The organism is Campylobacter felis, assembly GCF_030250085.1.
In the GTDB taxonomy this organism is placed as follows: domain Bacteria; phylum Campylobacterota; class Campylobacteria; order Campylobacterales; family Campylobacteraceae; genus Campylobacter_D; species Campylobacter_D upsaliensis.
Window position 1 is genome coordinate 113676 of sequence record NZ_JANURX010000002.1, and the last position, 56945, is coordinate 170620.

Below are 56945 nucleotides of genomic sequence, written 5' to 3' on the forward strand. Positions count from 1 at the left end.
AATTTGTGAGCCTTTTTGTGCCAAAAGATCCTTTAAAAGATAGGCAAAATAAATACTCACAGAAGCCAAAGGCAAATCACTTGGCAAATCTTCCTCTCTTACGCAAAAAGAAAGATGTAAATTCCCCCTAGAGCTAATCCAAGCATTATCTCTACTCCCCACTCCGCTAGTTTGTTCCAAAGCGTAAATGGCGGTATTTTGCCTTATCTCATCTTTTCTTATTTGTTCGCATAAAAAAAGCTGCGTGGAGGCTATTTTTTCAATACAAATAATCTGCACTCTTTAGCCTTTTTCCATTTAAAAAAGTTCTCCCATCAAGAGCTTTTTTACCACTTTCTTGCAGCACTTTAATCCTTAAAGTTCCTTTTTTACAAGTTAGCAAAAAACTCTCTTTTTCTAGGGCTAAAATAAGCCCCTCTTTTTCATTTTCCTTTTCATCATAAAGTTCTATATCTAAAAATTTCAAACCATTTTCCAAAAAAACACCCGGCCAAGGATAAAAGGCTAAAAATTTACGGTATAGCTTTTTTGCATGACTTAAATCTACCAAACCATCTTCTTTTTTGATTTTCTTACAAATACTAACCTTGCTTTCATCTTGTTTTTGTGGGGTGATTTGAGAAAAATGACGCAAAGTTTCCACCGCTAAAGAAGCTGCTAAATTTCCAAAAATTTCAAAAACTTCCTCTGCCTTCTTATCTTTGATATCGCACTCCACGCTTTGTAAAATAGCCCCCGTGTCAAGACCTGCATCCATAAGCATAGAGCAAACTCCACTAACCTCATCGCCATTTAAAATCGCACTTTGTATGGGACTAGCACCACGGTATTTAGGCAAAAGTGAAGCGTGAAGGTTGATACAAGGAGCTAGATCTAAAATATTTTGTGGCAATATTTTACCATAAGCAGCAACCACTATAAAATCAGGCTTTAAAGCCTTTAAGCTTTCAAAAAGCTCTTTATCTTTAAGACTTTTAGGGGTAAAAATGGGAATTTGAGGGGCAGTTTTTTGCAAAAAAGCCTTAGTGTCGCTAGGGGTTAAAATTTGTTTTCTTCCCACCGCTTTATCGGGCTGAGTAAAAAGTGCTAAAAGTTCAAAATGCTTTAAGAGTTCTTGTAAAATAAGAGTTGCATAAGCTGGAGTTCCCATAAATACAAGCTTTTTCATATAAAACCCTTTCGTAAATTTATGGGAAAAGCCCCAAAAGGACTTTAAAGACCTACGGCACTCAAAGTTTGATATTTGCTCATATAAATTTGAGCTTCAATCTTGCGCATCGTATCCAAGGCCACTTGAACGACAATGAGCACCGAAGTGCCCCCGAAATAAAACGGAACACCCATAAATTTCACCAAAACCCAAGGCAGGGTCGCCACGAGGGCTAGGTAGATAGAGCCTGAGAGGGTCAGGCGGGAGGCGACTTCGTTGAGGTAGTTTGCCGTGCCCTCACCGGGACGAATGCCGGGGATGAAACCGCCTTGCTTTTTGAGATTTTCGGCAATATCCTTAGCGTTGAAAACGATGCTCGCATAAAAATAAGCAAAGAAAATCACAAACAAAAAGGTCAAAATGTGAAAAAAATAGGAATTTGGATTGAGAAAATCGTTGATCGCTAGGATGTAGGGGTTCGTGCTGGTTTGCAAAATGGTCGCGGGAAACATTAAAATCGCACTTGCAAAAATAGGAGGTATCACACCACTTAAATTTACCTTAATAGGGATATAGTTCATAATGCGCTTGTTTTGATTTTGCATCACAACCTTACGAGAATAAGAAATAGGAATTCTACGCTCCCCAAGCTCAACATAAATAATCACGCCTATAGTTAATAAAATAAGCAATAAAATCGCAAAAGCAGTTAAGAAATTCATCTCACCTGAATTAATTTGTCCAACGCTGTTTGAAATGGCTGAAGGTATAGTAGAAACGATACCCGCAAAAATGATAAGTGAGATACCATTACCTACGCCTTTTTGTGTGATTTGCTCTCCTAACCACATCAAAAGCATAGTTCCAGCTAACATAGAAATAGCACATAAAGCGATGAAAGTATTTAAGTCCTCTACCATAATAGCACTTGAACCACCACGCCCGTGCAAACTTTGCAAACCTATGGCGACACCTATACTTTGCACTAAGGTAATCACAATGGTCGCATAACGAATAATTTGCATATATTTTTGCATACCATCGCGTTCTTTTTTCATCTTGCCTATGTTAGGAAAAGTTGCTGCAAGAAGCTCCATAATAATAGAAGCCGTGATATAAGGCATAATCCCCAAGGAGATAATGGAAAATCTCTCCGCCGCTCCGCCGCTAAAAACATTAAAAAGCCCTAACGCATTATTTTCATTATGATTAAAAAATTCTGCAATAACATCAGCATTGACGCCGGGAACTGGCACATAAGCTAGAACCCTATAAGCAAATAAAAATGCTAATGTAATTAAAATTTTATTCGTCAATGCTCTATTCATTATTTTATTCCGCTAAGGCTGATATTTTCATCTTTAACTTTAGCTTTTAAATCCTTCGCACTTGCACCGATTAGCTTAATTTTGCTAACAGATTTTGAAATTTTATGCACGGATTTAATGCTTTCAAAAGTAATTTCACTCAAATTTTTTATCGCCGTAATTTTTTCGACATTAATCACATAAGGTTTTTCGACCTTAGAAGTAAAACCCACTTTTGGCAATCTTCTTTGAAGCGGCTGCTGTCCTCCTTCAAAGCCCCTTTTTTCATTGTAGCCCTTTCTGGCGGTTTGACCCTTGCCACCTCTGGTGGAAGTCTTACCCATACCACTACCTTGACCGCGACCGATTCTTTTAATTTTTCTTGTCGATCCTGCTGCTTTTGTTAAATTCATTTTTTATCCTTTTAGCATCGTTAAGGCTTTGATAGTCGCACGAACCACATTTGCCGAATTATTTGAACCTAAAGATTTTGTTAAAATATCTTTAATCCCAGCAAGCTCTACAATAGGACGCGTAGAACCACCAGCGATAACACCCGTTCCCTCACTAGCAGGCTTGAGCAAAATGCGACTTGCATTATACTTAACCTCAACATCGTGAGCTATGGTAGAGCCTTTAGTCTTAACCTCAACCATATTTTTAAAAGCATCATCAACAGCCTTGCGAATCGCATCTGGGACTTCCTTAGCCTTGCCATAGCCTACGCCGACAAGCCCTTTTCTATTACCCACAATCACTAAAGCAGTAAAGCGAAATCTCCTACCACCTTTAACGACCTTAGTAACTCTACCTATATCGACAATGACTTCTTCAAATTCTTCTCTATTATAATTTTGCATAAACTCTCCTTATAGCCTAATGCCATTTTCTCTTAAAGACTCTGCTAAAGCTGCAATCACTCCGTGATATACATAGCCATTTCTATCAAAAACGCCTTGTTCTATTTTCTGTGCTTTAAGAACTTTTGCAAATTCTGCACCGATTTTCTTTGCGCCGTCTTTATTTGCCTTAATGCCTAATTTATGCCCATCAGCTGCTGCTAAGGTAATATTTTTTACATCATCGATAGCTTGGATATATAGCGTTCTGTTGGACTTGAAAACAGAAATTCTAGGATTTTGCTCACAGCCTGAAATTTTCGCTCTGATTCTTTTTTTTCTTTTGATTCTAAGATTAATTTTTCTTTTTAATACCTTTGCTCTCATGTCCGCTCCTTACTTCTTAGAGGTTTTGCCCGCTTTGCGGATGATGCGCTCATCGGCGTATTTGACGCCCTTGCCTTTGTATGGCTCAGGCGGTCTAAATTCACGGATTTGTGCGGCGACTTGTCCCACCGCTTGCTTGTCGCTTCCCTTGACGATGACATTGTTTTTATCCACGGCGATTTCAATGCCTGCGGGAATTTCGTAATTAATAGGATGAGAAAAACCAAGATTTAATTCCAAAACCTTGCCCTTTAAAGCCGCCTTATAACCTACTCCATTAATCTCAAGTGTTTTAGAAAACCCTTCCGTCAAGCCTACAATGACATTATAAGCTAAAGCTCTATAAGTTCCCCAATAAGCCCTACTTTGTCTATCTTCACCTTTTGGAGAAAAAAGAATTTGATTATCTTTAATCTCAACATTAACATTTGCCTTAGTGTCTAAGTCCTTTGCCAAATTTCCCTTTTTAAATTTAAGCAAAGTTCCTTCTAATTTTACCTCTACGCCATTTGGAATAGCGATAGGTTGCTTACCGATACGAGACATATTTTTCCTTTTTATTTGTCTAGGATATTTCTACTTTTTGAAAGAATGCATACCCAATGCCATAAAAAGCAGATTTACCAAATAGTACATAAAATTTCGCCGCCCACACCCGCTTTAAAAGCCTCATCGTTAGCTAAAACGCCACGACTAGTGCTAACTACAATAGTACCATAACCATTTTTAAAGCGTTTAATTTCGTCTTTGCCTTTATAAACGCGGCGACCCGGCTTAGAAATTCTCTTAAGCTCATTAATAACGCTTTTGCCTTTTTCATCATATTTCAAAACAACATTGATGAATTTTTTCTTGTCCTCTTCAACGACATTAAAGCTATCAATATAACCCTTAGCTCGAAAGATCCCCACCAAGGCCTCCACGACCTTAGAGTGCAAAAGCTTAGTCGTTTCAAGTCTTCTCATACCTGCATTGCGAATTCTTGTAAGAGAGTCTGAAATTATATCATTAATCATATTTTATCCTTACCAACTTGCTTTTTTAAGACCTGGGATTAAGCCTTCATTGCCCATTTTTCTAAGGCAAACTCTGCAAATTCCAAAATCTCTATAAACTGAATGCGGACGCCCACAAATTTGACATCTTGTGTAGCCACGAACCTTAAATTTAGGCTTTCTCGCTGCCTTTGCTATCATTGATTTTTTAGCCATTTTGTCTTCCTTTTGCAAATGGCACACCGATAAGCTCCAAAAGCTTCTGTGCCTCTTTATCATTTTGTGCAGTTGTAACGATAGAAATATTCATTCCGTGAGTGCGTAAAATTTTATCATACTCCACCTCAGGAAACATCAGCTGCTCATCAAGCCCAAAATTATAATTCCCACGCCCATCAAAACCATCCCTACTAAGCCCGCGAAAATCCTTCACTCTAGGCAGAGCGATGGAAATGAGCTTGTCGAGAAAGGCGAACATGTTATTTTTTCTTAGGGTTACCATCACGCCTACAGGAAAGCCCTCGCGCACCTTAAAGCTCGCAACGGATTTTTTTGCCTTCGTGATGACCGCCTTTTGTCCTGCGATCAAAGAAATGGTATCGGCAATATTTTGCAGGACCTTCTGATCCTTAGCTAATTCTCCAGCACCCACACTAATCACAACCTTTTCAAGAGCAGGGATAAGCATAGGATTTTTAATATCAAATTCCTTAACTAAAGCCGCTTTAATATCTTGACTATATTTTTCTTTTAATCTCATAGCCTCTCCTAAATTTTTGCCACATTAGAAATATCCATAGGCATTTCTTTATTAACAAAGCCTCCATTTGGATTTTTCTCACTCGGCTTAATAGCTTTTTTTGCGATTTTACAACCTTCAACCACAACCTTAAGTGTTTTAGGATACACCGCTAAAACTTTACCTGTTTTACCCTTATCATCACCTGTGATAATCTTAACGCTATCACCTTTTTTGATTTTTAATTTTATTGCCATTATAATACCTCCGGTGCTAGTGAAACAATTTTCATAAAGCCACCATATCTAACTTCTCTGCCAACAGGTCCAAAAATACGCGTTCCCACAGGCTCTCTTTTAGCATCAAGTATAACAGCCGCATTTTCATCAAAACGAATCAAAGAACCATTATCTCTATGAATTTCTTTTTTTGTTCTGACAATCACTGCTTTAACAACCTGACCTTTTTTCACTTTTCCATTAGGCAAAGCCTTCTTAACCGATGCGACTATCACATCGCCTATGGTAGCGTAACGCCTCTTGCTACCCCCCAAAACCTTAATGCACATTAATTCTTTTGCACCGCTATTATCCGCAACTGCAAGTCTTGTAAAACTTTGTATCATCACTCAGCTCCTGCTATTAATACAGATTTTAAGCGAAAAGCTTTTCTTTTTGAAATAGGTCTGCACTCTACTGCCGCAATCACATCTCCCACTTTAGCTTCATTTCTTTCATCGTGAATCAAATATTTTTTAAAGCGCTTGACGATTTTTCTATATCTTGGATGAACGACCTTTCTTTCTACCAAAATACTAGCTGTTTTATCTCCAGCAATTTTCACAACAACGCCTTGAATTTCTCTTTTAAATGTCATAATCCATCCTTATCTTAAAGCGCTAATTGCTGTATTTATTCTAGCAATGTCTTTTTTAACTTGACTAATTTCTTTAGGATTAGTCAATTGCATTGTTTTTAGCTTTTGTTTCAAGGTAAATAAAAGCAACTTTTTTTCTTTTAGCATAGCACCAAGCTCGGCTGCGGTTTTATCCTTAATCTCAGTATATTTCATTTTGACTCTCTCTTGTAACAAACTTTGTCTTAAATGGCAATTTATGCATAGCTAAAGTTAGCGCTTGTCTAGCCATATCTTCACTTACGCCAGCCATTTCGTAGATAATACGTCCGGGCTTAATATTCATCACCCATTCTTCAACGCCGCCCTTACCCTTACCCATACGCGTTTCTAAAGGCTTTTTTGTCAAAGGCTTATCAGGAAAAACCCTAATCCAAGTCTTACCCTGTCTTTTAACAAAACGCGTTAAAGCGATACGAGCCGCTTCTATTTGACGAGAATTAATACGCCCAGCTTCAGTTGCTTTTAAAGCATATTCACCAAAAGTAAATTCCGTTCCTCTATTTGCGTAACCTCTATTACGACCCTTCATCATTTTACGATATTTTGTTCTTTTTGGCATTAACATAGTTATTTACCCCTTCTTGTGCGTCTTGACTTTTTCGCAGGTGCATTGTCTTCATTTTTTTCTGCTTGAAAGCCCTTTTGTAAAACTTCGCCTTTAAAAATCCACACTTTAACGCCTATATTTCCATAAGTCGTCCTTGCCTCTGCAAAGCCATAATCAATCTTAGCCCTTAAAGTATGAAGCGGAACACGCCCTTCAAGATACCATTCTGTCCTAGCCATTTCAGCCCCACCCAAACGACCAGAAACAGAAACCTTAATCCCCTTAGCTCCCACCTTTTGCGCGCCCTGAATCACTTTTTTCATTGCTCTTCTAAAGGCAATTCTTTTTTCAAGCTGCGTCGCAACACTTTCTGCGGCAAGCTGTGCCGAAGAGCCCGCTTTTCTTTCTTCTTTAATGTTAATATTGACATCTTTTTTAATCAAATCTTGCAATTCTTTTTTCAAAAGATCAACATCGCTTCCCTTTTTACCGATGATAATACCCGGTCTTGCAGCCACTACGGTAACGCGAAGTTTTTTAGCCGTTCTTTCTATTAAAATTTGAGAAATTCCAGCATAGTAAAGTTTTCTTTTTAAGAAAGCCCTAATTTTATAATCCTCTCCGATATTCTCCACTAAATTTGCCTTAGTGGGAAACCATCTTGACTCCCAATTTCTATTAATTCCTAGTCTTAAACCTATTGGATTTACTTTTTGTCCCATTTAGCTTTCCTTTTTTGCTGTTGCTTTTTTAGTGCTTGTAGTTTTCTTCACTACTTTAGCTGGAGTTTTTTTCTCCTCTTTTTTCACTTCAAGCTTTGCTACCTCAACCATAATATGAGAAGTAGGCTTTCTAATGCGACTTGCACTTCCTCTAGCACGCGGACGAAATCTTTTAAGAACCGCACCAGCATCAACACGGCAGCTTTTTACCACAACCTCATTAGCCTCAAAGCCTCCATTTGCCACAGCACTTGATATAGCATTAGCAATATATTTAGCACCCTTATTGGGCATAAATTTCAAACTCGCCATAGCAAGTTCAGCGTTCATACCCTGAACTTCTCTTGCAATGAGTCTTGCCTTAGTAGGAGATAATCTTATGAATTTAATCAATGCTTTACTCACTTTCTCCCCCTACTTACCAATTTTCTTTTGCACAGAGCCTTTATGACCCTTAAAAGTTCGTGTTGGCGCAAATTCGCCAAGCTTATATCCTATGTGATTTTCCGTGATATAGACAGGGATAAAAACTTTGCCATTATGGACATTAAAGGTTAGTCCTATCATATCAGGGATAATGGTGCTTCTGCGCGACCAAGTTTTGATAGGTTTATTGTCATTAGTCTTTTTTGCTGCGATGACTTTTTTCATTACATGGTCATCTACAAAAGGACCTTTTTTGAGTGAACGAGCCATCTTATTTTCCTTTTCTTCTTGAAATGATTAATTTATCACTAGCTTTTTTACGACGAGTTTTCGCACCTTTAGTTGGTTTGCCCCAAGGCGTTACAGGATGGCGACCTGAATTTTTCTTACCCTCGCCCCCGCCGTGTGGGTGATCGACTGGGTTCATTGCCGAACCTCTTGTTTGAGGGCGAATTCCCCTATGACGGTTGCGTCCTGCTTTACCTATGGTAATATTTGCCCATTCTTCATTGCCCACTTCGCCTATGCTAGCCATACATTCCGCTAAAACCTGTCTCATCTCACCGCTTGCAAGTCTCAAAATGACATATTTTTCTTCCTTACCCATAAGCTGTGCATAAGCACCAGCTGAACGAATCATTTGACCGCCTTTACCCGGTTTTAATTCGACATTATGCACGATAGTTCCCACAGGGATATTCTTAAGCTTCATTGCATTGCCCGGCTTTATATCAAGACCACCCTCAGCCGCTGAAATTTTGTCGCCAACTTTTAGCCCTCTTGGTTGCAAAATGTATCTTTTCTCACCATCTTTATAAGCGATTAAAGCAATGCGACAATTTCTATATGGATCATATTCAATCGCCTCAACCTTGCCCTCAATACCAAATTTACGACGCTTAAAATCAATAATCCTATAAAGCTTCTTCGCACCCGCTTCTTTATGGCGACTTGTAATGCGACCATAGCTATTACGCCCTGCGTGTGCTGGAAGCTTGATAAGTAGTGAGCGAACGCTCGGCTTTGCTGTAATGTCTTCTGAGCTTACCCCAGTAATGTATCTTCTACTTGGAGTATAAGGTTTATAAGTTTTAATTGCCATCTTAAGCCTCCGCACTTTCTAAGCTAACTCCCTCAGGTAGCTTTACATAGAATTTCTTATAGTCGTTTCTTTGTCCCAAACGCCCTCTAAAACGCTTCACTTTTCCATTTATCTTTAAAGAATTAATACTTTGAGGCGTTACACCAAAATATTCTTTTAACACAGCCTTTAAGCCTGTTTTTGTCATTTTAGGAGAAGTTTGAATCACAACCACACCAAGTTCTTGTAAATTGAGGCTTTTTTCTGTATAAAGTATTGTTTTTATATCCATAATATCTGCCATAATCATCCCTCTTTTGTAATTGATTCTAACGCTGATTTTTCTATAATCACAGCATTAAATACAGATACTAAATAAGCATTAACTTCCGTTACATCAACAACATAGCAATTTGCTAAATTTCTATATGCAAGAAGTGTTTTTTCATCTAGTAAATCTTTAACAATAAGCGCATCTTTCACACCAAGCTTCTTAATAACCGCATTTGCGTCTTTTGTTTTACCACTTTCTATATTTAAAGAATCTGTCATAAAAAGGGTGTTTTTAATCGCCTTATCGGCTAAAGCTCTTTCAAGTGCTAGTCTTTTTTGCTTTTTATTAACCTTTTGAAAATAATTTTTTTCATTTTTAGGACCAAAAGCCACAGCTCCACCCACCCAAACATTCGTTCGCGTAGAGCCCGCTCTCGCACCGCCGCGTCCCTTTTGCCTCCAAGGCTTTTTACCTCCACCGCTTACATCACTTCTACCTTTAGTATGTGCGGTATTTGCCCTTAAACTTGCAAGATAAGATTTCACATACAAATAAAGATTATGTGGATTTACCTCAGCATATTTAGCAGGAAGTTCAAGCTCACCTGATTTTTCAAACTTTTCGTTTAAAACAACTACCTTACTCATTTTGCAATCCTTATTCTACCCATAGCACCATTAAAACCTGGCACTGCACCTTTTAATACTAAAATTTTATTTTCCGCATCGTAAGATACAAGCTCGTTTTTAACGCTTACTTTTGTGTTTCCATAATGCCCAGCCATTTTCATACCCGGTTGCACACGACCAGGCCACTCTCTATTACCGATAGAGCCGTGTCTTCTATGAAATCTACTTCCGTGGCTTGCAGGTCCTCCGCCAAAATTATGTCTTTTCATCACACCGCTATAACCACGACCTTTGGAATTAAAGCTTACTTTTAGAATTTTTGCTTCGTTTAGTGGGCTTTCATCTAAGTCTCCAGCTTCTGTATTTGCAACCTCTAAAGTGGCAAATTTATTAAATTCTGCCGATAAATTATATTTTTTCTGCATACCAGCGATGCACTTATTATTTGCTTTTCCTTTGGAATAAGCGACCAAAGCCTTACCGCCCTCTTGCACTTCACAAACCTTAGCGCCTACAACTCTAAGTAAGGTTACGGCTATGCTTGGATTACTTACGGTTCTACTCATTCCTATTTTCTCTACGATATATTCCATATTTTATCCTTTATTTTCCCATAGCTCTAACTTCGACACTTACTTCTGGCGCTAAATCAAGCTTAGTTAAAGAATCAACCGTATCTGGAGTCGCTGCGACTATATCAAGCATACGCGCGTGAATTCTTATCTCAAATTGCTCACGAGAATCTTTGTTGATATGTGGAGATTTTAACACCGTATAGCGTTTAATCTTTGTAGGCATAGGCACAGGACCTCTTATATCCGCACCTGTTCTTTTAACAGCTTCTACTATGGCTGCAACTGTTCTGTCTAGTACTCGATGGTCATAAGCCTTGAGCTTAAGCCTAATTCTTTCCATAAATTTTCCTTTGTATAAAGAACTCGTTAGTTTGACTAACCAAAATAAAAATGGGAGTATAGTAAAATCGCTCTTCAAAAGTCAAGTAAATTGAGAATTTTTTGCTATTTTTTTCCTTTTATAAAGGATAAAAATCACATTTTAACCCTTTAAAATCCTCCCAAAATTTTTCCTTTGAGCTTATATCAAATTTTTTTGCTTTGTATGTAAAATACAATCTTTGAGAGTGCAACATTAATCTTTTTGCACCTGTGAGTTTAATCCTTTCATCTTGGCTTAGTTTTCCATCTAAAATTTGCTCGATTTGTTCTTTTTTTAAACCATAAAGGGGCTCACCTAAAATTTGATGACCGCTATGAAAAAGATGCAAACGAAGCTGATGCTGCCTACCCGTAAAGGGCTTACAAAGCACCAAGCTAGCATTTAAGTCTGGGTAAAATCGCACTCTTTTAAAAAAACTTAAAGCTCTTTTTCCATCTTCACAAATTTGCATTCTTGTTTTAACATCATCATAATTTTGCGTTAAACGCATAGGCAAATCGACCTCAAATTCCTCCTTTATCAAGCCTTGCGTTAGAGCCAAATACTCCTTTTGAATTTCTCTTTTTTCAAACATAGTCTTAAATTCCACTTGTGAATTTTTACTTTTAGCGACTAAAATTAGTCCGCTTGTTTCCTTATCAAGTCTATGGACCACACAAGCCTCCATTCCCCAAAGCTCCCAAATTTCATCACACAAGCTATACGCACAATGACGACCATTTGGATGGCTCAACACTCCACTTGGTTTTTCAAGCACCGCAAATTCCTCATTTTCATAAACGATTTTAACGCCTTTTGGAGCATTTTCATAAACGATTAATTCCACCACACCCTGCAAAATTTCATTTTTTTTCTTTACCAAATTTCCATTGCAAAAAAGTCTTTTTTTATCGATGAGTTTTTGAGCCTCATTTATGGGAATTTTTAAACTTTGCATAAGAAATAAAAATGCCTTTTTTTCGGCATTTGAAGGAATTTCCAATTTAATTTTTTTATAAGGCATTTTTTTAACCTTTTTTAAAACTTGCTTTGCTACAATTTCACTTTTTTAAATTATAACAAAAAAGGTTTATAGGCTATGGTTGAAAGATACAGCAGAGAGATTATGGCAAAAAAATGGGACTTAAATGCAAAATATGATGCTTGGCTTAAAGTCGAATTAGCCGCTGTAAAAGCGTGGAATAAACTTGGTCTCATCAATGATGAAGATTGCGAAAAAATTCAAAAAAACGCCAAATTTGACATTGCTAGAATTGATGAAATAGAAAAAACAACCAAACACGATGTAATCGCCTTTTTAACAAGTGTAAGTGAAAGTTTAGGCGAAGAAAGTCGCTTTGTGCATTATGCGATGACAAGCTCTGATTGTATCGATACGGCAGTAGCTTTACAAATGAAAGAAAGTCTAGAACTTATCTTAGAAGATGTCGAGCTTTTACTGGAGGCTTTGAAACAAAGAGCAAATGAGCATAAAAATACTCTAATGGTCGGTAGAAGTCATGGAATTCACGGAGAGCCTATTACCTTTGGGCTTGTTGTGGCGATTTGGTATGATGAGATTAAAAACGCTAAAGAGCTTTTACTTCACGCTAAAGAAACTATAAGTTATGGTAAAATAAGCGGTGCTATGGGGAATTTCGCTCACGCCCCACTAGAATTTGAAGAAGAAATTTGTAAAAATTTAGGCTTAAAACCAGCCCCCATTTCTAATCAAATCATACAAAGAGACCGCTACGCACAAGTGCTTTCAGCTCTTGCTGTTTTGGCGGCAAGTTGTGAGCAAATCGCCGTTGCGATAAGACATTTTCAACGCACAGAAGTGTATGAAGCGGAGGAGTATTTTAGTGAAGGACAAAAAGGAAGCTCGGCTATGCCACATAAAAGAAATCCCGTGCTTAGTGAAAACATCACAGGACTTTGCAGAGTGTTACGCTCCTTTGTAACTCCAGCCCTTGAAAATGTGGCTCTTTGGCACGAAAGAGATATTAGCCACTCAAGTGTAGAAAGATTTATCCTTCCCGATGCTTTCATTACGGCGGATTTTATGCTAATGCGTCTTACAAATTTGATAGAAAAACTTCTTGTTTATCCTCAAAATATGATGAAAAATTTAAATCTTACTGGCGGACTTGTCTTTTCACAACGCGTACTTTTAGAACTTCCTTTTAAGGGGTTAAGCCGTGAAGAAGCTTACAAAATTGTCCAAAGAAACGCTATGAGAGTATGGAAAGATTTACAAGAGGGCAAATCAGCATTAAATGAAAAAAACGAAAGCTTATTTTTACTCGCCTTACTTGACGATGAAGACTTAAAGGCTAAATTAAGCGAAGAAGATATACGCAAATGCTTTGATTATGCGTATTACACAAAAAATATTGATTCAATTTTTAATAGAGTATTTAAATAAAAAGGCAGATGATGAAAGTTATAAAAAGAAACGGACGCACCGAAGAGCTCGATATTTCTAAAATCAAAAAATGCACTATGGACGCGGTGAAAAATCTTGAAGGCGTCAGTTTAAGTGAGCTTGAGCTTGACGCAAAAATTCAGTTTCGTGATGGCATTACCACAGAGGAAATTCAAAAAACTCTCATTAAAACAGCGGTCGATAAAATCGACATCGATTGTCCCAACTGGACCTTTGTAGCGGCTAGGCTTTTTTTATTTGATTTATACAAAAAAGTCAATGGTATGAACCGCTATAATCATTTACGCGAGTATTTTGAAAGAGGTGAAAAAGAGGGAAGAATTTTACTAGGCTTAAAAGAAAAATACGACCTTGACGATTTAAACGCCTACATTAAACCAGAAAGAGATTTACAATTTACTTATCTTGGCATCAAAACTCTTTATGATAGATATTTGATAAAAAATTCTAAAGCCGAGCCGATAGAATTACCTCAACAAATGTTTATGGCTATTGCTATGTTTTTAGCACAAAATGAATTTGACCCTCAAGAATGGGCAAAGAAATTTTACGATCTCATCTCTAAATTTGAAATGATGTTAGCCACGCCAACCCTTTCAAACGCTAGAACAACGCGTCATCAACTAAGCTCTTGTTATATAGGAAGCACAGCGGATAATATTGAAGGCATTTTTGATAGCTATCAAGAAATGGCTTTGCTTTCTAAATTTGGTGGCGGCATAGGCTGGGACTGGTCTAAGGTGCGTGCTATGGGTGGGAGCATAGATGGGCATAAAAATGCTGCGGGAGGCATTATCCCCTTTCTTAAAATCACAAATGACATCGCTGTGGCGGTAGATCAGCTTGGCACAAGAAAAGGGGCTATCGCCGTTTATATCGAACCTTGGCATATGGACATTAATGACTTTATCGATTTGCGTAAGAATTCAGGTGAGGAAAGACGTAGAGCGCACGAGCTTTTTCCGGCACTTTGGATTAATGATATTTTTATGAAAAGAATTAAGGCAAATGATAAATGGACGCTTTTTGATCCTGCTGATACACCTGATTTATGCGATTTATATGGAGAAGCCTTTGAAAAGCGTTATGAAGAATATGAAAAAGATGACAGCATAGTAAAAGAAATTATTGACGCGAAAGAATTATGGAAAAAAATTCTTCTTAATTATTTCGAAACAGGATTGCCATTTTTATGCTTTAAAGACAATGCCAATAGAGCAAATCCAAATTCTCACACAGGCATCATAAGAAGTTCAAATTTATGCACAGAAATTTTCCAAAATACAGAGCCAAATTATTATCAAATCAAAGTTATTTTTAAAAATGGGGAAGAATTGCATTATGATGAAGAAGAGAGAGTTGTAATTGACGGCGGATACGAGAAGCCAGCTAAGAAAATTTCAACCTTAGATAGCATCAATGGACAAAAGGTTTTCATCGTAGAGAAATTTAAAAATGACGGAAAAACCGCCGTTTGTAATCTTGCTAGCATTAATCTTAGCAAGGTGCATACTAAGGAAGATTTAGCTAGGGTCGTGCCAATAGCAATTCGCATGCTTGATAATGTGATTGACCTTAATTTTTATCCGCACATTAAAGTCAAAAATACCAATTTAAAATCCCGTGCCATAGGGCTTGGAGTAATGGGCGAAGCACAAATGCTAGCGGAAAATCAAATTTTTTGGGGTAGCGAAGAACATTTCAATAAAATCGATGAAATAATGGAATGTCTTAGCTATGAAGCCATTTTAGCAAGTTCAAATTTGGCTATTGAAAAAGGCTCTTATCCTGATTTTAAAGGCTCAAAATGGAGTGAGGGGATTTTCCCTATTGATGTGGCGAGTGAAAAGGCTAAGGCTCTTACTTTAAGAGACGGACTTTTTGCACAAAGCTCTTGCGATTGGGATCAATTACGCCAAAAAGTCAAAAATGATGGTATGCGTAATGGCTACTTAATGGCGATAGCACCGACCTCAAGCATATCCATACTTGTAGGCACAACTCAAACCATAGAGCCTGTTTATAAACGCAAATGGTTCGAACAAAACTTAAGCGGTATGATCCCTGTTGTTGTCCCAAATTTAAATCTAGAAACTTGGCAATATTACACCCCAGCCTATGAGCTTGATCAAAAAATTCTTGTCAAAGCCGCCGCAGTGCGTGGTAAATGGATAGATCAGGGGCAAAGCCTCAATATCTTTTTATCTTTAGATAAGGCAAGCGGGGGCTATCTTAACGAAATTTATACTCTAGCGCACGAACTAGGGGTCAAATCGACCTATTATCTAAGAAGTGAAAGTCCGGATAGCGAAAAAGTAAATGTTGCTGATAGAAGTATAGAATGCGAGGGCTGCCAGTAGGTAGCCTAATGCGTCTCGTTAATATCGACCTTTATTTTCTTCGTAAAAAAACGCCTTTCTTCTCTTACAACTTCTAATGAAACGAATTTTAAAATCCCCCAAAGCGTTTTTAAACTTTAATCCGCTTGGCATCATAATGCTCTTTTGCATCATAGTTGTCCAAAAGGGATATTTCCTCTATAATCACCCTCCTTTTCACATATACTATAATGGATTAAGGTTAGATGATTTCCCAAGTCAAATTCTTGCATTATCATTTCATCTTCTTTTAACTTTTCATTATGACTGACATTGATAAGGGTGTAACCCCCCCCCCCCCACATTTTTATCAAATAATTTTGCAGTTTTTTGCAAAAATTCACTTGCTTCTTTTAAATCAAAATCCCCACTACGCACAAAAACGACATTTTTAGAAGAGAGAATTTTATCTTTGATAGGTATCCAGCGTTTTCTTGTTTGCTTATTTATTCTTTGAGCTTGAATTTCTAGCTCTTCATTTGAGAAAAAATGGTGAAGTGAAATCATACCATTAAGCCTATCTTTAACCTCCATAGGCTTTCTTTTTTTCATCAACAATAAAACAAGAGAGAAAAAAGTCTCTAAAATCACTTTGAAATAACTCAAAAACAACCTTTAAGCTATCGTTAATCATCCAATCCAAAGGAGAGGCTAAATTCCTTAGATGATTTTTCCTTAAATGATGTGCCACTCTACAATGCGACCCTACGCTTAAGGTAAAATCGGTCTTTATTTTGGGAAATTTGAAAATGTGAAAATGATTGATTTGATTTTGCATTTTTATCCTTTCAATATAGCTTAGATTTTAGTCAAATTCACCAAAATCTAAGCGATTTATGCTCTCTACATCACAAAAAGCGTTGGAACTATAGTTGGATATTTTTTAATCTTTCTAAAAATATGTTTTCTAAGCACGGTGCGAATTTGATTTTCTAAAAATCTTACGTCATTAAACCACTCATCTTTAGCATTAGTAAAAAACACGCTCAAAACATCAGCCGTTTCCTTACTAAAAGCGTGGTCGTGTTTATCTGCTACAAGTCCATAGCTAAAAACACGCGGCTTATTAATCAAAGTCTTAGTCGCCTTGTCAATTTGAGCTATGATGACGACTATACCGCTATCAGCTAATTTTTGGCGGTCGATGACGACATCATCGGCGATTTGTTTATTAATTTGATTATCTACAAAAATTTTGCCCGTTTTGACCGTTTTAACTCTTTTAATGTATTTTTGACACACTTCTACTTGATCTCCATCACTCATTAAATAAATATTTCTTTCAGGGATACCACATTTCATAGCCGTTTCTTTATGTTTAGTGATGTGATTATACTCTCCATGCACAGGCAAGAAAAATTTAGGCTTAATGAGGCTTAGCATAAGCTTTTGCTCCTCCATACTCGCATGCCCACTCACATGAATTTCGCTAAATTCTTGGTAAGCCACTTTCGCTCCCGCTTTTAAAAGATAATCAAGCACAGCCGAAACGCTAACCTCATTTCCCGGAATCGCCTTAGCCGAGATGATGACTTGATCACTTGGCTTGATTTTGATGAATTTATGCTCATCTGTCGCCATTCTATAAAGCGCACTCATCGTTTCGCCTTGAGAACCTGTGGTTACGATTAGAATCTCATTGTCTTTATACTTACTCACCTCATCGGCATCAATGAAAATTTTTCTATCAAGTTTAATATAACCTAGCTCCATAGTTGTATAAAGATTACGCTCCATACTACGCCCTATCACACAGACTTTTCTGCCATATTTTAAACCATAAGTGATAGCTTGATAAACGCGGTGGATATTAGAGCTAAAGGTACTCATAATCACCCTGCCCTTAGTTTTAGCAAAAATTTGATCAAAAGTCGGTCCCACAGAACTTTCACTCTTAGTATAGCCCTCTTTGTAGGAATTTGTGCTATCGCTTAAAAGGCACATTACGCCCTCCTCTCCATAATGTGCCAAACGATGTAAATCCGTAGGATAACCATCAATGGGCGTTTGGTCAATCTTAAAATCGCCCGTATGTATAATAGTCCCAGCCCTTGTTTTAACCGCTAAAGCCGAAGCGTCAATAATAGAGTGTGTTATATGTATCCACTCAACCTCAAATTCACCGATTTCATAAATGCGGCGTTTCTCCACAGGGCGAAACCACTTGCGTTCAGCTTTTAAGCCGTGCTCTTCAAATTTATTAGAAATCATACCTAAGGCTAGGGGCGTAGCATAGATAGGAAACTGAAATTCCTTGAAAAAATACGGCACAGCCCCAATATGATCCTCGTGAGCGTGGGTGATAACAATACCTCGAATTTTATCTTTAATCTTACGCACATAATCAAAATCAGGTATGATAATATCCACCCCGTGCATAGTCCCATCTGGAAAACTCATACCAAGATCAATAATAATGGCGTCATTATTTGTCTCAAAAACGCTGATATTTCCGCCGATTTCCCCAAGCCCACCTAGAGGAGTAATGCGAATTTTATGCTCACTTGAATTGTTATATTTGAGAGGATTGAGTCTTGTTTCATGTGAAACACGATTTGCCTCAATGCACTCTGCTAAAGCGATTTGCCAGTCTTCATTGCCTGTAAGTTTGGAGGGGAGATTGCGATTCCTTTTTTTCTTTTTTGCTTCATTAGGCTTTGCTTGTTCTGCATTTTCACTATTTTTTACGCCTTCTGTTTCTAAAGAATCTGCAAGTTTTCTGCGGCGATTTTTGTATTTGTAACGCTTATTGTTTTTGGAATTAGCATTAGGATTTTCCACATTTTGTTCGTTTTTTTCATTTTCGTTCATATTGATCCTTTAATTTTTCATAAATTTTAAGGTATGAATTAACGCAAAGTTCGTGAGGACGCACATTTTCTTTAAGTCCCAAATCCTCAAAAAGCTCCAAAAGCTTACACTTTTCGGCTTTTAAATTACTCAAAAGTTGTTTTCTTGGAGACTTAAAACAAATTCTAAGAAAGCTTTTAAAGCTATCAAGCTCACATATTTGCTTCAATTCTTTTTGTTTTATCAGTCTCATCACAGATGAAACAACCTTTGGAGGAGGATTAAAACACAAAGGACTTACATCAAAAAGTATTTCCCTTTCGCAAATCATCGCACTCAAAACACCAAGTGCGCCAAAATCACTACTTCCACTTTCGGCACAAAATTTCAATGCCATTTCTCTTTGCACCATTACAATCAAACCTTGGCAATTTTCATCTTCCAAAGCCTGTAAAATCAGCTTACTAGCAATATAATATGGCAAATTTGCGACTAAAAAATACTTATCCTCATCAAAACAAGAAAGCTCACTTGCATCTTGATGAAGTAAAATAAATTTTTCCTCTTTTAATTCTTTTTGAAATTTATCTCTTAAAAAGCCTATAAGGTCAGCATCTATCTCATAAGCTTTAACAGAAGAAATTTTCAAAAGCTCTTGCGTTAAATCACCTAAGCCAGGCCCAATCTCAACGATTTTCTTCACATCTTTGGGTATGGCTTGAGTGATTTTTGTCAAAATTTCCTTATCGTGCAAGAAATTCTGTCCGTATTGTTTCTTTGCTTTAATCATAAAGAACGATTTTAGCTAAAAATTCTTAACTTTAAGTCTTTTTGGCTAAAATTATCACGAAATTTAGGAGAATTCAAAATGATCATTTGTGCAGGTGGAAACGAAAATTTTCCTTTTGCCAAAGCCATAGGCATAGGATTAATAGAAAGTGCGATTAATTTAACGCGAATTTGTTTAGAATTTCAGCCAAAAGAGCTTATTTTTATAGGCACTTGCGGACTTTATGAAAGAGGGAAAATTTTAGAGATTTATGAAAGCTCTCACGCCTTTAACATCGAATTTTCAAAATTAAGCGATTTTTATAGCCCTGCAAAAACAGAACTTTGCCTTGAAAAAAGTGCTTATAAAATCAATTCTTCCAATTATATTTGTGCGGATAAAAATGCCGCTTTAAAATTAGCAAATTTAGGACTTGATATAGAAAATATGGAATCTTTTTCTGTCCTAAGCGTAGCGAAAAATTTTAACATAAGTGCCAAATGTTTTCTTTGTGCGACCAATTTTTGCGATAAAAACGCACACCAAGATTTTATGAAAAATCATCAAAAAGCTAAAGAAAAATTAGAAAAATTTTTAAAACAAAAAGCTTTAATTTAAAGGAAAAAATTGAAAGAATTAACGAATATTTTAGACCTTTTACCCGAAGAACTCACACAAAAAATTCAGCCAATGTTTCGCGTGAAACAAATTTGCCAATGGATTTATCAAAAATATGCCGATGACTTTTCTCAAATGTTGAATTTACCAAAAAATTTACGCGAAGAATTAGCCAAAAACTACCATTTTGAGCCATTAAAATGCATCAAAGAAGAACGAAGCAAAGATGGGAGCATTAAATATCTTTTCGAGCTCGAAGACGGCTTGAGGATAGAATCTGTGCTTTTGCCGATGAAGGAAGAAAAATTTGACGAAGAAGGCAAAAGACTTTCTCACGCTAAATTTACCATTTGCGTTTCATCTCAAGTAGGATGTAGGAGTGGGTGTAGCTTTTGTCTTACGGCTAAGGGAGGGCTTAAGAGGAATTTGAGTGCTGGGGAGATTGTGGGGCAAATTTTGTGGATTAAAAGGCAAAATCATATCCCTTATGAACGCCGTGTAAATATCGTCTATATGGGTATGGGAGAGCCGCTTGATAATCTTAACAATGTCGCAAAAGCCGTGCGAATTCTAAGCCACAATGATACTTTAGCCATAAGTGTGCGTCGTCAAACCATTAGCACGAGTGGGCTTGCAAGGCAGATTAAAGAGCTTGGGGAGATGAATTTGGGCGTTTTGCTTGCTATTTCTTTACACGCTGTTAATGATGAGCTTAGAAGCAAACTTATGCCTATTAATAAAGCCTACAACATAGCCTCTGTTATGCAATCCGTGCGTGAATTTCCCATAGATATGCGTAAAAAAGTAATGTTTGAATACCTCCTAATAGACGGCATTAATGATAAAATCGAACATGCAAAAGAGCTAGTCAAGCTTTTAAATGGTATAAAAGCTAAGGTCAATTTAATCCTTTTTAACCCTCATCAAGGTAGCATCTACAAGCGCCCTAGTCTTGAAAATGCCGTGAAATTTCAAGATTTACTCAGTCAAAAAGGCGTTACTTGCACCATAAGGGAGAGCAAGGGACTTGACATCTCCGCCGCTTGTGGTCAGCTTAAAGAAAGAAGTGAGGGTTTATGAGTATTTTAGATATAGGACAACTTGTTTTTATCGGTGTCGTTGTGATTGTGAGTTTTGTGGGTATGGTTTATGTGATTAAAAATAGTCGTTAAACTATTTAAGCAAGCATTTTGCTTTTAAATTTCGCTTATTTATCTTGTAACCAAAGAACTTAACCCTAATTTGCACTCGCTATTGATTAATATAAGCATAAATATTTTGCCTTTATAATCCTATAATTTTACAAAAACTCAGCGTATTGAATTTTTTGTATGTAGTTTGACATATATGTGAAATCAATTTCTTTTTTTGCAGTTATGGGTAATTTTATATTGATATTTGGCACCTCTGAAATTGTCCTTCCGTGTCCTATTGTTTTAAAGAGAGTTTCAGAAATTGTGATTGCTAAAAAGTATTTTGCAAATTTGTCTATTTTATCTTTGATACAATTAGCAAAATCGCAAATCATTACAAAATTTGTAGCACAAAATTCAAACTCACAATAATATGTCTTGCCGCCTCCGCCATCTCCACCGCTAATAATGCAAATTTTATCGCTATAAACTTGCTCTATTTCATCTCTTAGTTTTGCGCCACCTATGCCATTATTGTCCTTTTTAGCAATGACAAGTGGAATGCCATTTTGTGGATATTTATTTTCTATTTTTCTATCAATGGACTTTTTCTCTCTACCCTTTCCTATTTTGATGATTAAATCACTGATTGAAAAATCCTCAAAAGCAGTATCCCAAATGGCATTTTTCTTTAAAGTGTTTTTATGTAATTCAAATCCGCATAAGACTTTAGCACTCACTGCCTCCCTGATATACCTAGTATAAACCTCTTCTTGTATCATTGCATTTCTGTGAGAGCTATATGCCTCAAATAAAAGCTCATCATTAGCTTGTAAATCGGTCTTAATAATTGCCCTATTTTTTGTAAAATCATTTTCTAAATATGCTTTTAAAATTTCATTTTTTATATTGTCCCACTCATCATTTTTACAAATACGAGCCTTATTGACAACTTCAAAGCCATCATTTAAGCAGTTGATTAAAATCGTCTTGTTTTCTTTTATACTTGTTTTGTGTAAAACAATAATGCAAGTATTTGCTCCAACAGGATAAAACAAATTAGTCGGTAAAGAAATCACCGCCTTTAAATTTGCTATCTTAAAAATCTTTGATAAATAGCTAACATTTGCTTCAATCGTCCCGCTGACACAGGATTTTGGAACTATTGTTGCTAAAAAGCCATCATCACGCATATAATAAAGCGTTTCATAAACGAATTTTAATTCAATATCACTTTGTGCAAAAGGTGGATTCATTAAGACTCGATTATACATATTTTGTAGGCTTGGTAATCTTTCAAAACAATCCGCATTATAAATTTGCGAAGCACCGTCTCCATGAAGCATCATATTGATTCCAGCAAGAGTCGCATTAAACTCATTTGTCTCTATGCCGATTAAGCGATTTTGCTTGATATTTTTTTGTGTCTCGTGTAAATTCTCTAATTTTGGATCAATTTCATTAAACATATTTGCCATTGCATTGGTCAAAAATGTGCCACTTCCACAAGTTGGGTCTAAAATTTCACTATCTTTAGAGCAATAAGCAAGGCTATACATTAAATTTGCTATATGATCTGGCGTAAAAACTTCGCCTTTTTCATTGGCATTTACCGAATTCCACCTGCGAAAAACCTTTAAGAAATTATTCATTATATCGTGTCCCTTATAATCATCAGCGGAGATATGGATAAAATTATAAATTGTTGAAATTTCTTGGATAATGGTAAATAAATCTTCGCTTTTAGCTCTATTAAGCGAACTATCATCTAAAATTCTTAGAATAAAACGCTTTTTCTCTTTTTTTGTAATCGGTATATCCTTATCAACCAAAATTTCATTGATACCTTGTTTAATCGATTTTAAAATTGTCGCAGTAGAAGTTAAATCAATATAATCACTCTCTAAAAATTTCATACATAGCATTACAGCCCCAATAAATGGAACATTCATTTGTTTATCAATTTTAGAATTTCTAAATAGATTTGCTAACTTTAAGGCACCACTATTTACAATTTGCTCATTATTGATTCTTTTTGGGAAGTATTTTTCTTTGTAATATTCCTTATCTTTTAAAGTCAGTTCATCTTTTATAAGCTTTCCATTGACATAGCAGCGAAATTCGGTTTTATTGTATTCAAAACCTATAAAATTTTCATTGCTTTCAAGCTCCATATAGTCTTTTAACTGCCCTGTAAATTTTTCGTTCGGGGCTTTAGCATCTAGTATAAAAGTAATGCCATCATAAAAATAATAGCCATCGGGTTTTTTTGACTTGCCCTTTTCGCCTTTATAAATAAACAATGAACCATCTGTTTTGTTTGGTAAGCCTAATATGTGCGAAAAGGCTCTCACAATCTCAAATTCACTTTCTTTTTTCAATACACTTCCTTTCAAAATCTCCTCAAAACCGCTCTTAATTTTTCAGCCATTACATCAATATGCTCTTTTTCTATAATCAAAGGCGGTAAGAATCTTAAATCATTTTTAGAGCAACTTAAAAGCAAAAGATGATTTTCACGGCATTTTTTAAGCACATCGCCCACTTTTACTTTAGGATTTAAACGAAGTCCTTGCATAAAGCCGAGCCCTTTTCTTTCCCCGCAAAAGTCAAATTCGCTTGTTAGCTCATCTAAGGTTTTTTCCAAATAGGGCGTGAGTTTAACAACCTTGCTAAGTATCTTTTCTTTAGCGTAAATTTCAAAGACGGCATTTACAGCCGCACAAGCGAAAGGATTACCTCCATAAGTGCTTCCGTGATCCCCTGCTTTAAGAGAATTTTGTGCCACTTTTTCACTCACCGCAAAAGCCCCCACAGCTACCCCACAGCCCAAAGCCTTAGCAAAAACTGCTACATCAGGCACGATTTGGCTATATTCATAAGCAAAAAACTTTCCACTACGCCCCATTCCACATTGAATTTCATCGCTTATGAGTAAAATGTCTCTTTCATCACAAAGTTTTCTCAAAGCTTTGTAAAATTCCGGTGTGGCAGGATTTATCCCACCCTCGCCTTGCACACTTTCAAGCACTATGGCACAAGTTTTTTCATTTAAGAGCTTTTTAACGCTTTCTAGGTCGTTAAACGAGGCAAATTTTACTCCGTTAATCAAGGGCTTAAAAGGCTTTCGATACTTTTCATTTGCCGTTAAAGACAAAGCTCCCAAAGTACGTCCGTGAAAGGAATTTTTAAAAGCGATGAAAGATGGGTTTTTAATACCCTTATTAAAAGCATATTTTTTAGCGACTTTCATAGCACCCTCAACGCTCTCTGTGCCTGAATTTGTGAAAAAAACGCGAGAAAGTTTTGAAGCTTTGGTTAAATTTTTGGCAGCTTTTAAAACCTGTTCGTTAAAATAAAGATTACTTGTATGTAAAATTTTATCAATTTGCTTTTTTAAAGCCTCGTTAAAGAGCTTATGATTGTAACCCAAAGCACACACACCTATACCGCTAGCAAAATCCAAAAATTCCCTATCTTCATCATCATACAAATGCACACCCTCGCCCCTTGCTAGAGTGAGTTCAAATTTATTATAAATTTCAAGTAACATCTAAACCACCAAAGTCCCTATACCCTCATCGGTAAAAATTTCAAGCAATAAGCTATGCTTCACGCGTCCGTCTAAAATATGCACTTTTTTCACGCCATTTTCACACGCATCAATGCAAGAGCGTAATTTAACAAGCATACCACCCTGCAAAGAGCTAAGAAGCTCTTTTGCTTCGCTAAGGCTGATTTTTGAGATGAGTGAGTTTTTATCCTCGTAATTTCTATAAAGCCCTGCAATATCACTTAAAAAAACGAGCTTTTCTGCTTTTAAAGCCTTAGCCAAAGCACAAGCGGCGTCATCGGCGTTAATATTATAAGTGTTTAAATTTTCGTCCATACCCACAGGGGCGATCACAGGCAAAAAGTCCTTTTCTAAAAGCTCGTTTAAAATTCCCACTTTTACCTTAGAAATTTCACCCACAAAGCCTAAATCCTCGTCCTTTTTAATGCAGTGCAAAAGCCCTGCGTCCTTACCACAAATTCCTATGGCTTTCACACCTAAGCATTCTAAATTTTGCACTAAATTCTTATTGATTTGCAAGAGTGCCATTTCGGCGATTTTAGTCGTTTCTTTATCACTCACTCTTAAGCCGTTTTTAAATTCACTTTTCACGCCCAAATTTTCACAAAGCTTTGAGATGTCCTTACCGCCTCCGTGAACAATCACAGGCTTTAAACCTACAAGCTTTAAAAGGGCTATATCTTGCATAACGCAATGCTTTAGCTCCTCATTTTCCATAGCCGAACCGCCGTATTTAATCAAAACAATTTTAGAAGTAAATTTGCGTATATAAGGCAAGGCTTCGATGAGAACTTGAGCTTTTTCTAAATACTTTTGCATAATCTTTTCCTAATGGTTAAAATGGGTTTGATTACTCTCATTTAAGGACAAATCGTAATAGTTTGCGTCCTCTCTTAAAGTAAAGCCATAATGCCGCCAAAACTCATTACCCAAATCATTACTTTTAAAAGCAATGAGGGCAATTTTATTAATCTTTTCTTTTTTAAGTGCTTCTAGGCAAAATTTTGTCATCTCGTGTGCTATGCCCTTTTTTCTATGATTTTTATGCACACATACATGGTAAAAGCCGCCCGTGCGTCCATCGTGTCCGCAAAGTATGCTCCCTACTATTTCGCCATCAAGTTCTGCCACAGCACTCAAACCGGGATTACGCCTCAAAAAAGCACTGATATTTTCAAAACTATCATCAATACTTCTTAAACCAAAGCCCTTAATTTCACACCACAAAGCATACACTTTTTCATAATCACTCTCTTGCATTGCCCTAATTTTCATAAATCCTCCTAAAATCCTAAATTTTCATCAAAATCAAACATTAAATTCATATTTTGCACCGCTTGTCCAGCCGCACCTTTGACTAAATTATCCAAAGCACCGATGATGATAAGTCTTTTTGTGCGTTTATCTATGCAAAAATTAAGATCCATAAAATTACTATGGCTTACAAAATGCGTTTGCGGATAAGTTTTTTCAGGCAAAAGGCGAATGAAAAGCTTATCTTTATAGTATTTTTCATAAATTTTTCTAAGCTCATTTTCATCAATTTCACAGGCTAAATTTGCGTAAATACTTGCTAAAATCCCCCTTTGCATAGGGACAAGGTGCGGAGTGAATTGAATTTTTAGCTCCTCATTTGCTGCAAGGCTTAATTGCTCTTCAATCTCTGGTGTATGACGGTGCGAAGCAATAGCATAAGCCTTGAAATTTTCATTGACTTCGCAAAATAAATTCTCTATCTTAGCTCCGCGTCCAGCCCCACTTACTCCGCTTTTCGCATCGATGATAATGGAATTTAAATCGATGATTTTTTCCTTCACCACAGGATAAAGACTAAGGATAGAGCAAGTCGTATAACAGCCCGCATTTGCCACTAAACGCGCCTTTTTTATCTCCTCACAATAAAGCTCACTAAGCCCATAAACAGCCTCTTTGACAAGCTTTTCATTAGGGTGAGTAAAATGATAATAAAGCTCATAATTTCGCAAATTTTTCAAGCGAAAATCCGCACTCAAATCGATAATTTTCATACGCTTTAATAAAGCATCATTAATAAAACTCGCACTAAATTCGTGCGGAGTCGCCATAAAAAGCACATCAAGCTGAATTTTACTTAAATCCTCGCTAGCAAATTGAAGACTTAAATTTGAGTGCGGATAAAGGGCGTTGTAACTTTGTCCCACATTATTTTTTGAGCCTATGTAAGTAAGCTTTGTTTTGGGGTGTTTTGAGAGAATTTTCACAAGCTCATTACCCACATAGCCACTAGCACCTAAAATTCCTACCTTAAGTTCCATTTTTTTCCTTAATTTTGAGATTTCGATTATATTATTTTAAAATAAAAATTGATTTAAAAAGTATTAAGAAAATTCTAAACTTATAATGATAAATCTGCCTTCAAAGCCACATTAAACAAAGCTTTTATTGCTATGTTATAATTTCATAAAAAGAGAAAAGGAAAGATTTGAATCTTTATATCCTCACAGAAGAGCGACCAAAACAAGAGGTTTTACACACTATAATCACAAGATTTTTACAGGATAAAAATCTTTGTGCTTTTGTGGATACTCTTAAGATTTTACCCATTGTTAAAGAAAATTGCTTTACTTTTAGCTATGAGATTCTAGGCGTGTCGTGCAAGGCGATTGAAAAAATCTATGTCAAAATTGTGAGTGGGACGAGTAGTTTTTTGAATATTTGTGTGTTTAGGTTATGTTATAATAAACGGAAAATTGAGGTAAATAATGACAAAATATATTGATGTAAGCACCAACAATTTATTAAATAATTTTTATATTGATGATTGTGTGCATTTTATGCAAAAGAGAATGCACGACAATAGTGTTGATTTAGTTGTAACTTCTCCGCCATATGATAACCTAAGGGATTACAAGGGGTATAATTTTGAATTTGAGAGTATAGCAAATGAAATTTTTAGGATTGTAAAAAAAGGGGGAATTGTTGTTTGGGTTGTTGGTGATAAAATCAAAAACGGAAATAAAAGCTTGACAAGTTTTAAACAGGCCTTATATTTTCAAAAAATTGGATTTAATGCACACGATGTTATGATATATGCGAAAAAAAACACACCTTTTATGCGTTCAAATGCTTATACTAATGGGTATGAGTATATGTTTATTTTTTCTAAAGGAAAACCGAAAACTTTTAATCCACTTAAAGAAAAAACCGCAAGAAATGGTTTTGAAATGTTGGTGGCAAATAAAAAATCAGATGGTAAGAATAATAAAGTTCTTAAAGAATTGAAACAAGAAAAGACAAAGACAAATATTTGGTATTATGCCGTAGGGCTTGGTGGAACAACAAATGATAGAGAAGCTTTTAAACACCCGGCTATGTATCCCGAACAACTTGCTCTTGATCATATTTTGTCTTGGAGTAATGAGGGAGATATTGTATTTGACCCAATGTGTGGCTCTGGGACAACTTGCAAAATGGCTTTTTTAGCTAAGAGAAATTTTATAGGAGTAGATATAAGTTGGGAATACATTGAAATAGCAAAAAAAAGACTAGATAAATATAGGAGTAATTTATGCTTTTAAATATTGATAATTTTGTGATTGCAAATAAGCAAATTGGTAGTGTGGTAAAAAATTCTGTTGGTATTGTCAAGGCGATTAATGGAGAATCTGCAATGGTTTTATTTATAGGTGTCAATGAAATTAAAAAAGTAAATTTTGAGAATTTAGAATCAATTGACATTTACAAAACTGGAAAAGGATTTGATTGTAAAATATGCAATATTTGTCATATTTTGAAAGATACTGGTAGTTTTGAAATTAATCAAACCGATGCAAAGGGTAACAAAACCACTAGACCAAGTTGCAGAGAGTGTAGAAAACATATTGATGGCGTAAAGCTTTCTAATAATGAAAAAAAGCGAATGGACAAAATTGCACCACCTAAAGGCAGTATTTTTACTTGCCCAATTTGCGAAAAGAGAAGTATTGTAGGAGTAACAGCAAATCTTGTTAGGGATCACAACCACGAGACAGGTGAAGGTAGGGAATGGATATGTGATAGTTGCAATACGGGACTTGGCAGATTTAAAGATAACCCAAAGTTTTTGGAGAAAGTGATAGAATATTTAAGAAAATATGAGAAGTAATGCACCATATCAAATCCCCACTCAATTACATTGGCGGAAAATACAAAATCTTACCCCAAATCCTACCCTTATTTCCTAAAAAAATTGATACTTTTATAGATGTATTTTGTGGAGGTTGTAATGTAGCAATCAATGTCAATGCCAAGCGAATTTTGGCAAATGATAATTTAAGTTATCTTATCGCTCTTTTAAGATTTTTGCAACAAAATCCTTTAGAGAAAACACTGCAAGAAATAGAGCAAATCATACATTTTTATGCTTTAAGCAAAGAAAATGCAGAGGGTTATAAACTTTTAAGACAGGATTATAATGCGTATAAACATCCTTTAAAATTACTTGCACTTCTTGCTTTTAGTTTTAATCATCAAATACGCTTTAATAACGCACATCATTTTAATACCCCTTTTGGCAGAAATCGCTCAAGTTTTAACCCACAAATGAAAATCAATCTCATTGATTTTATACAATCCCTACAACAAATCAGTATCACATTTTCTAGCCTTGATTTTAGTGAAATTTTTAGCACTTTAGATTCTATGCAAGATAAAGAATTGTTTGTGTATTGCGACCCACCCTATCTTATCACGCAGGGCACTTATAATGATGGTAAAAGGGGTTTTAGTGGCTGGAATGAAAGCCTAGAAAAATGGCTTTTAAACTATCTTAGCAAACTAGATTCTAAAGGTATTCTCTTTGGGCTTTCAAATGTCCTTACCCACAAAGGACAAGAAAATAAGCTTTTAAAACAATGGTTAGAGACGCATAATTTTTATATCTACACTATACAAGCACACTATACAAATGCAAATTATCAAGCAAAATATAGGGATAAACAACACACGCAAGAAGTATTCATTACAAACTACAAGGCGGATAATGCGTTTTATTGGCAATAAAGAAAAATTAGCCCCCATCATTTATGACTTTTTACAAAAACTTGGGCTTGTTAAGGCAGAAAACCAAAGCTTTTTTGATGTTTTTAGCGGCAGTGTAAGTGTGGGGAAATTCTTTAGGCATAAAGGCTTTAAAGTGTATGGTAGTGATATGCTGTATTTTTCTTATTGTTTGCAAAAAGCATATTTGGAGTATGGGATTCCAACTTTTGAAAAGCTTTTGCCACTTATAGAAAAACAATCCTTGCAAAGTCGCACTTTTTTTAACACTCCTTATGAAAAGGTGCTAAATTTTTTAAATTCTTTGCGGGGTGTGCAAGGCTTTATTGGCACACATTATGCACCCAACCCGACAAATGCAAGAATGTATTTCACACAAGAAAATGCACAAAAAATAGATGCGATGCGTTTGCAAATAGAGCAATGGAAAAATGAACATCATATCAATGAGAGTGAGTATTTTATCCTCCTTGCCACACTTTTAGAATCTGTGTCTTTATTTGCAAATGTGGCAGGTGTGTATGCAGCATTTTGTAAGAGTTGGGATAAAAGAGCTTTAAAGCCTTTTATGCTAAAGGCTATTGAATTTTCGCAGGGCATAAGCGGGGAGTGCTTTTGCGGGGATAGCGTGAAGATTTTGCAAGGTTTTAAAAAGCCTATTGATATACTTTATCTTGACCCGCCTTATAATCAAAGACAATACGCCCCAAATTATCATTTACTAGAAACCCTTGCAAGATATGATAATCCTAGCATTAAAGGCGTGGCTGGAATGCGTGAGTGGGGGGAGCAAAAAAGCCTATTTTGCAACGCAAAAACTGCTTTAATACAGCTAGAAAATATTGCAAAATTATCTTGCTATAAAAACTTAGTGTTAAGCTACAATAGCGATGGCATTATGGATAAAAATTCCATTTCTAAGCTTTTAGAATCCTTTGGTCAAGTAAGTTTTTATGAAATTCCTTACAGGCGATTTAAAAGCAATGCTAAAGTGCAGAAAAATAGTGTATTTGAATACTTATGGGTGCTTGAAAAATCAACCTAAGCTTTTTTAACGATATAAAGCTGTTCTTTAATATGTATGGGACGATTTTTAAGATTACGGCTTGCGCGAAAAGCGTTATAATCTTGCTCTAAAACAAAGCATTTTCCAAGCTTTTTAAGCCTTTTTGTGAAATTTTCTTTTTTGACAAAACCTTCGCAATTATAAGAAAGCAAAATGATTTTCGCAGGGGTTTGAAAAATTAGCTCAAAAAGGGCTTCTTCGGCTTCTTTAGCTTTATTATAAACGCTACGATTCCATTGCTTTGGTATGCCACTTACCTTAGAAATTTCGCGGGGCTTTTCATAATTAGCCAAAAGATTTAGCATAAAATAATTTGAGCCATAAGGGTGTTGGTTATAAGGGGGGTCAAAATAAGCCAAATCAAGCCTTTCAAGCTCTTTACTTAAAATATTTGCGTCTTTTTGTAAAACCTCAAATTCGCAAGTGAAATTTGAAAAAACGGGCAGTTTTAAGCTCATCTTGCCCTTAATACGCGAAAGGGCGTTTTCTCCCACTCCGCCAAATTTACCCACGCCGTTTTTATCCTTATAAAAGCCCTTAAAAACGCCACTTGTATTAGCATGAACGCTAGCTTCATAAAGCAAGGGTGCTAAGAAAAAATAGCGTAAATTCGTTGGAATTTCTTTTTCTATGGCTTGTCTTAAGCTGTCTAAATAAAGCGCATTTTCTCTAGTGTAAAAAACACGCTCATTTTTTTGGATATTTGCCTCATTTTTGGGAGCGTAAAGCTCACTGATAAAGCCCTTTTTTAAGGGGGTGCTTAAAAGCTTTTTGTGTAAAGATTTTAAATTTTCAAACGCGTCTTTGTCTAAATTTGCTAGATAACAAGAATTAATGATTTTAGAATAAAGCTCCAAATCATTTGCGATAATAAAGCTACTATGTGCCTTAGCAAAACGGCTAACGACCCCTGAGCCACTAAACATATCTAAAAAGCTAAGTTTGTCTTTTTTAAGCTCTTTTTTTGCATAGTCAAAACCCTGTTTTAAAAAGCCTAGCAGGGCTCTTTTATTACCCAAATAAGTGATGATTTGCTCTTTTAAAAAAGCGGGATTTTCTTGCATTGTTTTGCCCCTAAAAAATATAGTATCTCAAAGCCGTTTCGGCTATCTCTTTGCAAATGTGAAACATCTCCTCTGCTTCCCACTTTTCCTCTCTAAAATACATAACTCACGGGAGAAAAATAATTAAAATTACTATTGCCGTCCGTTTTGAAAATGTAAGTTTTATTAAGATAGTAAAATTCGTTAAGGACATTGAGTTTTGCTAACACCGTTTTTTCGCTGGGAGCAAAATCGCAACCCCAGCCAAAACACACAAAAGGTGTTATTTTTTCGTGATTAAGCATAGCTTTAATGCCTGTGAGATTTTTGCCTAATCTTTCTATAGCGTTACCTGTGGCTTGTTTTTTCCTGCCCTCTTTTGCTCTTTCGTCATTTGTGCCTTGCCTTTTGGCTTCTGTGATGAGAAGCACCTTAGCAAAATTTGGCTCATCTTTTTTCTTTAAAAATAAAATCCCACCATCAGGATAAATCGCTCTATCCATAAAACTCGTATCAAATTCAGCTCTAAGCTTAGAGGCTTTAATATTTTCTATCATAAAGGACAAATCAAGCTTTTTAGCAATTTCAAAATAATATTTACCATCTACAAAATTAGCTACCCCCCCCCCCCCCTCAAGAATCGCTCCTCTAGGTATTTTTTAGTTTTTTTCATCGCTAAATCTAAATTTAAATCATCATTTTTTGATTTTAAATTTTTTGCTTTATGCTGTTTAATGCTCGCTCTTAAAGCTTCTCTAGGCACCCTAAGCCTTTTTCGGCGTTACAAGCATATTGACATAACGCCCCTCAAAATTTGGCTCTTTATCGCGGTTTGCCTTATCCTCTATGCTTTGCCAAATTTTTTCAAGTAAAGCCACACCCGCTTCAGGATTTGACATCTCACGCCCTTTTAAAAAAACGCGAAATTTCACATGTTTGCCCTGCTCTAAAAATTCCAAAGCGTGCTTGACCTTGTAATTAATATCATTTTGCGCGATTTTCACAGAAAGCTTGATTTCTTTCACATCGATGACTTTTTGCTTTTTTTTCGCCTCTTTTTGCTTTTTTTCTTGCTGGTAGCGGAATTTCCCATAGTCCATAATTTTTGCCACAGGCGGCTTGGCATCAGGAGCGATCAAAACCAAGTCAAGCCCCAAACGATTCGCTATTTCTAAAGCCTCATCGCTACTAATAATCCCATAAGCCTTACCATCATCACCCACGCAACGAAGCTCGTTAGCCCTTATCTCATCATTGAGTAAAACATCTTTTTCCCTACTCAAAACGCAACCTCATTCATTTTCTCCTTCACTAAATTGATAAATTCATCTAAGCTAAGGCTTTTTTGCTCCTTAGCCCTCCTATCTCTTAAAGCCACAGCCCTATTTGACAGCTCCTCATCGCCCAAAACTAAAATCATCGGTAATTTTTGCTTTTCAGCGTTGCGGATTTTCTTGCTTAGGCTTTCGTTTTTATCGTAAATTTCACTATCCACGCCAAGTTCTAAAAGCATTTTTTCTATACCCTTTGCATAGGCTAAATGCGTTTCGTTTATAGGCACTAAGCCCACTTGCACAGGCGCGATGAAAAAAGGAAATTCTCCCGCACAATGCTCAGTTAAAATCCCTATAAATCTCTCAAAAGAGCCTAAAATTGCACGGTGAAGCATCACAGGGCGCTCTTTAGCATTCTCGCTTGTGGTGTATTCTAGCGCAAAACGCTCAGGTAAATTAAAATCTACCTGTATGGTCCCACACTGCCATTTGCGTTTTAGCGCGTCTGTAATTTTAATGTCAATCTTAGGACCATAAAAAGCCCCACCCCCCTCATCAATGCCGTATTTTAAGCCCTGCTCGTCTAAAGCTTCTTTTAAAGCCCTTGTTGCCACCTCCCAAATCGCATCATCGCCTATAGCTTTTTCAGGCTTAGTTGAAATTTCCATTTCATAACTAAAGTCAAAAAGCTTCATCAAATTATCCACAAAGGCTAGAATTTCAAGCACCTGCTCTTTAATCTGGCTTGGCATACAAAAAATATGCGCATCATCTTGGGTAAATTCCCTCACCCTAAAAAGCCCGTGCAAAACCCCGCTTTTTTCGTGCCTATGCACTACCCCATACTCGAAAAATTTCAAAGGCAAATCGCGGTAGCTCCTCACCTCGCTTTGATAAATTTTAATATGCCCCACGCAGTTCATCGGCTTGATGCCGTATTCTTGCTCGTCAATGTGCGTAAAATACATATTTTCTTTATAGTTTGCATAATGCCCGCTAATCTTCCACGCCTCAGCTTTCAAAAGCTCAGGCCCCCTCACAGGCTCATAGCCACGCAAACGATGAATTTTATAAAGCAAATGCTCCAGTTTTGAGCGAAGCCTTGCTCCATTACTCAGCCATATCGGTAAGCCGCCTCCAATTTGCTCATCAAAGCTAAAAAGCTTAAGCTCATTTCCAAGCTTTCTATGGTCTCTTTTTTTGGCCTCTTCGATGATGTGCAAATGCTCTTTCAAGCTCTCTTTATCCGCAAAAGCTGTGCCGTAAATTCTGGTGAGCATTTCTCGCTTTTCATCGCCTCCAAGGTAAGCCCCCGCCACGCGCGTGAGTTTAAAAAAACGCAAAAATTTCGTATTGGGAGCGTGCGGACCACGACACAGGTCCTCAAATTCCCCCTGCTTATAAATGCTGACCTCATCGCTTGGGATTTTTGCTAAAACCTCTTGTTTCAAGTCATCATCTTTAAATTTTTCTAAGGCTTCTTGTTTGCTTAGGGTGTATTTTTGAATTTCAAGCTTAGCTTCGGCGAACTCTTTCATCTTTTTTTCTATTCTTACTAAGTCTTCCTCGCCTAGCTTAAAACTCACACGAAAATCATAATAAAAGCCATCTTCTATCACGGGTCCCACAAAAAATTTCGCCTCAGGGTAAAGTGCTTTAATCGCCTGCGCCATTAAATGCGCACAAGAATGCCGAATGACTTCTAAAGCCTCCTTAGAATTGTCAAAATAAACCTTTTCAAAATCCAAATTTTTCACGCTTTGAGTATCTATGAGAGTGTCTTTATCTTTGTAAGCTATACAAATTTTATCCATTTGACTCCTTATAAAAATAGCGTAATTCTATACTCTTTCAACTTAAGCTCTTTTTAAATTTATACCAATAGCGATAAGATATTTTCTTCCCTAACTTTCATCGCATTATAAAGCATAGCGGAACTAAATTCTGTAAGAAGTTGTGATTTAGAAAAATTCGCATTCTCTGCGGCAAAATCCACATCTTTAAGTTGAGAAGCCGCTGCGGAAAGTGAAATTTCTGTGATGCTAATATTATTAATGGTCGCATCAAGTTGTTGTTGCACACTGCCTAAATCCGAGCGAATAGAATCTAAATTTTCCAAAGCAGTGTCTGCTACATCCATTAAAGCCATCGCTTTTTTAAGATGTAAGCCCTCTCTACCATCAATATAAGTATCAAAAATAGAATGGAAAAAGCCCAAAGCATTTTCTTGTGCCGAACTCATCAAGCCTTTCATATCCCTTAAAGATACATTTTCTTCCGCAAAGCCTGTCATTGAGGCATCAAAACCTAAGAGAGAATTAATCTCCACATTATTAAGTTTAACTTGCATTTGTATATCTTTAGGTCCTGAGCTTACAAGCTTAAGTCTACCGAAATTCTCATTAAAAGAAGTAAGTTTAGCGCCATCTGCATTTCTCGCCTTGCTACCGCCAAAACCAAAGTTTCCAGCTCCTCCAGTATTTTGCGGTGGAGGATTTTGAGGATAATTATGCGTACTCATACCGGTAATAGCCACCACATCATCAGGCATAGTGAAACAAATGCGTTGTTGATTAGGGTCATTGGGGTTTTCTTCTATAAAGGCTGTGATGCCTGTTTTATGACTATCTTTATTAAAACAATCTACAAGATCTTGTAGATAATACTTCCCATCCGCCTTACCCTCTAAAATCGTCCTTTCCGTATAAACCTTAACGCCCGGTTGTCCTCTCTTAATTACCTGTATGGCTATGCCGTTGTATTCTGGGTGTGCAGCATTTGGCATACGCGTGATAAATTTATCTTTTGTTACCCAATCCCCACGCACAGTGGTAAGTGGCACGCCTAAATTAGGTGTAACTTGATTCCCGCTCATATTGAGTCGCTTCGTAGGGTCTAAAGCCATAAAGAGTATAACTCCATCTTGGATTTTCGCGGAAACTCCTGTTTGTGGGGTAAGGGCATTGACATTAGAAACTAAAGCTTCTGGGGTGGCTGCTGGACCTACATTAATATCATTAATCTTAACGCCGTCTGCTGCGGTAATAGGCTTAAAATCTTCCAACTTTGCTTGAACGCTTTGTCCATTTCTAAGATGTGCTAAACCAAAAAAACCATTGCTGCTATCCTTTAGGACTATCCCCCTGCCATCCGTTGAACGCAGTTCTAAATTCCCAAAAGCATTGATAGCCGCCTCCACACCTGTGGTAGTTTTAACAGCATTAATAGCTTGCACGAGAGCGCCGTTTTTATCATTATCCTGCACGGAGATAGAGCCGATTAAAGTGCCATTGATACTAAAATCCGCCCCGGTTTTACCTGCTGTGATATTGTCTGTTCCTACGGTGCGGACATCATAACTTGCTTTAATGCCTGTTTGAGTGCTAACATTATTTATTCTTTCCACTAAATCACCCAAGCCATAATTGAGCTTGGTGCCGATTTCCACGCCTGAAAAAGTGAAAGTTTTATTATTAATAGTAGAATTGATTTTCACATCAATGCTACCATAATTACCTGCGACGATATTAGCACCTGTTTCAAAACGCGTATTGCCGACTTTAGAAGAAAGGGTTGAGCCGATGGAGGCTTGGACGACTTGGTTGGATTGGGAGCCGATTTGGAATTTTTTATTCACAAAGCCCCCGCTTAAAAGCTGTATGCCGTTGTAGGAGGTCGTATTGGCGATATTATCATAAGCTTCCAAAAGTCGATTAATGTCCGCTTGTATCATTCTCCTTGTTTTAGCACTTTGTCCATCTTGTGCGGCTTGAGTTGCTTTAACCTTAATCATTTCCACGATTTTAATTTGCTCGTCCATAGCTTTGTCGGCTATTTGGAACATTGCTTTTGCATCATTGGCGTTGTTATTAGCCTGATTGAGAGTGTGAGAAGAGCTAAGAAGCTGGGAACTAATAGCACTTGAGGAGGCATCGTCTTTGGCAGAATTAATGCGTAAGCCTGAAGATAGGCGTTGCAAAGACGCTGAGAGAGCGCTGGAATTTGATTTAACACTGGTATAAGCACTAAGTGCTGCAATGTTAGTAATCCTCATACTATATTTGTGTCCCAATTAGAAATTTCTGTAAAATCTATATCGTTATTTTTTAAAAAAACTTGAGAATTGAATTAAAAGTTTTGAGGTGAAAGTAAAGCCGTGCTATAAAGATAAAAGAAAACAAGCCCTAAAATAATACGATAAATCCCAAAAGGAATAAAGTCAAATTTAGCGATGAATTTTAAGAAAAATTTAATCACCAAAACCGCCACCACAAAAGCCACCACAAAGCCTATAAAAAGAGGCGTAAAAGAAGAGGCACTGCTTAAAATGCTTGGCTCTTTGTAAATGCTATAACAAGTTGCTATCATCATAGTCGGCACAGCAAGTAAAAAGCTAAATTCCGCCGCAACCTTGCGGTTAAGCCCTAGCAAAAGTCCGCCTATAATGCTAGCTCCGCTCCTTGAAGTGCCCGGAATCATCGCTAAAGACTGGATTAGCCCTATGCAAAAAGCTTGTTTAAAGCTCACTTCATCTAAGGAATTCACCGCATAACTCTTCCCTTTGTGCAAAAGCTCAATCGCTATAAAAACCACCCCCCCCAGCACCAGCATGAAGACGACAACATAGCCATTAAACAAAAGCTCCAAATGCTTCGCCACAAAAAGCCCTATAAGCCCCGTAGGTAAAAAGGCAAAGGCTAATTTAAGCCACAAAACAAAGCTTTGCAAAAGCTTACGCCAAAAAACAAAAAGCACCGCCAAAATCGAACCAAGCTGGATAATAATCAAAAAAGACCGCCAAAAATCGTCCATTTTAATCCCTAAAATAGTCGTCCCTAAAATCATATGTCCCGTGCTAGAAATAGGCAAAAATTCCGTCAAACCCTCGATAATGCCAAGTATCAAAGCATATAAATTTTCCAAAGCTTACCCTTAAAATGATTTCGTCAAATCTTACTTTAAATTTACAAACGAAATTTAAAATTAACTTAATTTCATTAAATTTTAAGAACTTTTTATATATCTTTTTGCCTTTATCAAAATACAAGGATTTACTATGCACACTTCAAAAAATTTACGCGAACTGACCCTTAGAGGCTTGATTTTAGGGAGTATTTTAACTCTCATCTTTACCGCTTCTAATGTTTATTTGGGGCTTAAAGTGGGGCTTACTTTTTCCTCCTCTATCCCTGCTGTTGTCATTTCTATGGCGGTTTTAAGTTTATTTAAAAATTCAAGCATTTTAGAAAATAATATGGTGCAAACAGAAGCTTCCGCCGCTGGAACGCTTTCGGCGGTCATTTTTGTCATACCGGGGCTTTTTATGTGTGGGTATTGGAGTGAATTTCCCCTATGGCAAACCTTTATGATTTGCCTTTGTGGTGGGGTGCTTGGAGTGCTTTTTACCATACCTTTAAGGCGTGTTATGGTAGTGGAGAGTAAATTAGCCTACCCAGAGGGCAGGGCGGCAGCTGAAATTTTAAAGGTAGCAAATAAAGCTCAAAGCGATAAAAAGGGCAAAGAGGGCGTGAAAGAAATCGCACTTGGCTCTTTCATCGCTGCTATAATGAGTCTTTTTAGCAGTGGCTTTAAAATCATAGCGAGTGAAAGCTCTCTAGCCTTTATTTGGAATAAAATGGCTTTTGGCTTTTCTATGGGCTATTCTCTAGCACTTTTAGGTGCTGGGTATCTCGTAGGACTTACAGGGGCGGTTGCGCTTTTTGTAGGAATGTTTTTAGCGTGGGGCGTTTTTACGCCTTATCTTTCAAGCTTTGAATTTAGCAATACAAGCGAGGCGGTAAGTTTAGCAGGGAGTGTATGGAAAGATAAGGTAAGGCTTATTGGCACAGGTGCCATAGCCATAGCAGCACTTTGGACTCTTTTTGAGCTTTTAAAGCCCGTGTTTGAGGGTATGAAAGAGCTACTTAAACACGCTAAACTTAGCCCGGAACTAAGCAAACAAGACCTTTCATTTAAAAGCATTGCGGTGTTATTTTTCATCACGCTTTTAGGGCTTTTTGCGACCTTTTATAGCTTTGTGAGTGAGGCGAATTTAAGCTCTTTTTATACCTTGCTTTTTAGCGTAGGTGGGACGATTTTAGCGGTTTTAATCGGCTTTTTTGTAGCGGCAGCTTGTGGCTATATGGCAGGACTTGTTGGCTCATCTTCAAGCCCTATTTCTGGCATAGGTTTGATAGCCATTATCATCTCTTCTTTGATGATTTTGCTTGTAGGAGCAGATATTTTTAAGGGCGAGGCACTTTCTAAATTTGCTATCGCTTTAGCCATTTTTATCACAAGTGTGATTTTAGCCACAGCAGCGATTTCAAATGATAATTTACAAGATTTAAAAACAGGACACTTAGTCGGTGCGACTCCTTGGAAACAGCAAGTTTCTTTGCTTATAGGTTGTATTTTTGGGAGTTTAGCTATCACGCCTGTTTTAAATTTACTTTATCAAGCTTATGGTTTTGTAGGAGCTATGCCTAGAGAGGGTATGGATACAAGCACCGCCCTAGCCGCCCCTCAAGCTAATCTTATGAGTACCATAGCACAAGGTATTTTTCATCAAAATATAGAGTGGAAATACATCGCCTTTGGAATTTGCGTAGGTATTTTAGTCATCATCATCGATAAATTTTTAAGAAAAAGTGATAAAATGCTCCCGCCTTTAGCCGTAGGTATAGGCATTTACCTCCCACCTTCTGTAAATATCCCTTTAGTTATAGGAGGGGTTTTAAAATATCTCATTATGAAAAAACTTGCCAAAAAATACGCTAAAAATTCACACAAAGATGAAAAACTTGCCAAAAGTGAGCAAAGAGGCACACTTTTTGCCTCTGGGCTTATCGTTGGGGAAAGTCTTTGTGGGGTTATCATCGCTGGGATTACCGCTTTTTCTTTAAGTCGTGGCGGAAGTGAAAGTCCGCTTGAACTTGGACTTAGCGTGCATAATAATGAGCTTTTAGCCCTTATCTTCTTCATAGGAGCGGTATTATTTTTCATCAAAAGAATTTTAAGAAAAGATTAATATTGCAACCCGCCCCAAAGAGCGGGTTAGCAATAAATTGAAGGCAGTCAAGCCTAGTATTACAAGACTAGCGAAACTAGGCTTGTAAAGCTGGGCTTTAAATCCTCGTCATTACGAGCCGCTAAAAGCAGCGTGGTAATTCCCTTATTTTCGCAATGACGGAGGCTAAACAAAATCTTCACTTAAATCACGCCAAGACGCTTAAGATTAAAGCGATTTTCTTAGCACGGCTGCCACCTTTGAGCTGTTTTTCTCGCAAAATGGCTTCTTCCATACTTTCAAAATTCAAAATAAGCCAGATGGCTCACATTGTATTTAGCCGTGAAACCGCCAAAGCTTTTATTTTTGTGCTGGTAAATTCTACCTTGCAAATCACTCGTTACGCCCACATAAAGCGTCCTGTTTGCTTTGTTACACAAGATATAAACGCAAGGGCGTTTTTGCTTCACTTTGCTTTCCTTTTTTTTGTTTCTCGTCATTGCGAAAGGCGTGAGCCTTGAAGCAATCCCCTTAAATTCAAGGTTTAGATTGCTTCGTCAGCCTACGGCTTCCTCGCAATGACGCGGTGGGACCCTCACACGACTCGGCTGGGCGGTTATACTCCGCCGCTCTTGATTAAGTCGTCATTACGAGCCGCTAAAAGTGGCGTGTGGTAATCCACCCTAAAACCCCCTACTGCTTAAGCTGTAAAAGCGTGTTAAGCATCTGATCGCTTGTGCTTATGGTCTTAGAGTTGGCTTGGTAGCCCCTTTGCACCACGATGAGCTGGGTAAGAGAGCGGCTTAAATCCACATTACTCATTTCAAGCGCTGAGGTTTTCATCTCGCCTCTTCCGCCTGTTCCTGCTTCACCGACTACGATGTCCCCGCTATTTCCCGTTACTTTGAAAAGATTCCCGCCGATTTCTTCAAGCCCCATATTATTCGCCACGCTAGCCATAGCGATTTTTGCCACGGCAAAAACTTTTCCGTTGGTAAATTCGCCTAGCAAGTTGCCCTTCTCATCCACGCGGATAGCATCAGGCTTTAAATTCCCCGAAGTGTAGCCATCGGTTGCTTGATTCGTAAGTGTTGAGGGCGAGCTTGAGCTTACTAGCCCATCGTTTCCGCCGCTTGTCCCAAAGGAGAGCTTGATTTGCTGGTTTGGCTTCGCGCCGTTGTTTGGGCTGAAATTTATAGTCCTTGGACTATAGCTTGAGAGGCTTCCGTCATTGTTAAAGCGTGCTGTGCCTACAAGGATATTTTCAGGTCCGCCATCGCCTGTTGTGTTGATTTCAGCAGGTTCAGGCACGCGGATTATCATTTGCCATTCGTTTCCGCCGTCTTGAGTGGTGGTTTGCTTGACAAATTCCACCTCTAAAGTATGCTTACTTCCAAGAGAGTCAAAGATTTCAAGCCCCGCAGAAAAGGCTGAAAGCTTTAGCTGCTCACTTTCTTTCTTCTGGCTTCCAGTCGTTTGAACCCCATCAAAGCCCTTAAAGATTCTTGTAAAGGCATCATTTGTGCTTACCTTTCCTTGCGCGTCCGTGTAGGCTGTGATGTTGAAATTTAAGTCCTTAGGATTACCCGTTTCGACTTGGTTATTACCGCCTGGGATAGAGCCTTGTGGGATGGTGCTTTCTTCTTTAGCGTTAGAGATGCTAAAGCGTCCATCTTCTGTGATGACTACTTGGACTTTTTGATTCACATCTTGCAAACCAAAGCCAGCATCCCCGTTATAATCCACCCCATACCTCACATCACGCTGTAAAAGCTCTCTCAAGTCCTCAGTCGTGCGGAAGGTTCTTACATCATCATTATATCTCTTACCCCCTATGGTATCCCAGTATTCGCGTGAGGCTGGGTCTGTTGGAGGTTGTATACCGTTCTGCCCAGGTTGAAAAGCTGGTCCTCCGTCAGGATTGTGCATAGGTGGGATTTGCACAGGGCTTGAGCTATAGACATACTTGTGTGCTGTGATGACGGTAGCATTTATAGGACCTGTGACTTGACCCCCTTGCACATTTCCCCCCGTTGCTGTCCAGCTGCTCACATTTCCCCCCGCATTTTGCTCAGCGAAGGTGAAGGTATTATTATTATTCCAAGTTGCGTTGTAAATTTCACCGGCTTGGTTGGCTAGATTTACCACTAAATTGATGTTTTTCATATTATCCGTGGTGCCCTCGCTGTTTGTGTTGATGAAGTCTATGCCCTTACCGTCGGCAGTTTTTACCGCTTTTACCCCTGTGCCTTGACGCGTATCGGTAGGAGATGTGAAGGTGTTGATGTAATTTACGGCTTCATCTAGGCTTCTTATGTTTGCATTTTGTATGGCTACGCCGTTAATTTCTATGTCAAGGCGCACGACTTGCTGCTCGCTTCCCCAGAAGACGACATTGTTTTGTGTGGCTTTATTGTTCGGGTTAAAGGCATTAAGTCCTTGTAGCTTGTGTGTTTTAAACTTCGCATCCGCAAAGCTCACCCACATACCTTGACCGTTTCTTAAATTTAGCCCCTTGCCGTTCCCGTCAAAAAGCGAGCCCGCATCCACGCCCTTTTCAGTTACTTCCATAGAATTTTTAGAAGTGGTGTAAAATTGAGTCGTGCCTGTGTCGTTTTCGTCCTTGGGTGTGCCTAGCTTTTTGTTCCAGCCGTGGATGGAGTCAAGCCCATAGATAGGACGCGAAGCCTGACCTACATTAAGCCCACTATTAAGATTTGCTTTTATCGCTACTTCGGTGCTCTTTTGCGCTGGGATGTGCATACCCGGATCGACAAAGATATTTTGCGGAGAACGAGAGGAGTCGATGCTCTGATCATCCCAGTTGATGTTCCAGCCCTGCACGACAAATCCCGTATTGTTGACAAAATTTCCATACGCATCAAGCTTAAAATCCCCGTCTCTTGTAAGATAACGCGTAAGCCCCCCATCATCACTCAGCATAAAAAAGCCGTCTCCATTAATCGCGACATCAGTGTTTTTATTTGTTGTTTGCACGGAGCCTTGAGAGTGAATTCTAGTCGTAGAGCTTATGCTCGTGCCAAGTCCTACTTGGAGAGGATTTTGTCCGCCGCGACCGTCTGTGGGGACGGTGGCGATTTTTACCGTTTGAGAAAACATCGTGCCAAAATCGGCTCTTGAGTATTTAAAACCTGTGGTATTGACATTGGAAATGTTATTGCCTTCAACATCCATTGCGATTTGGTGCGCTTGCATACCGCTCACGCCCGACCAAAGAGAACGCATCATAGTGAATCCTTTTTCATAAAATCTTGCTTCAAAATTGCTAAAGCTAATCAAGCAAGAAGTGTTCCAAGTTTAATAGAAAATGGAGAAAGCTTACACAATCATTATTAAAATGTGTAAATAAGATACACAATTTTAATTTAATCTCCTTTGATTTTCAAAAAGCTTAAAAAAATTCAAAAATTATATAAAAATTAAGAGTAAAATACACCAATTAAAAAAGGATCGATGATGAAAAAAGCCGAGGAAAATACCTTAAAAAAGAATTTTTTTACCTTAACTTTACTTTCTTTTTGCGGTTCTATTATTTATGGTTTGCCTTATTTTAGAAAATATTATTATGATGATTATATGACGCTTTATCACTTAAATAACTTTGAAATGGGACTTTTAGGAAGTGCGTATGGTTTACTAGGGCTTTTTTCTTATGCTTTAGGCGGATATTTAGCAGATCGTTTTGCGGCTAAGAAATTATTAATTTTTTCCTTGATTGCCACAGGCTGTGGAGGACTGCTTCATTTATATTTTACTTCTTTAAATTCTTTGCTTGTGATTTATGGAATTTGGGGGATTACTTCCTTACTGACTTTTTGGCCCTCTTTAATCAAAATCGTCCGCTCTCTAGCAAATTCTAAGGAGCAAGCTAGAGCTTATGGGATATTTGAGGGAGGAAGGGGCGTTGTGAGTGCTATACATCTAGCAATTGCGACAAGCATATTTGGCTATTTTCAATCTAAAGCTTTGGCGGCTCAAGGCATAGAAATGGTTATTGTGTTTTATTCTCTAGCACCTATTTTCAGTGCGATTTTATTATTTTTTTTATTAAAAAATGAGGTTAAAGAAGAAAGTGAAAAATTAAAAATGAAAGATTTGTTGACTTTATTGAAAAATCACGCACTTTGGCTCATCGTTTGTATCACTTTTTGTACTTATTTTTTTAATATGAGTTTTTATTATTTCACACCTTTTGCAAGTAATATCATTGGCACTTCTGCTGTATTTGCGGCAATCTTAACGGTTTTAGCCTCCTATATCCGCCCAGTTTCATCGATAGTAGGAGGCTTTGTAGCAGATGGTTATGGAAAAGCTAAGGTAATGATGATAGGTTTCATCACTATGGGCATAGGAGTAGCATTTTTAATGCTAAGTGCGTCTTTAAGTGGATTTTTACAAATGGCGATTTTAACAAGTGCTTGTGTCGTTGTTTATGTGGCAATGTATTCAAATTTTGGTATTTATTATTCTTTACTTAGCGAAGGAAAAATTCCTATGCACTTAACGGGAATAGCCATAGGTATCGTTTCTACTTTTGGATATTTGCCTGAAGTGTTTGCTCCACTTTTAGCAGGAGATTTACTCGACCGATATCCAGGGGTTAAGGGCTATCATTATTATTTTAGCATTATGATTGCGATGGCAATTTTAGGCGTAATCTTTTGTGCGATGTGGATTAAGAAATTCAATAAAAAGGAGAAATGATGAAAAAAATTATAAAAGACTTTAAATTTCAAGTCAAAACTATAGAAAATGAGTGGATTAGCTTAAGCGATGGAATTAGGCTTTCAGCACGCATTTGGCTTCCGCAAGGCGATGAGAAATTCCCAGCCATTTTAGAATATATCCCTTATAGAAAAAATGACGGAACAAGAACGAGAGATGAACCTATGCACGGCTATTTTGCGGGAAATGGCTATGCTGTTGTAAGAGTTGATATGAGAGGAAGTGGGGAGTCTGATGGACTTTTAAAAGATGAATATTTAAAACAAGAGCAAGATGACGCACTAGAAGTTATAGAGTGGATTGCGAAGCAAGAGTGGTGTAATGGAAAGGTCGGTATGATGGGTAAGTCGTGGGGAGGGTTTAATTCCCTACAAGTCGCAGCTAGAAGACCAAAACATTTAAAAGCCATTATAGTTGTGGGCTTTACTGATGATAGATTTAATGAAGATATTCATTATAAGGGCGGTTGTTTGCTTAATGATAATTTTTGGTGGGGAAACATTATGTTAGCCTATCAAGCACGCTTTGTCGATCCAAAAATCGATCCAAATGGCAGAGAAAAATGGCTCAATAGACTTGAAAATATGCCTTTATGGCCTACTTTATGGATGGAACATCCCTTAAAGGACGACTATTGGAAACACGGCTCTGTCAGTGAGGACTATGCAGCGATAGAAGTGCCAGTTTTTGCACTAGATGGTTGGGCGGACTCTTACACAAATCCTGTTTTTACACTTATGCAAGGCTTAAAAGTGCCAAGAAAGGCTATTATCGGTCCTTGGGCGCATGTGTATCCGCACGATGGCTTTCCAAATCCTGCGATAAATTTTTTAGGAGAGGCTTTAAAATGGTGGGATAAATGGCTAAAAGATGTAGAAAATGATACTCTTGACTGCCCTATGATTCAAGCTTATATTGAAAAATCCTTAAAACCAAGTGCAAAAGTTAGCGAAGTGAAAGGGCGTTTTGTGGGACTTGAAAATTATCCAAGCAAGGATATTAATAACACAAATTATTTTTTAAATCCTTATCGCTTAAGCTCTAGTAAAAGTAAAGAATTTATCAAAATTAACACTCCACAAAATCACGGACTTTTAGCAGGCGAATGGATGGGAGCTGGAGTTCTAGGAGAAAGTCCAGCAGATCAGAGGCTTGATGATGGGTTAGCTGTCATTTTTGAAAGTGAAATCTTAGAAAATGATGTCGATGTTTTGGGCTATCCTTTATTAAAGATAAGACTAAGTAGCGACAAAGAAAAAGCTATGCTTTTTGCCCAACTTAGTGAAGTAAGAGAAGACGGCTTCGTGCAAAGGGTGAGTTATGGAGTACTAAATCTAGCTCTCAATCAGGAAAAAAGCGAATTCAAACCTTTAACAAAAAATGAATTTGTGGAAAGGGAATTAAGGCTTGATTGCTGTGGACATCGCTTTACTAAAGGCTCTAAATTAAGACTCTCCCTAGCAACGACTTTTTGGCCTATGTTTTGGCCTATGCCAGAAAATGCGACCTTAAATTTGGATTTAAGTGCGTGTGAATTTGCTCTTCCTATTTTTAGCGGAAAAGATAGCAACAAGGTCGATTTTGATGCACAAAGTGCCGCCTTAACTTCCCTTACTATCCTTAAAGAAGGCAAGGTCGATAGGAGTGTAAGCTATGATATTTTAAGCGATACTTTTACCTACATAACAGACGGAGTTGGAGGAGTCTTTGGCGAGGGGGTTTATCGCTTTGACGAAATTGATGTTTTGGTCGAACACAACCTTAAAAGAGAATTAACCCTCCAAAACGAAGACCCACTCAGTGCAAAATATACCATTACGCAAAAAATGAAAATCGGTAGAGAAAATTGTATGATGGATGCCGATATTATCTTAACGCAAACAAGCGATAAAGAGTATTTTTACATCAAAGGAGCAATGCAAGTTAAAGAAAATGATAAGCTTGTCTTTAACAAAAACTACGACCACAAAACTCCAAGAAAAAGTCTCTAAATCAAGGCTAAATTTACAAAATTTAGCCTTTTAAACTCACCCAAGTGCTCACTATAAGTAAATTTTTAAACATTTTTAGCTAAATTTGGCTTTTGATTTATGAAGGTATATAAAATGAAAAAAGATTTAATCATAGTCGAGTCTCCCGCAAAGGCAAGGACTATAAGCAATTTTTTAGGCGATAAATTCGAAGTAATGGCGTCAAAAGGACACATTAGAGACTTGCCAAAGACAAGCTTTGGGATAAAGATAGAAGAAGATCATTTCGTGCCAGAGTATAGAATTTCAAAAGATCATAGTGCCTTAGTTAAGGAGTTAAAAGAAAAAGCGGCTAAGGCGGGGCAAGTTTATCTAGCAACCGATGAGGATAGAGAGGGCGAGGCGATAGCCTATCACATCGCTAAAGCCATAGGTAAAGATGAAAATTCCTTACCTCGCATCGTCTTTCACGAAATCACAAAAAGCGCCATAGAACACGCCCTAAAAAACCCTAGAAAGCTCGATATAAATTCCGTCAATGCCCAGCAAACTAGGCGTTTGCTTGATAGAATAGTCGGCTACAAATTAAGTCCTCTTTTAGGACAAAAAATTCAAAGAGGACTAAGTGCGGGTAGGGTGCAAAGTGCCGCACTTAAAATCATAGTCGATAGAGAGAAAGAAATCCGTGCCTTTGTGCCGCTTGAGTATTTTAGTATCGATATGATTTTTAGTAAAGATTTGGAAGCTGAACTTGTGGAGTTTGACGCAAAAAAGCTTGAAAAACTAAGCCTTACAAACAAAGACCGCGCCAAACTCATCTTAGAAGAGTGTCAAAAAGCGGAATTTAGCGTGGAAAACATAGAAAGTAAAGAGCGTAAAATCGCCCCGCCGCCACCCTTTATGACCTCTACACTACAACAAAGTGCGAGTAATCGCCTTGGCTTTACCCCTAAAAAAACGATGATGATAGCGCAAAAGCTTTATGAGGGGGTTAAAACACATCAAGGCACAATGGGCGTTATCACTTATATGAGAACGGATAGCCTAAATTTAGCTAAAGAGGCGGTAAAGGGTGCTAGGGAATTTATAAAAGAGCATTTTGGTAAGGAGTATTTACCAAGTAAAGAAAATATTTATACGACTAAAAGCAAGGGCGCGCAAGAAGCTCACGAGGCTATCCGTCCTACAAATTTAAGCTTTACGCCCAAACTTGCTACAAAATACCTTGAAAAAGATGAGCTAAGGCTTTATACTCTCATTTACAACCGCTTTTTAGCTTGTCAAATGAACCCTGCGCTTTCGCAAAGTGAGGGCGTTTTTGTAAGGGGAGGGAGAGCTTTATTTAAAATCAGTGGGAGGAGAGTATTATTTGAGGGCTTTTATAAGGTGTATGGAGATATGGATAAGGATAAAATTTTGCCTGAATTCAAAAAGGGGGAGAAATTAAAGGTGCAGAATTTAGAGCTAAATTCGCATTTTACCGAGCCACCTGCTAGATACTCGGAGGCTGGGCTTGTCAAAAAGCTAGAAAGCCTTGGCATAGGGCGTCCATCAACCTATGCGCCGACTATTTCGATTTTAAGTGCGAGGGATTATGTAGTCATAGAGAAAAAACAGCTCGTGCCAAATGAAATCGCCTTTAGCGTTACCGAGCTTTTAGAAAAAAATTTCAGCGACATAGTCGATAGTCATTTTACTTCAAATTTAGAAAATACCCTTGATGAAATCGCAGAAAATAAAGCCGACTGGCAAGAGACTTTGCGGGAGTTTTACTATCCTTTTATGCGAAAAATCGAAGAGGGTAAAAGCACAATCAAAAGTCAAAAAACTTTCACAAAACTTGAGGAAAAATGTCCGCAGTGTGGGAGTGAATTAGCCGTGCGTAAGGGAAGATATGGGGAATTTATCGCTTGTCTTGCCTTTCCAAAATGTCGCTATTCAAGGAATTTAAAGGAAGATAACGCAGAGAAAAAGGAAACAAAAAAAGCAAATGGCATAGGGGTCAAATGCCCTAAATGTGAAAATGGCGAAGTGGTGGAACGCTTTTCAAGGAGGGGGAAATTTTATGGGTGTAATCATTACCCAAAATGTGATTTTGTCTCAAATTACAAACCAAGCAAGGAAAAATGTGAGAAATGTGGCGAAATGATGGTCGTTAAAGAGCTTAAAAAAGGCACTTTTTTAGAATGCCCTAAATGTAAGGTTAAGAAGGAGGTAGAATAATGACTGAAACTGTAAAATCTTTGGATAATATTGAAGTCGATTTGGTTTTGAGTGTTGGTTATGGCTGTCGCACAGCTCATCGTATGAGAGAATCTAATTTAAGACAAGAATCTTCTCCGCTTGATTGGATGATTCATTATAGTCTTGATGATGCTTGCAATTTAATGATAAATGATTTTAAAACATTTTTTGTAGAATACGAAAATCAAGGCACACACGAAGGTGGCGCACTTCAAGTAGTAGATAAAGCAACAGGAATGATATCTATTCATCATTTTTGGCCGGGCGGAGATTTAGAAACTCAAATACTAAATTATAGAAATTTATCCATTCAAAGATGGGAAAAAATCAAAACAAAAATAGCTGCCGTAAAAAGAATTGCTTTTATCTACTGCGGAACTTTTGATATAAATTGCTTTGAACATTTTTTAAATAAATTTTCCTCTCATTTTGGAAAAGAAAAAATAATTTATTTTATCAATGTCGATGATGATAAGAACAAGGAATTTAACGAGCTAAAAATCACACAATATGAACTAAATTCTTACATTAAAATTATTCACTACCTTGGAAACGATTACCCTATACTTAATGAAGATATTTGGGTAGGAAATTCTTTTCTATGGAATGAGGCAATGAAAAATATAAAGCTAGTCCGCAAAAATCCACCAAATGCCTTAGAAAAAGTAAAAGAACATCTAGCCTATAAACTTGGTGAAGCTCTTATGATAAATTATCGATCATTTTTTGGCTTGATATTTTTACCCTTTATTCTTTATGGTATCTACAAAAGACATATTTTTTTAAAATCGAAAAAACTTTTATTTTTAAAGCTTGATGAAGGTGAGGAATATTATGAAGAAGCTTTAAAATTACAAAATGGACTTTATTACAAAATAGGACTTGAAATTATTAAAGCTCATAAAAATAAGTGGGGGGGGGGTAAAACTACCATTTAAAATTCGCAAACTCATTATGCAAGAATACGGAAAATTATAAAACAAAAAATAAAAAAATCTTATTTAAACTGAGAGTTTAAAGTTTTTGGTCATCAAGAAACTAAAAAAATCACCAAAATTTGAAATTTCACATAGGCACTAAAATAGCTTAAAAAGTGCCTACAGTGTGATCTCAATTTCTTACTAAGAAATAAATACGCTTTTGAAAAGGAAGTGGTTGTTTTGAAAAGAGCTTATTTGAGACATTTTTGCAAAGAAACATTTCTCTTATCTGCAAAAATAGTGACAAATTAAAAGCGTTAAATCAATCTTGAAATCTCCAATATGTAAGTTTCAAATGAAGGCATTGAAATCATCAAGAAAAATGCGACACAAATAGGCTATAAGTGGGACTTTAAGCCTGAAAATATGCAAAAAATTTGCACGAGAAAAGAGGTGGTTGATATGTTTTACAAGAAAATGGGTATTAATAAAAAAAGCATTAAGAAAAAATTAAAAACCAATAAGCTTTAAAATCATCATCTTATTTAAGAATAAATTTCTATCAAAATAAGAGTGCAAGTATGCTATAATCGAAAAAATGACAAATTTAAAGGAGGCAAAATGCACTTAAATCCCCTAGAAAATAACCAAAATTTGGGACTTTACGACCCTAAAAATGAACACGATGCTTGCGGAATCGCTGCTGTGACAAATATACGCGGGATCGCCTCTTATAAGGTCATTTGCGATGCTTTGGAAATTTTGATGAATTTAGAGCATAGAGGAGGGGCTGGAGCTGAAGAAAATTCAGGCGATGGTGCTGGCATACTTATACAAATTCCGCACGATTTTTTCAAAACGCAAGATTTAGGCTTTGAATTACCAAAAAAGGGCGATTATGCTGTGGCTCAAATGTTTTTATCTCCAAATTTAGACGCTAAAGAGGAGGCTAAAAAACTTTTCTTAGAGGGACTTAAGGAGAAAAATTTGGAATTTCTAGGCTTTAGGGCGGTGCCTTTTAATCCTAGCGATTTAGGAGAAAGCGCGCTTAAGGCTATGCCTTATTTTTTACAAGCCTTTGTGAAAAGACCTGCGAAAGTGGCGGCTGGGCTTGAATTTGAGCGTTTGCTCTATACGGCAAGGCGTTTGATTGAAAAAAGGGCTTTTAATGTGCCGAAATTCTATTTTTCAAGCTTTTCTTCACGCACCATAGTTTATAAGGGAATGCTACTTTCAACACAACTAAGTGATTTTTACCTAGACTTTAAAGATGTCAATATGAAATCTGCTATAGCCTTAGTGCATTCAAGATTTTCTACTAATACTTTTCCAAGCTGGGAGAGAGCGCATCCCAATCGCTATATGGTGCATAATGGAGAAATTAATACCATTAACGGCAATGTGCATAGCATTAAGGCTAGAGAGGGCTTGATGCAAAGCGATTATTTTGAAAATTTAGAAGAGCTTTTTCCCATCATTGCTAAGCCTAGTAGCGACTCGGCAATGTTTGATAATACCTTAGAATTCCTTGCCTTAAACGGACGCTCTTTAGAAGAAGCTTTTATGATGATGGTGCCTGAGCCTTGGCATAGAAATGAAAATATGCCTAGTGCAAAAAGGGCATTTTATGAGTATCACTCTGTTTTAATGGAGCCTTGGGACGGACCTGCGGCTATTGTTTTCACAGACGGGGTGATTATGGGAGCGAGTTTAGATAGAAACGGCTTTCGTCCGTCAAGATATTATCTTACCAAAGATGATTTTTTAATCCTTTCAAGCGAAACGGGAGCGTTAAAAATCGATGAAAAAAATATCAAGGCTAAGAAGCGTTTGGAGCCGGGCAAACTTCTGCTTGTAGATACAGCAAGAGGTAGAGTCATCGCTGATAATGAGATTAAAGAACAATACGCAAATGCCAAGCCCTATAAAAAATGGCTTGAGAATTTAATCCGCCTTGAAAATCAAGAAGATCAAAACTACAAGCATCATTTTTTAAAACAAGATGAAATTTTAAGTTTGCAAAAGGCTTTTGGCTGGAGTTATGATGAGCTAAAATTAAGCGTCTTAGCTATGGCAAATTCGGGTAAAGAAGCCTTAGCAGCTATGGGCGTGGATACGCCTTTAGCGGTGCTCTCAAAGCAGTATCAGCCTTTATTTAATTATTTTAAACAACTTTTTGCACAAGTAACTAACCCTCCCCTTGACGCTCTGCGTGAAGAGATAGTTACTTCAACAAGAATTTATCTAGGTCGCGAGGGAAATCTTTTAAAACCAAACGAAACCAACGCTAACAGAGTAAAAATCCAATTGCCTATCATTAGCAACGAAGAGCTTTTTAAAATTAAAAATTTAAAAAATTTCAAAGTAAAGGAATTTTCTATTGCTTATGACTTTAAGAAAAAAAGTCTTGAAGAGGCTTTAGAAGAGCTTTTTATAAAAGTTGAAGCAGAGATTAAAAAAGGCGTTTGTGTGGTGATTTTAAGCGATAGGAGTGTGAGTGAGAAAATGGCTTATATCCCGTCCTTACTTGCCGTTTCAGGGCTACATAATTACCTTGTAAGAAAGAGCTTAAGAACCCATGCTAGTATAGTGCTAGAAAGTGGTGAGCCTAGAGAAATTCATCATTTTGCTTGTCTTTTAGGGTATGGGGCTACGGTGATTAATCCTTACTTAGTTTATGAAAGCATTAAGGACTTGATAGAAAAAAAAGAACTAGGGCTTTCTTATGAAAAAGCTGTGCAAAATTTCATCAAGGCTAGTTCGGCAGGTATAGTTAAAATCGCTTCTAAAATGGGTGTTTCGACCCTACAAAGCTATAATGGCTCCGCTCTTTTTGAGTGCCTTGGCATAAGCTCATCAGTGGTGGAAAAATACTTTAGCTCCACGACCTCACGCATAGAAGGCATAGATTTAAGCGACATAGAAAAAGAAACGCTAAAGCTTCACGCCAAAGCCTTTAAAGATACAAGCAAGGCTTTAGACTCACTTGGAATTCACGGCTTTAGAAGCGAAAAAGAAGAGCATTTAATCGACCCTTTGGCTATTTTTCATCTAAGAGAAGCGTGTAAAAATAAAGACTATGAAAGCTTTAAAAAATACTCCACTATTCTCAATCAAAAGCAAATTCATCTACGCTCCTTAATGGAATTTGATTTTAGTGAGGCGATTAGCATTGATGAGGTTGAAAGCGTAGAAAGCATAGTTAAGCGCTTTCGCACGGGTGCTATGAGCTACGGCTCCATCTCAAAAGAAGCACACGAGTGTTTAGCCCAGGCGATGAATCAAATAGGCGCAAAGTCAAATTCGGGCGAGGGCGGAGAAGATGAAAGCCGCTATGAAAAAGAAAATTTAAGCAAAAATTCCGCTATCAAGCAAGTAGCAAGTGGGCGTTTTGGTGTGGATTTAAACTACCTCAACCACGCAAAAGAAATTCAAATCAAGGTCGCACAAGGTGCAAAACCGGGCGAGGGCGGACAGCTAATGGGCTTTAAGGTCTATCCTTGGATAGCTAAGGCTAGACACTCAACGCCGGGTGTTACCCTCATATCTCCCCCACCGCATCACGATATTTATTCTATCGAGGATTTAGCCCAGCTCATTTATGATTTAAAAAATGCCAACAAAGATGCAAAAATTTCAGTCAAGCTTGTGAGTGAAAATGGCATAGGCACGGTGGCTGCTGGCGTAGCTAAGGCAGGGGCGAACTTAATCCTCATTTCAGGCTATGACGGCGGCACGGGAGCAAGTCCCCGCACCTCCATACCTCACGCGGGAATTCCTTGGGAAATGGGACTTGCTGAGACACATCAAACCTTAATCCTCAACGGCTTAAGAGACAGGGTAAAACTTGAAACGGATGGGAAGCTAATGAATGGGCGTGATTTAGCCATAGCTGCACTTTTGGGGGCAGAGGAATTTGGCTTTGCCACTGCACCTTTAATCGTAATGGGCTGCACAATGATGCGTGTTTGTCATCTTAATACCTGCCCTTTTGGCATAGCAACGCAAGATGTGGAACTTAGAAAGCGTTTTAATGGTAAGGTTGAAGAAGTGGTCAATTTTATGCATTTTGTCGCACAAGAATTAAGAGAATATATGGCAAGGCTGGGCTTTAAAAGCCTTGATGAGATGATAGGACGCGTGGATAAACTCCGCCAAAAAGAAGTGAGCGGCAAGGCAAATAAACTTAACTTAGATAATATCCTAAAAGCCCTGCCAACCTATAATAAAACCGCCGTGCATTTCAAAGAACATAAAGATAGTAAGCTTGAAAAGACGATTGATTATAGAATTTTACTTCCGCTTTGCAAAGATGCGGTGGCAAAAAACAAGCCTATAAAACTTAGCCTTGAAGTAGGAAATCAAAGCCGAACTTTTGCCACTATGCTCTCAAGTGAGCTTTTAAAAAGCTATGGCAAAGAAGCTTTAAAAGAAGACAGCATACAAATCACAGCAATAGGAAATGCAGGCAATAGCTTCGGGGCATTTTTGCTTAAGGGCATAAAGCTAGAAATCATCGGCGATAGCAATGACTACTTGGGCAAGGGTTTGAGTGGGGGTAAAATCATCGCTAAAACTTCAAGTGAGGCTAGTTTTAGCCCTGAGGAAAACATCATAGCAGGAAATGCCTGTCTTTATGGTGCGACGGAGGGGGAAGTGTATTTAGACGGCATAGCGGGGGAGCGTTTTTGCGTAAGAAATTCTGGCGCTAAAGCTGTGGTTTTAGGCACGGGAATTCACGGCTGTGAGTATATGACAGGGGGTTGTGTGGTAGTGCTTGGCGATGTGGGGGCAAATTTTGCTGCGGGGATGAGTGGGGGCGTAGCCTATATCCTAGGACGACATAACGAAGCAAATGTGAATAAAGAGCTAGTCGATATCAAAGAGCTTAATGCAAAAGATGAAAAAGAGCTTAAAGCAACGATACAAAGGCACATTAATTACACAAATTCTAAAAAGGCTAGGGGAATTTTAGATCAATTTGATAAAAAAGATTTTTTTAAAATTATGCCAAGAGATTATGAGAAAATGCTCAAGCATTTAGAAAGCTTTAAGGGCGATAAAGAGCAGGAATTAAAGGCTTTTGAGAGGGTTATGCAGGAGATGAGGGGCTAATTAACCCTCTTTAAGTGATATAGGGTAAATTCCACTCTTTTGCTGTGAATTTCTTAGGCTTTAAGTCAAATGCTTTTCTAAATTCATTCGCGATGTGAAAGCTCATTAAGGGTGGGACGGCATTGCCTATTTGTGCGTAGGCTGCACCCTTACTTCCATAAAAGATAAAATCGTCTGGGAAGCTTTGAATTCTCGCACACTCTCTTACACTCAGTCTTCTTTGTAAATTGGGGTGAGGGTGTATTACCGCTCCTCCTCCTCTACTTCCTCTACCTGTAATAGTAGGAGCTTGCTTATCCCAAGATAACGCTCTATTGCCTATATAGCCATTAATGCGAATTTTATGTGTGCTTCCCGTGTGATTGCTTATATTTTCATCATAATCTTTTGGCAAGTCTCCTATAGCCTCAAAAAGTGTTTTGGCTTTTAAATTTAAAGGCTTAGGAAAGTCAATTTCTTCCTTAATGTCCTTTCTACGCCCTATGATAATCACTCTCTTTCTATTTTGCGGAACTTGATAATCGCTTGCATTTAAAATGCTGTGTTTTAATTCGTAGCCACAACGCTCAAAAGTTGGTAAAATTTGCGTGAAAAAATGCTCCCTAAAAGCCTTACCACTTTGAATCCCCGCAACATTTTCTACCAAAAAATACTTAGGCTGCTTGGCTTTTAAAACTCTAGCATATTCTAAATAAAGGCTATTATAATGCGAATTTAAATCGCGATTTTTACCATTTGCTATGGTAAAGCCAAGGCAAGGAAATCCGCCGATTAAAATATCTGCGTTTGGAATTTCTTCCACATCTAGGGTATAAATGTCCTTGCAAAGTATGTGTTTGCCTATATTTTTCTCATAGCTTTCGCATGCCTCTTTATCAATGTCATTTGCAAAAACGACCTCAAATCCCGCCTTAATAAAACCCAAATCAAGCCCACCACAACCACTAAATAAACTTATCACACTAGGTTTCAATTAAGCTCCTTAAAATGCGTGTCAAAATAGTCAAAAAGTGCCTCCAAGTCCTCAAAAAGCTCATTTTTAGAATTTTTGTCTTTAAAATACTCCACATAACTTTTATGAAGTTTGTAGTCAAATTGATTAATTAAATTCATTACAGAGTGATTAAGATGAGAAAAATCAAGCAGGACACTTCTTTTGCAAGCCTTTATTAAAGCGTTTCTATCTATCCTTAAAGAATTCCCCTCATAACGATTTACAATGCTTAAAAAATTTTCTTTATCCTTGCTCTTTGCCTTAAAAAGTGCGACAATTTCACTTCCTGCAAAAAAATAAAGCTCCATTTTTTCATTATTTTTAATAGCCAAAAGCAAGTCGTTATCATAAATAAATTCCGCCATTTTATTAAATTTTTCTTCAAATTTTTCGTAACTTGAAAGCGTTTCTATAAGCTTTAAAAGCTTTAAAAATTGCGGCTTACTTCCTACACCTGCTCCCTCACTTGACTTTCTTTCGCTTAGATAATTATCCACTCTTAAACCATCAAATAAAACGCGTTTTTCAAAACTTCCCATATTAATTTCAGTATTTTTAGCAATTAAGGTTTTGACACTAAAGGCATAATGATTAGCAAAAATGATGTCCACTTTTTCACGGCGATTACTTGCGATTTTATCTTTCACATTGATAAAATAATCCCCAACGCAAAATTCCAAATTTGAACGCTTTTGATTATCCGCAACCTCTGCATCAAAAATATTAGCGAGTAAATCCTCAAAAACTCTAGCACTCGTCTTTCTCTTCGCCACCTCATCACTACTAATGAAGTGAAATAAATAATTATAAATGTAGAGTGTATAAAAGCTATTTGGATTTTGCTTTAAATAAATAAAAAATTGATAAATATCCTCAATGCTAATAAT

At 37.4% G+C, this 56945-nt stretch carries 60 protein-coding genes (2 of these 60 cut by a window edge); 15 read left to right on the forward strand and 45 right to left on the reverse strand.

All coding sequences use genetic code 11. The features are described from left to right. The 24 genes from NYG92_RS01855 to NYG92_RS01970 all read right to left on the reverse strand — a co-directional run. Positions 1-279, reverse strand: partial view of a biotin--[acetyl-CoA-carboxylase] ligase gene (locus NYG92_RS01855; protein ID WP_289233357.1) — the beginning only. It extends 357 nt beyond the left edge of the window; the window shows 279 of its 636 coding nt (coding positions 1-279); the start codon lies at positions 277-279; the stop codon falls past the left edge of the window. Continuing rightward, positions 260-1168 (reverse strand): methionyl-tRNA formyltransferase, encoded by a 909-nt coding sequence (gene fmt, locus NYG92_RS01860; RefSeq protein WP_289233358.1) that lies wholly within the window; start codon positions 1166-1168, stop codon positions 260-262. Before fmt ends, NYG92_RS01855 begins: the two co-directional genes overlap by 20 nt. A gap of 44 nt (positions 1169-1212) precedes the next feature. After that, on the reverse strand, positions 1213-2478 hold the full coding sequence (secY, locus tag NYG92_RS01865) for a preprotein translocase subunit SecY (protein ID WP_289233359.1): 1266 nt from the start codon (positions 2476-2478) through the stop codon (positions 1213-1215). Then, entirely contained in the window at positions 2478-2870 is a 393-nt protein-coding gene (gene rplO / locus NYG92_RS01870) for a 50S ribosomal protein L15 (protein ID WP_270977186.1), read from the reverse strand. The genes secY and rplO overlap by 1 nt, the downstream gene beginning before the upstream one ends. A gap of 3 nt (positions 2871-2873) precedes the next feature. After that, positions 2874-3317 carry a 30S ribosomal protein S5 gene (rpsE, locus tag NYG92_RS01875; RefSeq protein ID WP_289233360.1) on the reverse strand — a complete coding sequence of 148 codons (444 nt, stop codon included), beginning with the start codon at positions 3315-3317 and terminating at the stop codon, positions 2874-2876. 9 nt (positions 3318-3326) lie between these two features. Next, entirely contained in the window at positions 3327-3683 is a 357-nt protein-coding gene (gene rplR / locus NYG92_RS01880) for a 50S ribosomal protein L18 (RefSeq protein WP_289233361.1), read from the reverse strand. A gap of 9 nt (positions 3684-3692) precedes the next feature. Then, on the reverse strand, positions 3693-4229 hold the full coding sequence (gene rplF / locus NYG92_RS01885) for a 50S ribosomal protein L6 (protein WP_289233362.1): 537 nt from the start codon (positions 4227-4229) through the stop codon (positions 3693-3695). A gap of 74 nt (positions 4230-4303) precedes the next feature. Further along, on the reverse strand, positions 4304-4699 hold the full coding sequence (gene rpsH, locus NYG92_RS01890; protein WP_289233363.1) for a 30S ribosomal protein S8: 396 nt from the start codon (positions 4697-4699) through the stop codon (positions 4304-4306). 9 nt (positions 4700-4708) lie between these two features. Further along, entirely contained in the window at positions 4709-4894 is a 186-nt protein-coding gene (locus tag NYG92_RS01895; RefSeq protein ID WP_002779433.1) for a type Z 30S ribosomal protein S14, read from the reverse strand. After that, positions 4887-5438, reverse strand: coding sequence for a 50S ribosomal protein L5 (rplE, locus tag NYG92_RS01900; protein WP_289233364.1), 552 nt, complete (start codon positions 5436-5438; stop codon positions 4887-4889). The genes NYG92_RS01895 and rplE overlap by 8 nt, the downstream gene beginning before the upstream one ends. 8 nt (positions 5439-5446) lie before the next feature. Continuing rightward, entirely contained in the window at positions 5447-5674 is a 228-nt protein-coding gene (gene rplX, locus NYG92_RS01905) for a 50S ribosomal protein L24 (RefSeq protein WP_004275678.1), read from the reverse strand. Then, on the reverse strand, positions 5674-6042 hold the full coding sequence (gene rplN / locus NYG92_RS01910) for a 50S ribosomal protein L14 (RefSeq protein ID WP_289233365.1): 369 nt from the start codon (positions 6040-6042) through the stop codon (positions 5674-5676). Before rplN ends, rplX begins: the two co-directional genes overlap by 1 nt. Continuing rightward, positions 6042-6293: a 30S ribosomal protein S17 gene (gene rpsQ, locus NYG92_RS01915; protein WP_289233366.1), complete on the reverse strand. Its 252-nt coding sequence runs from the start codon at positions 6291-6293 to the stop codon at positions 6042-6044. The genes rplN and rpsQ overlap by 1 nt, the downstream gene beginning before the upstream one ends. Positions 6294-6302: 9 nt before the next feature. Beyond that, positions 6303-6488, reverse strand: coding sequence for a 50S ribosomal protein L29 (gene rpmC, locus NYG92_RS01920; protein WP_270977178.1), 186 nt, complete (start codon positions 6486-6488; stop codon positions 6303-6305). Then, entirely contained in the window at positions 6475-6900 is a 426-nt protein-coding gene (gene rplP, locus NYG92_RS01925; protein WP_270977176.1) for a 50S ribosomal protein L16, read from the reverse strand. The genes rpmC and rplP overlap by 14 nt, the downstream gene beginning before the upstream one ends. A 2-nt stretch (positions 6901-6902) precedes the next feature. Further along, a complete protein-coding gene (gene rpsC / locus NYG92_RS01930; protein ID WP_289233367.1) occupies positions 6903-7604 on the reverse strand; it encodes a 30S ribosomal protein S3 in 702 nt (233 codons plus the stop codon). Next, a complete protein-coding gene (gene rplV, locus NYG92_RS01935) occupies positions 7605-8009 on the reverse strand; it encodes a 50S ribosomal protein L22 (protein ID WP_004278042.1) in 405 nt (134 codons plus the stop codon). A 9-nt stretch (positions 8010-8018) separates the two neighbouring features. Then, positions 8019-8300 carry a 30S ribosomal protein S19 gene (rpsS, locus tag NYG92_RS01940; RefSeq protein ID WP_004275685.1) on the reverse strand — a complete coding sequence of 94 codons (282 nt, stop codon included), beginning with the start codon at positions 8298-8300 and terminating at the stop codon, positions 8019-8021. A 1-nt stretch (position 8301) separates the two neighbouring features. Continuing rightward, positions 8302-9132: a 50S ribosomal protein L2 gene (gene rplB / locus NYG92_RS01945; protein WP_270977173.1), complete on the reverse strand. Its 831-nt coding sequence runs from the start codon at positions 9130-9132 to the stop codon at positions 8302-8304. Between the two features lies 1 nt (position 9133). Then, a complete protein-coding gene (locus tag NYG92_RS01950; protein ID WP_289233368.1) occupies positions 9134-9415 on the reverse strand; it encodes a 50S ribosomal protein L23 in 282 nt (93 codons plus the stop codon). 2 nt (positions 9416-9417) lie between these two features. Next, a complete protein-coding gene (gene rplD / locus NYG92_RS01955; protein WP_004278045.1) occupies positions 9418-10032 on the reverse strand; it encodes a 50S ribosomal protein L4 in 615 nt (204 codons plus the stop codon). Next, positions 10029-10607 carry a 50S ribosomal protein L3 gene (gene rplC / locus NYG92_RS01960; protein WP_289233369.1) on the reverse strand — a complete coding sequence of 193 codons (579 nt, stop codon included), beginning with the start codon at positions 10605-10607 and terminating at the stop codon, positions 10029-10031. Before rplC ends, rplD begins: the two co-directional genes overlap by 4 nt. A gap of 10 nt (positions 10608-10617) precedes the next feature. Beyond that, positions 10618-10929 carry a 30S ribosomal protein S10 gene (gene rpsJ / locus NYG92_RS01965; protein ID WP_004275690.1) on the reverse strand — a complete coding sequence of 104 codons (312 nt, stop codon included), beginning with the start codon at positions 10927-10929 and terminating at the stop codon, positions 10618-10620. A gap of 118 nt (positions 10930-11047) precedes the next feature. Then, positions 11048-11974: an RluA family pseudouridine synthase gene (locus NYG92_RS01970; RefSeq protein ID WP_289233370.1), complete on the reverse strand. Its 927-nt coding sequence runs from the start codon at positions 11972-11974 to the stop codon at positions 11048-11050. A 75-nt stretch (positions 11975-12049) separates the two neighbouring features. On the opposite strand from NYG92_RS01970, the gene purB reads away from it, so the two are divergent. Both purB and NYG92_RS01980 read left to right on the forward strand, forming a co-directional pair. Then, a complete protein-coding gene (purB, locus tag NYG92_RS01975) occupies positions 12050-13378 on the forward strand; it encodes an adenylosuccinate lyase (protein WP_289233371.1) in 1329 nt (442 codons plus the stop codon). Between the two features lie 11 nt (positions 13379-13389). Beyond that, complete coding sequence (locus NYG92_RS01980; RefSeq protein ID WP_289233372.1) at positions 13390-15759, forward strand: ribonucleoside-diphosphate reductase subunit alpha; 2370 nt, start codon at positions 13390-13392, stop codon at positions 15757-15759. Between the two features lie 149 nt (positions 15760-15908). Here NYG92_RS01980 and NYG92_RS01985 read toward each other — a convergent pair whose 3' ends face one another. The 5 genes from NYG92_RS01985 to rsmA all read right to left on the reverse strand — a co-directional run bounded on the left by NYG92_RS01985 (position 15909) and on the right by rsmA (position 19357). After that, on the reverse strand, positions 15909-16082 hold the full coding sequence (locus NYG92_RS01985) for a hypothetical protein (RefSeq protein WP_289233373.1): 174 nt from the start codon (positions 16080-16082) through the stop codon (positions 15909-15911). Continuing rightward, on the reverse strand, positions 16039-16311 hold the full coding sequence (locus tag NYG92_RS01990; RefSeq protein ID WP_289233374.1) for a hypothetical protein: 273 nt from the start codon (positions 16309-16311) through the stop codon (positions 16039-16041). The genes NYG92_RS01985 and NYG92_RS01990 overlap by 44 nt, the downstream gene beginning before the upstream one ends. Beyond that, the gene (locus NYG92_RS01995) at positions 16301-16555 is read right to left on the reverse strand and encodes a DUF1796 family putative cysteine peptidase (protein ID WP_289233375.1); all 255 of its coding nucleotides are present in this window, start codon (positions 16553-16555) and stop codon (positions 16301-16303) included. Before NYG92_RS01995 ends, NYG92_RS01990 begins: the two co-directional genes overlap by 11 nt. A gap of 65 nt (positions 16556-16620) precedes the next feature. Further along, a complete protein-coding gene (locus tag NYG92_RS02000; RefSeq protein ID WP_432264797.1) occupies positions 16621-18588 on the reverse strand; it encodes a ribonuclease J in 1968 nt (655 codons plus the stop codon). Continuing rightward, the gene (rsmA, locus tag NYG92_RS02005; protein ID WP_289233376.1) at positions 18575-19357 is read right to left on the reverse strand and encodes a 16S rRNA (adenine(1518)-N(6)/adenine(1519)-N(6))-dimethyltransferase RsmA; all 783 of its coding nucleotides are present in this window, start codon (positions 19355-19357) and stop codon (positions 18575-18577) included. Before rsmA ends, NYG92_RS02000 begins: the two co-directional genes overlap by 14 nt. Positions 19358-19435: 78 nt before the next feature. Here rsmA and NYG92_RS02010 point away from each other — a divergent pair, with 78 nt between their 5' ends. Together NYG92_RS02010 and rlmN are read left to right on the forward strand one after the other, a co-directional pair. Next, on the forward strand, positions 19436-19954 hold the full coding sequence (locus NYG92_RS02010) for a phosphorylase family protein (protein ID WP_289233377.1): 519 nt from the start codon (positions 19436-19438) through the stop codon (positions 19952-19954). Between the two features lie 9 nt (positions 19955-19963). Beyond that, the gene (gene rlmN, locus NYG92_RS02015; RefSeq protein ID WP_270977162.1) at positions 19964-21034 is read left to right on the forward strand and encodes a dual-specificity RNA methyltransferase RlmN; all 1071 of its coding nucleotides are present in this window, start codon (positions 19964-19966) and stop codon (positions 21032-21034) included. 220 nt (positions 21035-21254) lie between these two features. On the opposite strand, the gene NYG92_RS02020 is transcribed toward rlmN, so the two are convergent. Genes NYG92_RS02020 through argC form a run of 5 tightly spaced genes read right to left on the reverse strand, consistent with a single transcriptional unit; the run spans position 21255 to position 26955 of the window. Further along, positions 21255-23468, reverse strand: a complete 2214-nt coding sequence (locus tag NYG92_RS02020; protein ID WP_289233378.1) for an HsdM family class I SAM-dependent methyltransferase — start codon at positions 23466-23468, stop codon at positions 21255-21257. Positions 23469-23479: 11 nt separating this feature from the next. After that, positions 23480-24640: an aspartate aminotransferase family protein gene (locus NYG92_RS02025; protein WP_289233379.1), complete on the reverse strand. Its 1161-nt coding sequence runs from the start codon at positions 24638-24640 to the stop codon at positions 23480-23482. After that, positions 24641-25480, reverse strand: coding sequence for an acetylglutamate kinase (gene argB, locus NYG92_RS02030; RefSeq protein ID WP_270977157.1), 840 nt, complete (start codon positions 25478-25480; stop codon positions 24641-24643). Positions 25481-25489: 9 nt separating this feature from the next. Further along, positions 25490-25936, reverse strand: coding sequence for a GNAT family N-acetyltransferase (locus NYG92_RS02035; protein ID WP_270984728.1), 447 nt, complete (start codon positions 25934-25936; stop codon positions 25490-25492). 8 nt (positions 25937-25944) lie between these two features. After that, positions 25945-26955 carry an N-acetyl-gamma-glutamyl-phosphate reductase gene (gene argC / locus NYG92_RS02040; protein WP_289233380.1) on the reverse strand — a complete coding sequence of 337 codons (1011 nt, stop codon included), beginning with the start codon at positions 26953-26955 and terminating at the stop codon, positions 25945-25947. A gap of 167 nt (positions 26956-27122) precedes the next feature. Here argC and NYG92_RS02045 point away from each other — a divergent pair, with 167 nt between their 5' ends. The 5 genes from NYG92_RS02045 to NYG92_RS02065 are packed head-to-tail and all read left to right on the forward strand — an operon-like array spanning position 27123 to position 30722. Next, positions 27123-27419 carry a hypothetical protein gene (locus tag NYG92_RS02045; RefSeq protein WP_289233381.1) on the forward strand — a complete coding sequence of 99 codons (297 nt, stop codon included), beginning with the start codon at positions 27123-27125 and terminating at the stop codon, positions 27417-27419. After that, the gene (locus NYG92_RS02050; protein WP_150337283.1) at positions 27403-28218 is read left to right on the forward strand and encodes a DNA-methyltransferase; all 816 of its coding nucleotides are present in this window, start codon (positions 27403-27405) and stop codon (positions 28216-28218) included. Before NYG92_RS02045 ends, NYG92_RS02050 begins: the two co-directional genes overlap by 17 nt. Continuing rightward, complete coding sequence (locus NYG92_RS02055; RefSeq protein WP_002955897.1) at positions 28209-28784, forward strand: Hpy99I family type II restriction endonuclease; 576 nt, start codon at positions 28209-28211, stop codon at positions 28782-28784. The genes NYG92_RS02050 and NYG92_RS02055 overlap by 10 nt, the downstream gene beginning before the upstream one ends. Next, positions 28784-29680: a Dam family site-specific DNA-(adenine-N6)-methyltransferase gene (locus tag NYG92_RS02060; RefSeq protein WP_289233382.1), complete on the forward strand. Its 897-nt coding sequence runs from the start codon at positions 28784-28786 to the stop codon at positions 29678-29680. The genes NYG92_RS02055 and NYG92_RS02060 overlap by 1 nt, the downstream gene beginning before the upstream one ends. Next, positions 29661-30722: a DNA adenine methylase gene (locus NYG92_RS02065; RefSeq protein ID WP_289233383.1), complete on the forward strand. Its 1062-nt coding sequence runs from the start codon at positions 29661-29663 to the stop codon at positions 30720-30722. The genes NYG92_RS02060 and NYG92_RS02065 overlap by 20 nt, the downstream gene beginning before the upstream one ends. On the opposite strand, the gene NYG92_RS02070 is transcribed toward NYG92_RS02065, so the two are convergent. The 7 genes from NYG92_RS02070 to NYG92_RS02100 form a co-directional block, all read right to left on the reverse strand. After that, positions 30719-31807, reverse strand: a complete 1089-nt coding sequence (locus tag NYG92_RS02070) for a DNA adenine methylase (RefSeq protein WP_289233384.1) — start codon at positions 31805-31807, stop codon at positions 30719-30721. The genes NYG92_RS02065 and NYG92_RS02070 overlap by 4 nt on opposite strands. A gap of 92 nt (positions 31808-31899) precedes the next feature. Next, positions 31900-32343, reverse strand: coding sequence for an EcoRI family type II restriction endonuclease (locus NYG92_RS02075; protein WP_289233385.1), 444 nt, complete (start codon positions 32341-32343; stop codon positions 31900-31902). 59 nt (positions 32344-32402) lie between these two features. Next, on the reverse strand, positions 32403-32549 hold the full coding sequence (locus NYG92_RS02080) for a hypothetical protein (RefSeq protein ID WP_289233386.1): 147 nt from the start codon (positions 32547-32549) through the stop codon (positions 32403-32405). A gap of 1 nt (position 32550) precedes the next feature. After that, the gene (gene infC / locus NYG92_RS02085) at positions 32551-33069 is read right to left on the reverse strand and encodes a translation initiation factor IF-3 (RefSeq protein ID WP_289233387.1); all 519 of its coding nucleotides are present in this window, start codon (positions 33067-33069) and stop codon (positions 32551-32553) included. Beyond that, a complete protein-coding gene (gene thrS / locus NYG92_RS02090) occupies positions 33066-34874 on the reverse strand; it encodes a threonine--tRNA ligase (protein WP_289233388.1) in 1809 nt (602 codons plus the stop codon). Before thrS ends, infC begins: the two co-directional genes overlap by 4 nt. A 59-nt stretch (positions 34875-34933) precedes the next feature. After that, positions 34934-37114, reverse strand: a complete 2181-nt coding sequence (locus NYG92_RS02095) for a flagellin N-terminal helical domain-containing protein (protein ID WP_289233389.1) — start codon at positions 37112-37114, stop codon at positions 34934-34936. 74 nt (positions 37115-37188) lie between these two features. Further along, positions 37189-37983, reverse strand: coding sequence for an undecaprenyl-diphosphate phosphatase (locus NYG92_RS02100; protein ID WP_289233390.1), 795 nt, complete (start codon positions 37981-37983; stop codon positions 37189-37191). 133 nt (positions 37984-38116) lie between these two features. On the opposite strand from NYG92_RS02100, the gene NYG92_RS02105 reads away from it, so the two are divergent. Beyond that, positions 38117-40090 carry an OPT family oligopeptide transporter gene (locus NYG92_RS02105; RefSeq protein WP_289233391.1) on the forward strand — a complete coding sequence of 658 codons (1974 nt, stop codon included), beginning with the start codon at positions 38117-38119 and terminating at the stop codon, positions 40088-40090. A gap of 278 nt (positions 40091-40368) precedes the next feature. Here NYG92_RS02105 and NYG92_RS02110 read toward each other — a convergent pair whose 3' ends face one another. Both NYG92_RS02110 and flgE read right to left on the reverse strand, forming a co-directional pair. Further along, the gene (locus NYG92_RS02110) at positions 40369-40569 is read right to left on the reverse strand and encodes a GIY-YIG nuclease family protein (RefSeq protein ID WP_289233392.1); all 201 of its coding nucleotides are present in this window, start codon (positions 40567-40569) and stop codon (positions 40369-40371) included. Positions 40570-40762: 193 nt separating this feature from the next. Then, positions 40763-43318 carry a flagellar hook protein FlgE gene (gene flgE, locus NYG92_RS02115; protein ID WP_289233393.1) on the reverse strand — a complete coding sequence of 852 codons (2556 nt, stop codon included), beginning with the start codon at positions 43316-43318 and terminating at the stop codon, positions 40763-40765. Between the two features lie 225 nt (positions 43319-43543). Between flgE and NYG92_RS02120 the strand changes: the two genes are divergently transcribed. The 5 genes from NYG92_RS02120 (at position 43544) to gltB (ending at position 55064) form a co-directional block, all read left to right on the forward strand. Then, positions 43544-44794, forward strand: a complete 1251-nt coding sequence (locus NYG92_RS02120) for an MFS transporter (protein WP_289233394.1) — start codon at positions 43544-43546, stop codon at positions 44792-44794. Beyond that, entirely contained in the window at positions 44791-46806 is a 2016-nt protein-coding gene (locus NYG92_RS02125) for a CocE/NonD family hydrolase (protein ID WP_289233395.1), read from the forward strand. Before NYG92_RS02120 ends, NYG92_RS02125 begins: the two co-directional genes overlap by 4 nt. A gap of 114 nt (positions 46807-46920) precedes the next feature. After that, the gene (gene topA / locus NYG92_RS02130; RefSeq protein ID WP_289233396.1) at positions 46921-49008 is read left to right on the forward strand and encodes a type I DNA topoisomerase; all 2088 of its coding nucleotides are present in this window, start codon (positions 46921-46923) and stop codon (positions 49006-49008) included. Further along, positions 49008-49967, forward strand: coding sequence for a DUF1796 family putative cysteine peptidase (locus tag NYG92_RS02135; RefSeq protein WP_289233397.1), 960 nt, complete (start codon positions 49008-49010; stop codon positions 49965-49967). Before topA ends, NYG92_RS02135 begins: the two co-directional genes overlap by 1 nt. Before the next feature lie 603 nt (positions 49968-50570). Continuing rightward, the gene (gltB, locus tag NYG92_RS02140) at positions 50571-55064 is read left to right on the forward strand and encodes a glutamate synthase large subunit (protein ID WP_289233398.1); all 4494 of its coding nucleotides are present in this window, start codon (positions 50571-50573) and stop codon (positions 55062-55064) included. A 10-nt stretch (positions 55065-55074) separates the two neighbouring features. On the opposite strand, the gene NYG92_RS02145 is transcribed toward gltB, so the two are convergent. Then, a complete protein-coding gene (locus NYG92_RS02145) occupies positions 55075-56037 on the reverse strand; it encodes a DNA cytosine methyltransferase (protein ID WP_289233399.1) in 963 nt (320 codons plus the stop codon). Then, a protein-coding gene (locus NYG92_RS02150) for a hypothetical protein (RefSeq protein ID WP_289233400.1) crosses the window boundary here: on the reverse strand, positions 56034-56945 show its 3' portion. Its footprint extends 72 nt past the window's final position; the window shows 912 of its 984 coding nt (coding positions 73-984); its start codon lies off the right edge, out of view — the gene reads right to left on this strand; the stop codon is at positions 56034-56036. Before NYG92_RS02150 ends, NYG92_RS02145 begins: the two co-directional genes overlap by 4 nt.

What these genes read in the sequence shown, in the direction of transcription:
- fmt (WP_289233358.1), bottom strand. Translation starts at nt 1,168, where the DNA reads ATGAAAAAGCTTGTATTTATGGGAACTCCAGCTTATGCAACTCTTATT.
- secY (WP_289233359.1), bottom strand. Translation starts at nt 2,478, where the DNA reads ATGAATAGAGCATTGACGAATAAAATTTTAATTACATTAGCATTTTTA.
- rplO (WP_270977186.1), bottom strand. Translation starts at nt 2,870, where the DNA reads ATGAATTTAACAAAAGCAGCAGGATCGACAAGAAAAATTAAAAGAATC.
- rpsE (WP_289233360.1), bottom strand. Translation starts at nt 3,317, where the DNA reads ATGCAAAATTATAATAGAGAAGAATTTGAAGAAGTCATTGTCGATATA.
- rplR (WP_289233361.1), bottom strand. Translation starts at nt 3,683, where the DNA reads ATGAGAGCAAAGGTATTAAAAAGAAAAATTAATCTTAGAATCAAAAGA.
- rplF (WP_289233362.1), bottom strand. Translation starts at nt 4,229, where the DNA reads ATGTCTCGTATCGGTAAGCAACCTATCGCTATTCCAAATGGCGTAGAG.
- rpsH (WP_289233363.1), bottom strand. Translation starts at nt 4,699, where the DNA reads ATGATTAATGATATAATTTCAGACTCTCTTACAAGAATTCGCAATGCA.
- NYG92_RS01895 (WP_002779433.1), bottom strand. Translation starts at nt 4,894, where the DNA reads ATGGCTAAAAAATCAATGATAGCAAAGGCAGCGAGAAAGCCTAAATTT.
- rplE (WP_289233364.1), bottom strand. Translation starts at nt 5,438, where the DNA reads ATGAGATTAAAAGAAAAATATAGTCAAGATATTAAAGCGGCTTTAGTT.
- rplX (WP_004275678.1), bottom strand. Translation starts at nt 5,674, where the DNA reads ATGGCAATAAAATTAAAAATCAAAAAAGGTGATAGCGTTAAGATTATC.
- rplN (WP_289233365.1), bottom strand. Translation starts at nt 6,042, where the DNA reads ATGATACAAAGTTTTACAAGACTTGCAGTTGCGGATAATAGCGGTGCA.
- rpsQ (WP_289233366.1), bottom strand. Translation starts at nt 6,293, where the DNA reads ATGACATTTAAAAGAGAAATTCAAGGCGTTGTTGTGAAAATTGCTGGA.
- rpmC (WP_270977178.1), bottom strand. Translation starts at nt 6,488, where the DNA reads ATGAAATATACTGAGATTAAGGATAAAACCGCAGCCGAGCTTGGTGCT.
- rplP (WP_270977176.1), bottom strand. Translation starts at nt 6,900, where the DNA reads ATGTTAATGCCAAAAAGAACAAAATATCGTAAAATGATGAAGGGTCGT.
- rpsC (WP_289233367.1), bottom strand. Translation starts at nt 7,604, where the DNA reads ATGGGACAAAAAGTAAATCCAATAGGTTTAAGACTAGGAATTAATAGA.
- rpsS (WP_004275685.1), bottom strand. Translation starts at nt 8,300, where the DNA reads ATGGCTCGTTCACTCAAAAAAGGTCCTTTTGTAGATGACCATGTAATG.
- rplB (WP_270977173.1), bottom strand. Translation starts at nt 9,132, where the DNA reads ATGGCAATTAAAACTTATAAACCTTATACTCCAAGTAGAAGATACATT.
- NYG92_RS01950 (WP_289233368.1), bottom strand. Translation starts at nt 9,415, where the DNA reads ATGGCAGATATTATGGATATAAAAACAATACTTTATACAGAAAAAAGC.
- rplD (WP_004278045.1), bottom strand. Translation starts at nt 10,032, where the DNA reads ATGAGTAAGGTAGTTGTTTTAAACGAAAAGTTTGAAAAATCAGGTGAG.
- rplC (WP_289233369.1), bottom strand. Translation starts at nt 10,607, where the DNA reads ATGGAATATATCGTAGAGAAAATAGGAATGAGTAGAACCGTAAGTAAT.
- rpsJ (WP_004275690.1), bottom strand. Translation starts at nt 10,929, where the DNA reads ATGGAAAGAATTAGGCTTAAGCTCAAGGCTTATGACCATCGAGTACTA.
- NYG92_RS01970 (WP_289233370.1), bottom strand. Translation starts at nt 11,974, where the DNA reads ATGCCTTATAAAAAAATTAAATTGGAAATTCCTTCAAATGCCGAAAAA.
- purB (WP_289233371.1), top strand. Translation starts at nt 12,050, where the DNA reads ATGGTTGAAAGATACAGCAGAGAGATTATGGCAAAAAAATGGGACTTA.
- NYG92_RS01980 (WP_289233372.1), top strand. Translation starts at nt 13,390, where the DNA reads ATGAAAGTTATAAAAAGAAACGGACGCACCGAAGAGCTCGATATTTCT.
- NYG92_RS01985 (WP_289233373.1), bottom strand. Translation starts at nt 16,082, where the DNA reads ATGTGGGGGGGGGGGGGTTACACCCTTATCAATGTCAGTCATAATGAA.
- NYG92_RS01990 (WP_289233374.1), bottom strand. Translation starts at nt 16,311, where the DNA reads ATGGAGGTTAAAGATAGGCTTAATGGTATGATTTCACTTCACCATTTT.
- NYG92_RS01995 (WP_289233375.1), bottom strand. Translation starts at nt 16,555, where the DNA reads ATGCAAAATCAAATCAATCATTTTCACATTTTCAAATTTCCCAAAATA.
- NYG92_RS02000 (WP_432264797.1), bottom strand. Translation starts at nt 18,588, where the DNA reads ATGAACGAAAATGAAAAAAACGAACAAAATGTGGAAAATCCTAATGCT.
- rsmA (WP_289233376.1), bottom strand. Translation starts at nt 19,357, where the DNA reads ATGATTAAAGCAAAGAAACAATACGGACAGAATTTCTTGCACGATAAG.
- NYG92_RS02010 (WP_289233377.1), top strand. Translation starts at nt 19,436, where the DNA reads ATGATCATTTGTGCAGGTGGAAACGAAAATTTTCCTTTTGCCAAAGCC.
- NYG92_RS02025 (WP_289233379.1), bottom strand. Translation starts at nt 24,640, where the DNA reads ATGTTACTTGAAATTTATAATAAATTTGAACTCACTCTAGCAAGGGGC.
- argB (WP_270977157.1), bottom strand. Translation starts at nt 25,480, where the DNA reads ATGCAAAAGTATTTAGAAAAAGCTCAAGTTCTCATCGAAGCCTTGCCT.
- NYG92_RS02035 (WP_270984728.1), bottom strand. Translation starts at nt 25,936, where the DNA reads ATGAAAATTAGGGCAATGCAAGAGAGTGATTATGAAAAAGTGTATGCT.
- argC (WP_289233380.1), bottom strand. Translation starts at nt 26,955, where the DNA reads ATGGAACTTAAGGTAGGAATTTTAGGTGCTAGTGGCTATGTGGGTAAT.
- NYG92_RS02050 (WP_150337283.1), top strand. Translation starts at nt 27,403, where the DNA reads ATGACAAAATATATTGATGTAAGCACCAACAATTTATTAAATAATTTT.
- NYG92_RS02055 (WP_002955897.1), top strand. Translation starts at nt 28,209, where the DNA reads ATGCTTTTAAATATTGATAATTTTGTGATTGCAAATAAGCAAATTGGT.
- NYG92_RS02060 (WP_289233382.1), top strand. Translation starts at nt 28,784, where the DNA reads ATGCACCATATCAAATCCCCACTCAATTACATTGGCGGAAAATACAAA.
- NYG92_RS02065 (WP_289233383.1), top strand. Translation starts at nt 29,661, where the DNA reads ATGCGTTTTATTGGCAATAAAGAAAAATTAGCCCCCATCATTTATGAC.
- NYG92_RS02070 (WP_289233384.1), bottom strand. Translation starts at nt 31,807, where the DNA reads ATGCAAGAAAATCCCGCTTTTTTAAAAGAGCAAATCATCACTTATTTG.
- NYG92_RS02075 (WP_289233385.1), bottom strand. Translation starts at nt 32,343, where the DNA reads ATGATAGAAAATATTAAAGCCTCTAAGCTTAGAGCTGAATTTGATACG.
- thrS (WP_289233388.1), bottom strand. Translation starts at nt 34,874, where the DNA reads ATGGATAAAATTTGTATAGCTTACAAAGATAAAGACACTCTCATAGAT.
- NYG92_RS02095 (WP_289233389.1), bottom strand. Translation starts at nt 37,114, where the DNA reads ATGAGGATTACTAACATTGCAGCACTTAGTGCTTATACCAGTGTTAAA.
- NYG92_RS02105 (WP_289233391.1), top strand. Translation starts at nt 38,117, where the DNA reads ATGCACACTTCAAAAAATTTACGCGAACTGACCCTTAGAGGCTTGATT.
- NYG92_RS02110 (WP_289233392.1), bottom strand. Translation starts at nt 40,569, where the DNA reads ATGACGAGAAACAAAAAAAAGGAAAGCAAAGTGAAGCAAAAACGCCCT.
- flgE (WP_289233393.1), bottom strand. Translation starts at nt 43,318, where the DNA reads ATGATGCGTTCTCTTTGGTCGGGCGTGAGCGGTATGCAAGCGCACCAA.
- NYG92_RS02120 (WP_289233394.1), top strand. Translation starts at nt 43,544, where the DNA reads ATGATGAAAAAAGCCGAGGAAAATACCTTAAAAAAGAATTTTTTTACC.
- NYG92_RS02125 (WP_289233395.1), top strand. Translation starts at nt 44,791, where the DNA reads ATGATGAAAAAAATTATAAAAGACTTTAAATTTCAAGTCAAAACTATA.
- topA (WP_289233396.1), top strand. Translation starts at nt 46,921, where the DNA reads ATGAAAAAAGATTTAATCATAGTCGAGTCTCCCGCAAAGGCAAGGACT.
- NYG92_RS02135 (WP_289233397.1), top strand. Translation starts at nt 49,008, where the DNA reads ATGACTGAAACTGTAAAATCTTTGGATAATATTGAAGTCGATTTGGTT.
- gltB (WP_289233398.1), top strand. Translation starts at nt 50,571, where the DNA reads ATGCACTTAAATCCCCTAGAAAATAACCAAAATTTGGGACTTTACGAC.